Below are 56,848 nucleotides of genomic sequence, written 5' to 3'. Positions count from 1 at the left end.
CGAGCGGACCTCCCTCGCCCTCGGCGTCTCCCATCCCGACGCCCTCGGCGTCCGCGAGATCCGGGCCGGTGCCACCGCCCTCGCCGGGGACGCCGTCGCCGGCGTGCTGCTGTTCCGCGACATCGCCGAGCGCTGGCACTACCAGGGCGCCGCCGAGCGGGCGGAGGCCGCGGCGGTCCGCGCCGAGACGCTCTGGCTGCAGATCACCGACCGGGACCGCGCGCTGTCCGCCGCGGTCGCCGTGGTCCGCCTGCGCAACCAGATACCGGGCGAGAAGGCGAAGGCGCTCAACGCCGCTCTCGCGCACCTGGCCCGGCTGGAGGCGTCCGGCGGCGCCGCGGACGGACGGTCGCCCCGCACGCCCGCCGCGGCGACGCCGGCCGGGGCTCCGCGCCCGCGGAACCCGGCCCCGTCGTGGGAACGTCCCGCGCAGGACTCCCGGACGACGACGTGAGCGCGCGGGCACCGGGCACGGGTCACGCGGCCGACGTGTGCCAGAGAGCCGGAGCCTCCTTGGCCACCGCCTCCGTGGGGGTCTCGACGATGCCCAGGGCCACGCGCAGCGCGCGCACCGCGTGGTACAGACGGGACTTGACGGTACCCGGCGGGATGCCGAGCACGAGCGCCGCCTCGCGCGTCGACCTGCCGGTGTAGTAGGTCTCGTACAGCACTTCGCGGTGATTGGGCGAGAGCGCCTTGAACGCCTCCCGCAGGATCACCGAGGAGAGCAGCCCGTCGACCTCGTCGTGCTCGGCCAGCAGTTCGTCCAGCCAGACGGAGCCGTCGACCTCCTGGGGGCGGGCCATGCGCAGCCGGTAGTCGTCGATCACCAGGTTGTGCGCCACCCTGAACAACCAGGGCCGCAGGGTCTGTTCGCCGTCCAGGCTCTGAGTACGCCAGCAACGCAGGAGCGTCTCTTGGACCACGTCCTCGGCCCTGTGCTGATCGCCCCGCAGCAGACGCAGGACGTAGTTGTGCAGGTCCCTCGCGTGGTCGTCGTAGAGCGTGCGCATCGCTCGTTCGCGTGCGGTCTCCGCCCCGACGGAACCCATCATTGTCAAGCTCAAGGTTCAACTCCACTCGTTCCATGACCTCGTGGTGGAGGTCAGGCACCAGGGCCGGTCCAATGGCCCCGAGGCGTTGGGAGTCTTGCGAGCCGGGTTCCACATCGCCTTGACGAGTGCTTGACGCGTGATCGGCGGGTCGCGCGCGCGTCGGGGGCCGCACACGGGTGCGACGGGGGTGCCGCCACCGTGGCTCCCCCGCCGTCCCTCCCCGGTGAGCTGGGCCTCGCCCCTCAGGCCGCGCCCGTCGCCCGGGTTCCCGTCTCCTCGGTGAGTGCGCGCATACGGCGATTGACGAGTCGCGGCAGCGCGGCGTCCGGCACTCTCGCACCCTGTGCGGACCGCACGGCGAGCAGGGTGTCGAGCAGGGCCCGGCCGTGGTCGACGGCGGACGGCGCGTCGTCCATCCGCAGCCAGGCGGCGGTCGCCCGTGTCAGTTCCTCAGCGGCGCGGGGGTCGCCCTGCCGGTGCCGTGTCCGGGCGAGTTCGAGGCAGGTGGTCAGGGCGAGGCGGGGGTTGCCGCTCCGATGGGCGACGTACGCCTCCAGGGCGAGCGCTTCGAGCGTGTGGCCGTGTTCGGGGCCGAACGCGCGCGCGGTGTGCTCCCGCAGCCGGAAGGCGAGTGCCGCCGCCCGTTCCAGCGCGCCGGTGTCCAGCGAGTGGCGGACGAGCCCGACCAGCTCGGCGAGTTCCTCCGGGACGGCTCCCGCGGCCGGCGCGGGCGCGGCCCGGGAGGGTCGGGGGACGGACTCGGAGGCGGGTTCGGCCGGCGCGGGCGCGGCCCGGGAGGGTCGGGGGACGGACTCGGAGGCGGGTTCGGCCGGCGCGGGCGCGGCCCGGGAGTCCTGGGGGACGGGCTCGGCGGCGGGTTCGGCCGTCCCGCCGTGCTGCTCGTGCAGCAGGACCCGGCTCGAACCGTCCGGGGCCACCTCGACGAGGGTCACGTCGCTTTGCTCCCGGTCCAGGATCACCGCTTCCACGGCCGCGCCCCGCGCCCGCGCGCGGCGGTGCAGCACGTCGAGGACGGCGACGTGCACCGGTTCGCCCTCCGGTACCGGGAAGGGGGCGTCGTCCACCGTCGTACGGCCGTCGGGGCCGATGAACACGCGGACGGGAAAGGCCGTCCGCGCGGTGCCGTCCGGTGCGTCGCGGTCCTGCGGGCCGTCGGTCGCCCGGTCCTGACCGTGGTCTGTGCCGAACACGTCATGTCTCCTGGCGGTGCTGGTCAGTTGTCGGCGCTGGGTGTGGGACGCGCGCTGAGACTCGGATACGTCTCGTCCGTCAGGCCGACGGAATCGGAGTACAGGGCGAACGACGACCTGACGCCGACGACGTAGCTCTGCGCCCGCGTCGTCCGCGGTACGCCCTTCGCCTCCTCGACCGCCTCCAGACCCACTTCGTACGCCGCGAGGGTCATGTCCAGGTGGTCGCCCGTGACCCGGCCGTCGGCGGCGAGCGTGTCGATCTCCTTGGCCAGTGAGCACAGGTACCTCCCCTGGGCCATGATCGAGTCGGCGGCGTCCAGGGCCGAGGTGGTGCCGTTGTCGTCGTCGTCCTCGCCGAACTCCTCGAACTTGTCCGGCGGCATCTGGGAGATGCCCTCGGTGCCGTCGGGACCGATCAGCTCCTCGTCGAACTGGGACTCCAGCTGGATCTGCGAGGCGATCACGACGGGGCCGATCTGGGTGCACAGGGACCCGGCGTCCTGGATGCGCGTGAGGTGTTCCTCGGGGACGGCGCTCTGGTTCAGCGTGCCCTTCCCGTCGCTGTTGAACGCCTTCACCACCTGCTGGGTGTCGACTCCCCCGCCGCTGTCGCTGTCGCAGTCCAGCAGGCCGATCTCGCAGAGGAGCACCAGGGGCCAGAAGATCCACCCGAGGGCGCTGACCACGATCGTCCCGATGAGCAGGAGCAGGAAGAACAAGGGCGCGATGAGGCAGCCCACCGTTCCCATGCCGACGCCGGCGGCCACGTACACGGTGGTGTTCCCGGAGCCGCCGGAACCCTGCGCGCCGCCGTCGGCACTTGCGCCCACAACCCGTCACACCCCTTGCTCTCTCTGCCGTCCATGCGCCCGCCCGTTGAACCGGGCCGACCGATTTCCCGTAGTCGCTGCCCGACGGATCACTGCGGACACACACGCCGCAACGGGCGCGACGGCCCATCAGTTCAATCCGGGTCCGTCGCAGTAGCTGACACGAGGGAAGGGGTGAAGAGGCATGGGTGTGCCTTCGGCGACGTCCGGCGGGTCACGGATGTGGGCCCGCGGACCGACCGGGCCCAAGGCCGCACCGGCACAGGACGCGCCGGCACCTACGGCATCGACCACGGCACCCACGGCACCGCACGCCGTACCCGCCGCACCACGAGCCGTACCCACGGCACCGCACGCCGTACCCACGGCACCGCACGCCGTACCCGCCGCACCACGAGCCGTACCCACCGCTCCGCAAGCCATACCCACGGCACCGCAAGCCATACCCGCCGCGTCACAAGCCGTACCCACCGCGGAACGGAAGACACCGGCGGGACCGGCACGGCACACGTCCCGGACCGCGTTGCCCGTACCGGCAGCACCGGCCGGCACGGCGCCGTCGCTCCATCCGGGCCTGCGGGTCGCCTGGGTCACCACGCACGGCGGGGCCGGGGCGAGCACCCTCGCCCGGGTGCTGGGCGGCGTGGACATCGGCCACCGGTGGCCCGACCCGGCCCTGGGCGAACCGGGTCGGGTGCTGCTGGTCGCACGGACCCATGACCTCGGCATGCGGGCCGTGTCCCAGGCGTTGAACGTACTGCGCACCGGAGGGCAGCCCGCCGGAGTGCGCCTGCTCGCCGTCGTGCTGGTCGCCGACGCCCCGGGGTCGCTGCCGCGCGCGCTGGGCCGGCGGGTGCGCGTGCTGCGGTCGGCGGCCGAGGTCCACCGCGTTCCGTGGGTGCCCGTGTGGCGCCTCGGTGCGGAGGCCGACCGGTTGCCCAGGTCGGTCCGGGTGCTGGCGCGGCGCGTGTCGGCGCAGGCCGAACGCGCGGAGGGATCGCGGTGAGACATCCGACTGCCGGATTCTTCCTGGCGGGCATCGACCCCGACAGCTACGGGCCCAATGGCTCGTTCGACCCGAACCCCGAGGTCGGCCAGCTGCTCGGTTTCCTCACCTGGGTCGTGTCGGCCGCCTCGGTGGCGGGACTGATGATCGTGGGCATCCAGATGGCCATGCAGCTGCGCCGCGGCGAAATGGGTGAGGGGGCGACCCATTTCCGGGGAGCGTTCTTCGTCATCGGGGCCTGTGTGCTCGGCACCACCGCCGGGCCGATCGTCAATTTCGTACTGGTGCCGCTTCTCTGAGCACCGGACCTTTTCCCTACGCTCCCTTATCTGGAGAAACACATGAAGGACACTCTGCTCACCCTGTCCAGCGCCGGGCACACCTACCTGGCCGCCGGCAACGCCCCGGGCGCGACCGCGGGCGCGACCGCGGTTCCCCAGCCCAAGTCAGGGGCGCCCAGTGAACTCGCCGACGCGGTCAACGTCGTCCTGGGCATCGCCGCCTGGGCCGGCACGGCCGCCGGCGTGGCGGGCGTCCTCATCACCGGGATCATGATGGCCGCGTCCATGAAGCGCGGCGAGGGCTCCGAGCACTTCAGCCGCCTCGGGATGGTGCTGGGCGGCTGCGTCCTGGTGTCCACCGCGGGCCCCATCGTGGCGTTCCTCTTCTGACCCGGCCGACCACAGGAGAGGCCGTCGACGTGATCGGCGCGAAACGACACAAGGACCCGGTCGCCGGGCCCTTCTACAAACAGCGGGGCTGGATAGGTTCGGCACTGTTCCTGGGCTTCTTCTCGGTCATGTCGCTGGTGGCCTTCGCGGTGAACCCCGAGGGTGCCGAGATCGCCGCGGACAGCCGGAGCGAGACACTCGCCGGGCTCGGGGGCCCGCTGTCCCCCGGCGATCCGCAGCGGATCCGGACGGGGCCGGACGGCCGGCCGCGGGACTGCCGCACCGACGACCGGGACACCACCCGGCCGGCCGCGGCGCCGGCGGACGTGACGTGGCGGCAGTTCGACGCCGTCATGCTGCCCGTCTCGGCGTCGTCCGGTCCCCTGCACACCGACGCCACCATGTGGTGGTGCTTCGCCCACACGCCCACGGGCGCGGTGCTGGCGGCGCACACCATCCCCGTGCAGCTGAGCGGCGCCTCCTGGCGGATCGTCGCCGAGCAGCAGGTCGTGCCGGGGAAGTCGCGCGACGGATTCATCGCCGAAAGGACCGCGGCGGGGAGCAGAGACCCGCGGAAGAACGCCGTCGGAAGGTTCGCCGGTTTCTCCGTGCGGTCGTACTCGGACACCTCCGCGACCGTGGGGCTGCTCGTCACCAATCCCCTGGGGGGATATCTGTCGACGACGGTGTCCGTGCGGTGGCGGGACGGCGACTGGAAAGTGGCTCTCCTGAAGGACGGGTCTCTCTATTCTTCCGTGCGACGGGCGACCGCGGACGGCTTCATCATGTGGGGTGCGTGACATGTTCCTGGCCGTCGCGGGCGAGGGATGCGAAGGGGGCGTCGACTTCCTCGGGATGTTCGGCGACCCCATAGGCGAAATGATCAAGATGGTGGCCAAAATCATCATCCGGGACGCCATCGCGATCTTCATATCCGTGCAGGACATCGATTCGACCGATGACACGGCGTCGCAGAAGATCAGCAATCAGACGCAGTGGCTCACCGTGTACCTCGCGTGCGGTTCGATCCTCTTCGCCGCCGCCAAGATGGCCCTGGACCGACGCGGCGAAGCGGGCCAGACCGTACTCAAGGGGATCGTGCGCGTCATCCTGGTGAGCACGGCCACGACCGCCCTGGTCGGCACCTTCGTCACGCTCATGGAGCGGTACGCCAAGTTCCTCCTGCAGGGCAGCCTGGAGAACCTGATGGGGGGCATCAACTGCAACGGCGGCATCCCGGACATGCTGCTGCTGGTCATCGGGTGCCTGCTCATCATCTCCGGCATCATCCACGCCCTGCTGATGTGGATCCGGCTCGGCGTGATGATCGTTCTGATAGGCACGCTGCCCATGGCCGCCGCCGCGTCCATGACGGACTGGGGCAGCACGTGGTGGCGCAAGCACATCGGCTGGCTGATCGCCTGGCTGCTGTACAAACCCACGGTCGGTCTCGTGCTGTACTCGGGGGCCGTCATGATCAACTCGTCGGAGGAGCACAACCCCGTCGACACGCAGATCGCGGGCATGGGCTTGTTGCTGCTCTCGGCCGTCGCCCTGCCCGCGCTGCTGAGACTGATCGTCCCGGCGACCGCCGCCCTCGGCGGCGACGCGGTGGGAAGCACCACCATGGGCCTGGCCGGCGGTATGGCCTCCGGGGCGAGATCCCTGGCCGACTCGGCCGGCCGGAGCGGGGAGGGCGGTCCCTCCGGGGCCCACGGCCCGTCGGGCTCCGGAGGCGGCGGCCGCCCCGCCGAGGCGTCCGGTGGCGGCGCCGGGGGCGGCTCGGGCTCGACGGGCGGCGCGTTCCCCTCCGCCGGGTCCGCGGGCGGCGCGTCCTCGGGCGCCGGCAAGAAGGCCGCCGCGGCGAATCCCGCCCTCGCCGCCGCGGTCATGGCCGCGGACGTGGCCGGCAAGGTCGCCAAGGGAGTCGCGGACGTGGCCAGGAGCGGGGTCGAGGACGCCAACCGCAGGGACGAGCGCTGAACCGCCACCGGGCCGGCGCCGGCCCGGAGTGACCTCGCGTGTCCCGGCCGCACGGCGGCTACGGCCGGGACGCGCCCCGGACTCCTCGGGCACGCGCCACGACCACCCGCGCACCGTTCCCGGGCTCCAGCACGAAAACCCCCGGAAGCCCCCGGAAGACCACGGAATACCGCGGAAGACCACGGAAGAGAAACAGGTGATCCATGTCCACCCCCACCGCTGTCGCGGACCCCACGTACGGGAACTGGCGCAGGCCCAGGCGCCCCGGCTTCGGACCGTTCGGTCTCGTCGGCACCGTCGCCCTGTTCGGCGGGCTCGTCGTCGACCTGCTGGTGTCGCTGGTCTCCTTGCGGCTCACCGTGGCCGTGCTCGTCGTCCAGTGCCTCTTCCTGCTGCCGCTGGCCGTGCGCACGCAGGACGGACGCAACGTCTACCAGCTCTTCGCCGTGCGCGTCGGCTGGTTCCGGCGCAGGGCCAAGGGCTCGCACACCTACGTCTCGGGCCCGCTGTCCCGACGGCCCGGTGGCACGTTCCGCCCGCCGGGGCTGCTCAGCCAGGTCAAGGTCCTGGAGGGCAGGGACGCCTACGACCAGCCGTTCGGGGTGCTGCACCACCGCAGCCGCAACCTGTACACCATCGTGCTCGGCTGTGAACCCGACGGCGGGTCGCTGGTCGACCCCGACCAGGTGGACACCTGGGTGGCGTCCTGGGGCCAGTGGCTGGCCCGGCTGTCCAGCGAGCCCGGCCTGCGCGGGGCCTCCGTGGTGGTGGAGACCGCCCCGGACACCGGCTCCCGGCTGGCCAACGAGGTGCTCCCGCGCATCGCCCCCGACGCCCCGCCGGCCGCGCGGGCCGTGATGGAGGAGGTGGTGCAGCGCTATCCGAGCGCGTCGTCGGAGATGCACACCTACCTCGCCCTGACCTACGGCATCGCCGCCGGCCAGAAGCGCAGGACCGAGGACATCCTCACCGACCTGGCCATCCGTATCCCCGGCCTGCTGCAGGGGATCGTGGGAGCGGGCGGCGGTCCCGCCGCCCCCCTGTCGGCCGAGCGCATCGCCGAGGTCGTCCGCGTGGCCTACGACCCGGCCGTGGCCGGGGACGTCCTGGAGGCACGGGCCGTCCACGGCGGCACGGGTCTGGAGTGGGACGACGCCGGTCCCGCGGCGGCCGTCGAGAGGGTCGACGCCTACCAGCACGACTCCGGTGTGTCGCGGACCTGGATGCTCACCCTCGCGCCCCGCGGCACGGTACGCGCCCAGGTGCTGCGCGGCCTGCTGGAGGACGCGCCCGGCACCCGCCGCAAGCGGGTGGCCCTGCTGTACCGGCCCATCGACCCGGCGACCTCGGCGCGCATCGTGGAGGCCGACCGGCGGGCCGCGCAGTTCATGGCCACCTCCAAGCGCGGCATGGTGCAGGCGCGCGCCGCCAACGAGGTGCGCGCCGCGGAGCAGACGGCGGTGGAGGAGGCCACCGGCGCCGGTCTGGTGGAGTTCTCGCTCATGGTCACGGTCACGGTCGACTCGGACGCCGAACTGGAGGACGCGAACGTGACGGTCCGCAACCTGCTCGCCGGAGCGCGGCTGCTGATGCGTCCGGCCGACCGGATGCAGGCGGCGGCGTTCAGCTGCACGCTGCCGACCGGGATCCTCCCGTGGGAGCACACCTTGGTGCCGCGCGAACTGAAGGAGGCACTGTGAGGACCAGGAAGACGCACGACCGCGGCGGCGGCGCCAAGGGCCGGTACGAGGACGAGGACGACGTCCCGATCACGTACAAGGACGAGGGCCCGGTGCCGACGAGACGCGACGGGAAGAAGGCGGGGGCCAACAAGACGGGGGCCGGAAAGAGGCCCGCCGGGCCCGGTGCGCACAAGGAGGTCCTGGCGCCCCGGGGCGGCTGGCCCGGCCCCGGCGGCGGCCAGGTCGCCAACATGGACCCGCCGACGATGTGGCGGGCCACCACCGTGCAGGCCTGCGGGCTGTGGCCGTTCGCGGCGGGCTCGGGGGCGCCCATGACCGGCGTCCCGCTGGGCCAGCACCTCTACACCGGGGCGACGGTGTGCGGCGACCCGCTGTCGTGGTTCACCCGCGCCCACTACATCTCCAACCCCTCGCTGTTCATGCTCGGCATGCCGGGCCTGGGCAAGTCCACCCTGATCAACCGCATGCTGATCGGCCTGGCCGCCACCGGCGTGGTGCCCCTGGTGCTGGGTGACCTCAAGCCCGACTACGCCGACACCGTGCGCGCCCTGGGCGGCCAGGTCATCTCCATCGGACGCGGCATGGGCGGCATCAACGTCCTGGATCCCGGGGCGATGGGCGCCGCCGCCCGGCGGATCGGCGGCGAGGCCGGGCGGGTGCTGCACGCCGAGACCCACGGCCGGGTCCTCAACATGGTCGCCGCGCTCGTCACCATCGTGCGCGACCGTCCCATGGACGACCACGAGCAGTCCGTACTGTCGGCCGCCCTGCACCACCTGCGCGAGCGCACTCCCCCGGACCGCGTGCCGCTCCTTCCCGACCTGGTGCGCATCCTCGTCGAGGGACCGGACCGGGTGCGGGCGGTGACCCTGGACCGCGGGGACGAGAGCCGTTACCGCGACGCCGTCGATCCGCTGCACCGCTCCCTGCTGGGCATCCTGGACGGCCCGTTGGGCGACACCTTCGCCTCCGAGACCTCCACCCGCATCGACCTCGGCTCACCCGCGGTGTGCATGGACATCTCCCGGATCGGGGAGGCGGACACCCAGCTCACCGCGGCGGCGATGCTGGCGGCGTGGTCCGACGGGCTGGGCACGGTGGCCGCCTCGCACGCCCTGGCGGACGCCGGACTGGCGCCCCGGCGCTGGTTCTTCACCGTGCTCGACGAGTTGTGGCGGCCGCTGCGCGCGGCGTCCGGGATCGTCGACCGCATCGACGCCCTGACCCGCCTCAACCGCACCCTCGGCCTGGGCGACGCCAAGATCACCCACACCCTGAAGGACGCCGAGTCGCTGGGCTCCGACACCGACCGCGTCAAGGCGCGCGGCTTCGTCGAGCGGGCCGGCATGGTGGTGGTCGCGGGGCTGCCGCGCCAGGAGATGGAGGAGCTGGGCCAGATCGTGGGCCTGTCCCGCCGGGAGATCGACCTGGTCTCCTCCTGGTCCTCGCCGCCGGGCTGGGCTGCGCACGGGGACCGCGAGGAGCCGCCCGGGCGCGGCCGTTTCCTGATCAAGGTCGGTGGCCGGCCCGGCATCCCCATCAAGGTCGCCATCACGGACACCGAACGGCACCTGCACGACACCAACAAGCGCTGGGCGCCGAGCAAGCCGGCCGGCCTCTCCAAGTCGGCATCGGGCGGAGGAGGGATCTCGTGACGGACACGGCCGCGGTCAGGAGGGCGATCCCATGAGCGGCGCCGAGGGCAAGGGCCGGATGTACGGCAGTGAGCTGGCGCCGTGGGCGATCGTCCTGGTGATGGGCGCCTTCATGGTGCTCTTCGGGGGTGTCTGGCTGGGCGGGAGCCTGGGCGCCGCGGTGACCGGCGCGGGCTGGGAGCCCCCGCCGTTCGCCCTGGCGACGTTCGCCGCCCTGGTCACCGGCGGACCGCGGGAGCTGTGGCCGGGCGCGTCACCCGTCGGGGTGGCCGCCGGGATCGTCCTGCTCTACGCCGTCGCCGTGACGCTCGGCGTCCTCGTGGCCCGCAGGGTGATGCGCTACGTGTCGAAACCCAAGGGACTGGCCACACCACGGGAGCTGGCGGCCATGGGTCCGGCCGGCATCGCGGCGCGCGCCCGGGAGCTGCGTCCCTCGCTCAAGGGCCGGGAGCACCTCCACCCCGACGAGACCGGCAACCTCCTCGGCGACCTCGAACCCAACGGCCCCGAACTGCGCTCCTCCTACGAGGACGTGGAGCTCGACCTGATGGCCCCGCGCGCGGGAAAGTCCACCGGCATCGCCGTCCCCCGTGTGCTGCGGGCGCAAGGGGCGGTCCTGCTGACCTCCAACAAGTCGGACGTGTACGCCGTCACCCGCGCCGAACGCGCGAGGACCGGCACGGTGTGGACGTTCGACCCGCAGGGCATCGCCCACGCCCCACGGGAGATGTGGTGGGACCTCCTCGCCGACTGCCACAGCATCGAGGGCGCCCGCCGGCTGGCCGGGCACTTCGTGGCCTCCGTCAACGACGACCAGTCGAAGAAGGACTTCTGGATCTCCGCCGCCCAGAACACGCTCACCGCCCTGTTCCTCGCCGCGGCCCGCGGCGGGGCCTCCGTGCCCGACCTGCTCACCTGGCTCGCCGACCCCGCCGACCGCACACCGGTCGACCTGCTGCGGGACGTCAATATGGACGCCATGGCCGAGCAGCTGCAAGGCACGGTCCGGGGCGCGGTGGAGACCCGCGACGGCATCTACGAGACCGCCCGGCAGTGCGTGGCCTGTCTGCTCGACCCCGAGATCCTGGCCTGGGTCACGCCGGACCCGCACCTTCCGCAGTTCAGACCGGACACCCATGTGCTGGGCCGGGACACCCTCTACCTGCTGTCCAAGGACGGCGGTGGCTCGGCCGCGGGTGTGATCGCGGGACTCGCGGACGCGACGATGCGCGCGGGGGTGGTCGCCGCCGAGCGGATGGGCGGCCGGCTCGATCCGCCGATGACCGCGGTCCTCGACGAGGCCGCCAACGTCTGCCGCATCTCCGACCTCCCCGACCTGTACAGCCACTTCGGCTCGCGCGGTATCAACGTGGTCACCCTGCTCCAGAGTTACCGCCAGGGCGCCCGGGTGTGGGGCGAGGCGGGCATGGACGCCATGTGGAGCGCGGCCACGATCAAGCTGCTCGGCGCGGGTCTGGACGACGCCGACTTCGTGGAGAAGATCTCCAAGCTCGTGGGCAACCACGACACGCGTACGGTGTCGGTCTCCAAGGGCAAGGAGGGCACCTCCCGCTCCTACTCCTACCGGCTGGACCCGGTGCTTCCGGCGGACCGGATCAGGGCCCTGCCCAAGGGCACCGCCCTGCTCCTGGCCACCGGGGTGCGGCCCGCCCTGATCCGTCTGCGTCCCTGGTACAAGGAACCGAACGCGGGTGCCGTCTCGGCCGCGGCCAAGGCGGAGGTGGCGGCCATCACCGAGCGGGCCGCCCGCTCGTGGGCGGGGCACACCGGGGCCGGGGACGGGGCCACGGACAGCGTGAGCAGGTGGCGGAGGGACGCGGTGCCCCTGCGCAAGGGCACCGACGCGTAGGGAGGACGCGTAGGGAGCGGGGCTGCGTGACGCCGCGTCGTCCGCCCGGCGGGCGGGCGACGCGGCGTCGGGCGCGGGTCCTCCAGGGGGCAGGCCTCGCGGCGTCCGGCGCGGGTCCTCCAGGGGGCGGGCCTCGCGGCGTCCGGCGCGGGTGCTCCAGGGGGCGGGCCTCGCGGCGTCCGGCGCGCGTGCTCCGGGGGGCCTTCCGGCCGGAGGCCGGGGCGCCCCTTCAGGGCTTGCGGGCCAGCGTCGCCGCGCGCAGCAGCCACTCGACCGGGCCGTACCTCACCCGCCGCAGCGACCAGTGGCTGACGCGGAGCTGGAGCGCGTACAGGACGAGGCAGGCCGCCAGGACCGTCGACGTACCGTAGCGCCCGTACCGGGCGAGCCCGTAGCCGGTGAAGACCAGGGCCATGACCAGCGACTGCGTGAGGTAGTTGGTCAGCGCCATCCGGCCCGCCGGGGCCACCGCGCGGCCGAACCGCCGGCCCTGGCGGGTGTCCAGCCAGAGCAGCAGTCCACCGGCGTACGCGGCGGACAGGGCCGGAGCGGTGAGCACGCCGACGGCCGATCCGACGTGGTACCAGCGTGAGTCCAGCGGCCCGTTGCGGCAGAGGGCCATGAAGACGCTTCCGGCCAGCCCGACCGGCAGGCCGAGGACGACGAGACGCACCATCCGCGCGCGGTACCGGCCGGGATCGGCGAGCACCCCGTGCCGCCCGGCGGCGAGACCCACGAGGAACGCCGCCATCATGTCGGCGCCGTAGACGATGTTCCAGACCAGCCCGTCGCGCAGTGCGCGCAGATTCGCCTCGACGACGGAGCCGGGACCGCCCCGGCGGGCCGTGGCCGCTTCGTCGACCGCGGCCAGGACGTCCTGACCGCTCACGGGCTCCGCGTACGCCAGTACCAGCAGGCCCCAGACCAGCAGCGACACCGTGACCGAGGCCACGAGCCAGGCCGCGACGCGTACCGCCGTGCGCGGCGCGAGGTCCCTCAGCGCGAACAGCAAAAGGCTCAGCACCGCGTAGACCATCAGGACGTCACCGGGGAACAGCAGCGCCCCGTGGAGGACACCGAGCAGGAACAGGCAGCTCAGACGGCGCAGGTGCCGGGGGGCGAAGGCCGCTCCCGCGCGCTCCGCCGAGGCCCTCTGCAACGTGAAGCTGTAGCCGAACAGGAACGAGAAGAGCAGGTAGAACTTGGCGCCGGCCAGGGCGGTGACCAGCCATCCGGCCACCTCGTCGGGCCACGACGCGACCAGCCCCTTCCCGTGCGGTTCCACCTGCGGTCCGGCCATGAACTGGACGTTGACCAGCAGGATCCCCAGCAGCGCGAACCCGCGCAGGACGTCGACCGCGTGGACGCGGTCTGGCCACGGGGACGGGGCCGTCGCCGACCGGGCGGATGGGCGGGTCGGCGTGCGGGGCGAGAAGCGCAAGGGGGGCCTCCGTGGCCGGTACAGCGGTGACGGGTCCGCGACGGGCCTGTCCACGGCTCCTCCGCCACCCGCGGTCCGGAGGGTCACTACGGGGCGGGGCCGGGGAGGGTTCAGCCCCGTCCGACCGGGGCCGACGCCCCGAACGGCCTCCTACCTGCCGGACCTCTTGTTCTTGGGCGGCTCGGGGGACGCGGGCCGACTCGTCCGCGGCGGCGGACTCGACGAGCGGCTCCACTGCGACGCGGCACGCTTAGGGTCCTGCTGGGGCATGAAGGACCGCACGTCCTGGACGGGCGGCCGAGGCGCGGGAGGCCGGCCTACCGCCTCGCCTATGTCGATCGGGGTCGAGTCCCGGTCGTCGTCCCAGACATGAACCGCTGCCGACGGCTGCGCCACGGGGGCGTTCCCGTTCTCACCTCCCGCACGGTGACCGTCACGCACCAGCCGGGCCGGACCCGGCCGAAGCCTTCCCCCCGGCGGCCACTCCGTGGACTGTCCGGCCTCGTACGAACCGGTGTTCGTGGGCACCTCGGGGGGCCGGGCCATGCTGCTGTCAGCGGTGTGGGCCAGCATCTCCGCGACCGCGGCGGCCACCTTACGGACCAGGTCATCCGCCTGAGACGCTGTCAGCGGGTCACTACTGGATGACGGACGTGCCGCGGCACGGTCCGGCGCCGGCCGCACGGGCGACTGCGGGATCGCTTCCTGGCCCTGCGACGGCCGGTGCTCGACCGCCCCACGGCTCCCCCTCGCCCGCCATGCGATGACCCCGCCCGCGGCCATCAGCGCGAGTCCGACAGGTGGCGCCGCGGCCATCACCCCGGCGCCGGTGACGAGGAGAGCCACGCCGCCGATCCGACGCCCGGCCGGTGAGTTGGCGAAGGCCCCGGCCCTCGAAAGGCCGGACCGTACGGCGCGTCCTACCCTGCCCAGGCGACCGGAGGGTTCTTCCTTGCTGGGTTCTTCAGCCACGGTATGTCCTGGTCCTCCTCGCCAGTGCGCGGAAATGGAAGCACCAGCTCTGATCACCGTTCCGCAGGGACAGACCTCTTGCCATCAGCGTTCCACGACCGCACTTCAAGAAATACACCGGCAACAACGGACAACGCGTGGATCTGGTTCATCGAGCCGCTCGGAGACTGCTCAAGGTGTTTCTGGCCCGTTCCCGCATGGCCGGGACCGACCGAAGCGCGGATTGCGGAAGGTCCGCTGTGATCAGCGCGAGTTCGGCGGGCGTCCCCACCTCCTCGAAGAGGGCGAGTCCGAGATGAGCGCCCGCACGCGGGGCCGAAGCGAGCATGGAGCGGAAGAACTCGGTCCAGGACTCGTCGGACACATGCGCCGTCAACGCCGGTAACAGCAGCGACTCCTCGTGGTCGAGGTGCGTGTGCAGCAGATCACGTAGAGCGACTGCCGCCGCGACCAGTTCCGGCTGGTCACCGTGGCCATGGCACGGAACGGCGTCGAGTACGTCCAGGGCGGAATCCAACGCGTCGTGTTCAGCGCTGAGGTCGATGAGCCACATCATCTCCGCGGGATCGGCGGAGATCAGCTGAGGCCAGAGCACGGCATCCTGCCGATCATGGTAGTGCCGTAGAATCCCCACCACGAAGCACCGCAGTTCCGTCAGGCTTCTCGATGGCACAGGGCCGCGCCGCATCGCATCGATCAGCAAGGTCGTCGCAGAGCGCTGAGCTTTGTTCAGCAGTCGCATCTCCGTGACGATCCGGCGTTCGGCTGTTTCGCTGCTCAAAACGGAGTCCATCCCGCTTCAGAACTTTCTTTCTCAAGCTTTACGCACTTCGAGGACTCTGCAGATCCTTCATGCGGCGGCGCCGCCCTTCATTGTTGTCCCGCGTCACCGCCCGGTTCTACCCGTCGAGGTGCCCAACAGTGCTCAGCACTGCTCACGCGTGACCGAACAAGACCGGACACGACTGACCCGGTGACGTCGGCGATGGTGCGGTGGACATCGACAGACGGCCACGGCGGTGCGTGAATCAGGTCGGTCGCCCAGTGCGCAAGATACCCGCCCATTATGCGCGACTCCGTCGGCCGACGATGACAGTGGCCCCATGCCCGGGAACTCACCTGCTTCGCGGCCCGGTTCTTCCCGCATTTCTCACCGGAGCGTTCGATACGACGCCGGGGGACGCGGCGGACCTCACATCAACAGGACGACCAATTTTCCCGAGCACTGCCATTCCGTCGGGCGACAGCGGGTTCTGCGGACTGCGTGCGACGTCAGGATGATTTTGCTCGATCCACCTACGCGCCACTTCCGCATCTTCTCTGAGATCGCTGTTTTTTCCGAATCCGCTGTCTTCTCCGAAGTCGCCGCTGTTCCGGGTCTGGTGCGGTGAGTATCTTTTCGGAGCGTTCCTTGCAGGCTCCGGCGACGGAGGGGTGTCCCCCTTGCTGCTCGCCTGCCGAGGTGTGGGCGCCTCCTTTCGGAGGATGTCCTGAACCAGGTCCTCTATCTTAATTTCAGTTCCCTCGATGAATGCTTTACCGAGGGACAGGTAGTCGCCGTGCTGGTGTTGCGGAAAAGATCTATAGGCATCCCCCCTGTTGGCCGCTTGCCGAAGTTTGGGCGCCCCCTCTCGGGTGATGTCCTGACCCAAGGTCTCTATTTTTTCTCCAGCCTCCTCGATGAATTTTGTACTGAGAGGCAGGTCATCGTTGTGCTGGCGCCGCAGAAGGTATCCACTTGACTTCACCATGGACCAGATATCCTTGCCGAGCTGCTTTTTTTCCTCTGCGCTCAACTGCTCGACCGCATCGGAGTAACGAAATCTCCCGGCAAGTCGCCTGAACCGCTCCCCCTCTCGCTTGGAAAACACTTCCAGCGCTTGCACAAAACGCCCCTTCGGCTTTTCCGGAACTGGCGGGCCCTGGAAAAAATCGGGTATCGCCCGACCTTTTTTCGACCGCAACTCCTCTCGTATCAGGCCGGCAGCCAACACCGAAAGAGGAAGGCGCGAGTGGGCGTAACGGGGTGCGTCAGGCAGTTCGTGATCCAAGGGTGCAGCCACAGGCCACCTCTCACGTCGTTCGGTTCGGTTCGCTGTACTACGCAAGACGGACGACGACGGTTCATGGAAGTCACCCTTGCCCCGATGTCGGTCCTGCCTCTTCTTGTGGTGCAGATGATCAGTCGTCTGGCGTGGTCGTCGGGGCAGAGGGCGTCCATGCTCTCGCTGGACAGGCAGCGGCGGGGAAAGGCGATCCATCCGCGTTCGTGCAGGTGACGCAGGAACTGGGGCCAGAACGCTCCGGTCTCGCTGTCGCCGGCCATGATGCCGACCACTTCGCGGGCGAGTTCAAGACCATCTGCCGGACGTAGTGATTCAAGCAGGTGAAGCAGGTCATGCCGGGACAAGGCCACCGTGCACCCCTGGAGTCGAACATCCCGTTCACTCCGGACAGTCGCACGGTGGCCTGCCGGTCGAGCAAGGAATGGTCATCGGCAGACGGCACACCCGCGGGAGCGGAACCCGCGCACTCAATCACGGAGACCCCTTCCACCACACAACGGGGCGCCATCCCGAATGATCAGCGGCTGCGGAAATCCGGGGGAGGCGCTCGTTCAACATTCCCTCCCATGGCCGCGAATCCTGTCGTGTCCGACCTTTTTCAGGGTTTTCGCCCTGTGCGGGATGTGTTTCCTGGCTGTACCTGATATGAGCGCTGCGCTGAGGGATCGGAGGGGTGGGTCGAGTAGGGGATGCCTGACGGGGGGGTATGGGTCAGGGCGTAGAAGGCGGTCGGGTTGTGCAGGCTGGAGGGAGCGAAGGCCGTGTTGGGAGCAGGGAAAGCGTCTACTCTATAGAATAGATCCAGCACAGCATTGGCCAGAATTATATCCTTTTCGTCACATTGCTGCCTCTTGAGTTCATCTTCTAATTTCTTGCTCAGCGCAGGCTGGTCGAAAAAATCCAGGTCGGGATCGATGAGGAGCCGCACCTGCTCCCCGTAGTACGGCGTCGGCTGCGCGGCCGTGTCATCGATGGCGATCACGACCACGTCGAGGTCTGCTCCCGATTCCGGTGCCAACACCTGAGCGTCCACCGCAATCCTCATTCCTGGCGGGGGCCGCTCCGGCAGCAGGTAGGGCATTTCCTGCCGGTAGGTGGCGTAAATATCAATGGCAGCGTTTTTCAACTGCTCCATGTCGCGAAGCATCTGCGCCACGGAGGCCGCCCAGGCGTCGGCGGGCATCTGCACCGAGGGAGCCATGTACCCCATACCGGTGCCGGGCATCTGCGCCCCGGGACCCTGCTGCCCCGAGGAGGGCTGTGCGGGTCCAGCGAAAGGGGGGTTCTGCGGCATACTCGCGGGCACAGTCAGCTCAGGAACGCCAGAAGGCGCTGCGGTTTCCCTCGCATAGCTCCGAAACGACGCCATCCACATACCATTTTTCAGGGTGAGGCCCAGATCCAGTAGTTCCAGCGCCTCCTCCAGATTCGCATTCGGCTTGTTCTTCCACCCTCTATGCGTCAAGTCGTGAACCACTACGCCGACGTTGACCCTCTCACCCGTATCGGGCAAAATGACAAAATCACCTATGGCCGGCATGGTGGGTTTTTTCCAATTTCTGATCCCGGCCGCGTACTTGTCATCGTTCCGTGGCGTGTAACTCTTGCGAATCGGCAGTCTCCACCTTCCATCCGGGCCCCGCACGGGGACCAGATGCTCGTCGTAATTCCTCATTGCTTCGAGCAGTTCAGGACTCAGCTCAGTCGCTCGTCCTCCGTTTTCACTCCGCTCAGTCGCTCGTCCTCCGGCTCTCCTCTTCCTTCTCAAGGTCCCCAGCAGGCTGGCGAGGGGATTCGGTTTGAGTTGCCCGGTTTCCGGGTCCATGACCTGCCGGGGAATCGGGGCGCCTTTGGGTAGCTTCCTGAACATTTCCGCGTACTGGGCGTTGGTATAATGTGGCACGGGAGGCTTCCTCCTAGGTCGGCGTACTTGATTCCTCTACGACTCCCACTCCGCAACGGTTCACTGCGCCCGGACCGGAGGCCCATCCGAGGAACAGGGCCTCGAGGGCAGGGGCGTTGCGTGTAGTCGATCTGTCCCGGTTGATCACGTGATTCCGAGGGCTGTCAGGGGTCGTTGTGGGTCACGGGCGGTGTAGCGGCAGGCGGCGGCGATGTCGGTGTGGTCGTCCTGGCAAAGCACGCTGATGGCGAGGTTGCGCAGGGTGGCCATCACGCGGGGCAGGCTGCCGGTGCGGATGGTGGAGGCGTCCTCGGCGAAGGTCGTGTCACGGACGTGGTGGAGCTGGTTCTCGATCTTCCAGTGACCGCGGATCCAGTCCTCGATCCGGGCGCCGGATGCCGCGCCGGGCGGGAGGCCGGTGACGAAGTACAGCCGCTCGATCGTGAGCTTGCCGCTGGTCAGGTCCTTGCGCCAGCGCATGATGCGCAGAGCTTGGCGGGCTCCGGGGACAGCCGCCCTGAAATCCTGGAGGCTCCCCCGCAAGCTCCGCTGCTCCACCACCCGCATCACCTCGCTCGTCCAAGTCCTCCTCGCCTTACATCTGGCCGGCTCAGAATGAGGTGGGAAAAGGCTCAGTGGACGAAACCGCCTCAGCTCCCACCACCGATGCGGATCCAGGACCACCGCCAGCCGCCTTCCTTCTACCCCGAACCGACAGCAGCAGGAACACGGCCCCACCCCACCCCCGTCCCGAAAACGGAGCACATTCCTCCGTACGAGGCGGCGCACGTCCGTTTGTACGCCGACACGCGTCGGCCGTCAGCGCGAGGAGTGTCACGAGTGGATGCCGCACACCTCGCGGATCGCGCGGGTCCGGGACCTGTGTGAGGCGTTCCAGCAGCCCTGGAAGCTCACTCCCTGACACTTCCGGATGAGGTCTGAGCTGGTCAAAGACCGGGAGGGCAGAAACGACGCAGCAGCGGGCACGAGCAGTCCAAGATCACAGAGCGTAAGGAACTCCCTGGTCATGAACGTGCGTGTCGGCCCTGCGTCGGACCCTGCCCACCACGACGACGCCGGCGACCGGGCGTGAGCCGGCCATGCCGAACCCCTGGGACCCTGCTCCCCGGATGTGCCTCCGCTCCGGGCGCAGTGAACCGTCACGGGGGTGGAAGTCGTAGAGGGATCAAGTACGCCGACCTTGGAGGAAGCCTCCCGTGCCACATCACACCGACGCCCAGTACGCGGAAATGTTCAGAGGTCTGACCAAAGGCGCACCGATTCCCCAGCGCATCACAGACCCTGATACCGGGGAAAGTCGACACAATCCCCTTTCCATCGCGGTAGAGACCTGGAAGAGAAAAGGCCGAAAAGGAGGGCGAGCGACTGAACCGAGCGCTGAACTGCTCAAAGCGATGAAAGATTACGACGCAAAACTGGTCCCCGCGCAGAGCCAGGACGGAAAGTGGAGACTTACTTCCAGGGGTTGCACGCAACGGGACGACGCCAAGTATGCAGCCGGGCTCAGAGTCTGGAATGAAAATAAATCCGACCTGCCCACTCAAAACGAATACGTACTTTTGCCCGAGACGGGCGAAAGGGTCAACGTCGGCCTGATGGTTCACGCCTTGCGGTACAAAGGGTGGGGAGATAAGCCGAGTGAGGAAATGGAGGAGGAACTGAAAAAACTAGGCCTGGTCCTCACTCAGGACGGGAATAAGTGGAAAGTCACGCTCCAGGGCTATCCGAAAGAAACCACAGTCTCTTTTGACGCTCCTGGGCTGACCGTGCCCGCGAGTATGACGCAGAACAACCCTTCCGCCGGATTCGCACAGTTCCCCTCGGGGCAGCAGGACACCGTGGCACAGATGCCCGACAATAGCATGGGGCACACGGCCTCCGCGGCGCAGACGCCCACCGATGCCTGGGCGGGCTTCACGGCGGCACAGATACTTTTCGACATGGAGCAGCTGCAAAAGGCTGCCTTTGACATCTACACCAACTACCGGCAGGCAATTCCCTACCTGCTGCCGGAGCGGCCCTCGCCAGGAATGAGGATCGCGGTAAACGTGCAGACGGTGACACTGGAATCGGAAGCAGACCTCGACACAGAAGCAGACCTCGACGTAATCGTGATCAACATCGGCGACACGGCCACGCAGCCGGCGCCGTACTCCGAGGAAGAAATGCAGCTCCTCATCGATCCCGACCTGGATTTCTTCGACAACCCCGAGCTGAGCCAGAAACTAGACGATGAACTCAGGAAGCAGCACTGCGGTGAAGCGGAAATAACTTGGGCCAACACCGCGCTGGATCTGTTCTACAGGGTAGACCCTCTCCCCGCTGCCAACACAGCCTCCGGCCTGCGCAACCCTACCGCCTTCTACGCCCTGACCCATACCCCCCCGCCAGGCAACCCCTACTCGACCCATCCTTCCGCCCCCTCGGCACAGCACCCATACTGGACACAGGCGGGAAACACACTCCATAGAGGACCCGGACTCTGAAAAGGCCGGACACGACGGAATTCACGACTGTGGCAGAGACCGCTGCACGAGCGCCTTCCCCAGAACTTCCGCAGCCGCTGACCATCCGGGGCTCCTGAACGGGGTCCGCCAAGCGAGCGTGCGGCTGGGATGGTTCGGGTTACTGGCGGGCTGCCGACAGGCAGCCGTCGAAGGTGATGTCGAAGGCGTTCAGGGCGGCCTTCCAGCGCATGGTTCAGCGGGCCTGGTCCCAGGGCATTGCATGAAGCGGATCCGTCCGGTTCATACGCCTTGTCGGTGACGTCGCGTCATGTTCCGCTCCGGGGTCGGGAAGCAGCGCGGGCACTGCGCCGGTGACCATGTGGTCGTCGAGACCCATGGGGACCGAACGAGACCGTGCCTGCCCCTGCGTCATGTCCCATGTCCCATGCCCGTCGCGTTGGAGCGCCTGGCCCACGCTCCTTCTTCCGCACCCCTCACCGACGCAGCCGGTCTGCGTCCCTTCCTGGACGTGGTGCCCGGCCCGCGGGACCGCAGGGGCCGCCTGTGTCCGCTGTCGGCGCTGCTGGCGGCGGCAGCGGCTACCGTGCCGGCCGGCGCACGCTCCCCGGCCGCGATCGGTGAGTGGATCACGGACGCACCACGCTGGGCCGGGGGCACCCTCGGCTTCGCTCCGGCTCCCCCTGACCGGGCAGGTGGTGGTCGCGCACCCGGCGACAGCGCGCCGACTGCTCGCCCTGCTGGACGGCGACGCGCCGGATGCTGCGACAGGCGCCTTCCTGTCCGCACGGACAGCCCGCACCCGGGAACCGGACGCGCTGCGGCCGGTCGCGGTGGGCGGCAAGACCGCCCGCGGCTCACGCACCCGGACCACCGTGGCGGTCTCGCCGCTGGCCGCGGCGGCGCACAGCGGAGAGGTCCTCGCCCAGCGCCAGGGCGCCAGGGCACCGACAAGAGCAACGAAATCCTCTTTCGCACCGCTGCCGAACGATGCCGACCTCGCCCATGCCGTGATCACGACGGACGCCCTGCACACCCAGCACGGCCACGGCACCCACCCACGTTCGCGAGGAGCCCACTACATCGCCGTCGTGGAGTCGAACTGCCCGTTCACTCCGGACAGTCGCACGGTGGCCTTCCGGTCGAGCGGGGAACGGTCGCCGGCGGACGGTGCACTCGCGGGAGCGGAACCCACGCGCTCAGCCGCAGAGATCCCCTCCACCGCACAACGGGACGCCATCCCGATGTCGGCCACCGCGGGGCTCGCCGTCTGTCGCCGGGTGAACCGTCCGCTTCTCTCCTCCGTAGTGCCTGCGCAAGCTCCACGTGATGTCCCCATTCACACGCTCCGGGAAAGAGGCGTATTCAATGAAGCGTCGCGCATCCGTACTGCTGGTTCCGCTCCTGGTCGCTGTCAGCGCCACGGGCACCGCCCTGGCTTACGCAGGCGACCACTCCGGCGGTCAGGGGACCAGGACAACGCAGGCAGCCGGTGCCGGCGAGTACGCCGTCACGCTGCAGAGCGGAACCAGCGGGGCCGTATGGAAGGGAGATTCGGCCACCGCCGACAGCTTGGTCACGACCACCGGCTTCTGCACCTGCTATTTCATCGGCGGCTGACCTGGAAGCCCGTACCGTGTCGAGCGCCTCCTGCTCGGCACCCCGGTAGTGCCGGTACGGGAGGCGACTGTCCGGGCCGTGCCCGGGTTGCCGGCCGGGCGCGTTCCGTGGGCTTTCCGCCGTCCCCGGCAGCGGCGCGTGCCACCGCCGAAGCGGTCAGCCCACGGCCGGCCGGCAGCCCCCCGCCGTCCCGCCAGTCGCAGCGTTCGCGGTCGTCGGCCGTGGGCCGTGGGCGCGAAGGAAGCGACCGACTAATAAACCACCTGCACGAATCCGTGACGCTGCCATTCCAGTATCTGCTCCAGTAAGTCATCGTAGACCGTGGAGAATTCGTCATCCCAAGCCGCACAGAGCGCGGATGAGGCGGCTGTGGGATCTCCTGAACTCCGCATCAGAGATATCCACATGGCAGTACTGGGGGGAGGGAACCTCCCTTCGGCTTGATCAGAGGCCAGGGCCAGAACCAGCTCGCCGCTGTGCAGCACGCGGGCTTTCACTTCAGGTTTTGGATACGCTTGCACGACTTGCCTTTCACCTTGCAGTCCCATGGGCCTGAGCTGAGTGACGTGCTGCTCCCGAGCGACGGCACCTCCGCCACAGCTGCGTCTGCACAACGGCTGCTGAAGGCGCACGGTTCACATCTCACCGGACGGTCGGGCGCGGATCGGCGAACCCACGGGGAGTGAGGCCCGTCCTACTGAGTGAACCGTTGTGGAGCGAGGGCCGTAGAGGGAGCAAGTCAGCCGACCCTGGAGGGGGCCTTCCGTGCAGAAACACTCCGACTCCCACTACACGACCGCGCCCGACGAGCGCGTACCAGGCGACCGGCCCGCCCGGTACGCCGAGGGCCTGGGGCCGGGAGAGCCGGGTCAGTGAGCCGTCTCATAGAGAAATGCGTCTCCTACACACGGGCGCGTGACGCCAGGAACGCCGGCCTCTACCCGTACTTCCTCAATTTCGACGCGCGCGACGCGGGCGTCGCCCGCACGGCGGACGGGCGCGAGGTCGTCATGTGCGGCTCCAACGACTACCTGGGCCTCAGCACCGACCCGCGGGTCGTCGCGGCCGCCGCCGGGGCTTCGGCCAGGTACGGCGCCGGATGCACCGGCTCGCGCTTCCTCAACGGCAACCTCGACCTGCACGACCGCCTGGAACAGGAGCTCGCCGACTTCTTCGGCAAACCCGCCGCGCTGGTGCTGACCACCGGTTACCAGGCCAACCTCGGGGCCGTCGCCGGGTTGTGCGGCCCGGGTGACCTGATCCTCATCGACAAGGAGGCCCACGCCTCCCTGATCGACGCCGCCCGGCTCAGCCGCGCCAAGATCCAGTGGTTCGCGCACAACGACACCGCCGACCTCGCCGGCAAGCTGCGGCGCACCGCTCACCGCGGCGGGGTACTGGTCATCGCCGACGGCGTCTACAGCATGGCGGGCGATCTGTGTCCGCTGCCCGAACTCGTCGACGTCTGCGACCGGTTCGGCGCCACCCTGCTCATCGACGACGCCCATGGCGCGGGTGTCCTCGACAAGGGCCGCGGCACCTGCTCCCACTTCGGCCTCACCGCCGAGGTCCCGCTGATCACGCTCACCTTCTCCAAGGCCTTCGGCTCCATCGGCGGTGCGGTCCTGGGCGACGAGGAGGTCATCGACTACCTCCGCCACACCGCCCGCGCGCTGATCTTCTCCGCGGGTGCCGGCCCCGCCGACACCGCCGCCGCGCTGGAGTCCCTGCGCATCCTGCGCGACGAGCCCTGGCGGTGCACGGCCGTCGCCGACAACGCCGCGTACATGCGCCGCGAGCTGACCGCGCTGGGCTACCGGGTCGGGGCCGGCACCACCCCCATCGTACCCGTGGACACCGGCGACGACACGGCCACCATGCGCGCGTGGAACCTGCTGCTCGAAGAGGGGGTCTACGTCAACGCCGTGCTGCCTCCGGCCGCCTCGCCCCGGCTGCGCACCAGCTACACGGCCGTGCAGACGCGGGAACACCTCGACCGCGCGGTAGCCGGCTTCGCGGCGGTGCGGGAGCGGGTGCTGGGAGGGCCGTGACGGCATGAGGGGGGTCCGGCGCGGTGAGGCCGCCGGGCCGGGATGAGGCCGCCCGGCGGAGCCGGCCCGGCAGGACCCGCGTTCCGTGACCCGACCACCCGTCACCCGAGCCGGACACGGCCGGTCCGCCCGTGGTCGGCCCGCGCGCCGCGGTCGGTCCCTCCGTGGTCGGTCCCTCCGTGGTCGGTCCCTCCGTGGTCACACCGCGCGCCGCGACCGATCCGTCCACTGCTCAGGGCCGTACCCGGTCCGCCTGCCGCAGCCGTCCCCACACCACGGCCAGGGCCAGGGCCACAGCGACAGCCAGGGCCACGACCACAACCACGACCACAGCCACAGCCACAGCCACAGCCAGGGTCACGACCACAACCACGACCAGGAGTCACCGCCATGCCCACCGCCCTCGTCACCGGAGCCACCGCCGGACTGGGGAGTGCCTTCGCCCGTCGTCTCGCGGCCCAGGGCCACGACCTCGTCCTTGTCGCGCGTTCCGAGGCCGCTCTCAAGGAACGCGCCGAGGAACTGCGTGAGCGGGGAGTCCAGGTCGAGACCATCCCGGCCGACCTGACCAGTGACGAGGGCTGCGACGCGGTCACCGAGCGCCTCAAGGCGGCGCCCGCCGTCGACCTGCTCGTCAACAACGCCGGCATCGGCCACGAACGGCCCTTCCTGACCACCGGCATCGCTGCCGAGGAGCGCCTGCTCGACCTCAACGTCCGAGCCGTCCTGCGGCTGACGGACGCCGCCCTGACCGCGATGACCGGGCGCGGGGAAGGGGCGATCCTCAATGTGGCCAGTGTCGCGGGGCTCGGCCCGGCCTGGCTCAGCTCCACCTACCCGGCCAGCAAGGCGTGGATCATCGCCTTCACCGAGTCCCTCGCCTCCTCGCACCAGGTCAGATCGGCCGGCGTGCGCATGACGGTCCTGCTGCCCGGCTACACCCGCACGGAGTTCCACCAGCGCGCGGGAATCCCCACCACGTTCCCGCCGTCCTGGCTGTGGCTGAACGCCGACGACGTGGTCCGTGCCGCCCTGGCGGACCTCGGGAAGGGCAGGGTCGTCAGCATCCCCAGCCTCCGCTACAAGATCGCCGCGTGGGGCCTGCGCCATCTGCCGCGCGGCCTCTCGCGCACCGTCGCCTGGGACATCAGCAAGCCGGCTCACTGACCGGTCCCCGGCACCGCCTCCGGGCGACGGGACGGCCCGGTCCCCGCCGAGCACCGGCCCGGACCGGAGCCCCGCGCCGAGCCCCGGACCGGAGCCCCGCGCCGAGCCCCGGACCGGAACCCCGCGCCGAGCCCCGTGCCAAGCCCCCGCGCCGCGCCCCCGCGCCGGGGACGTCCCGCTGATCCGGCTCACCGGTCCCGCACCGCGCGGACCACCTCCGTCGCCACCGCAGCCCGGGGGCGGCTGTCCGGCGGGCGGCGGCAGGGGTGGACCGTGTTGGCGAGCAGCACCACGAAGGTGTCCGTCGCCCGGTCGATGACCAGGCTCGTGCCGGTGAAGCCGGTGTGGCCGGCCGCCCCGCGCCCGGCCAGTTCCCCCATGAACCACGGCTGGTCGAGGGCGAAGCCCAGGCCCGGCGGGGCGAGCAGCAGCTCCGTGAAGCCGGTGCCGAGGACGCGGGCCGGCCCGTAGGAGCCGCCGGACAGCAGCGCCCGGCAGAACACCGACAGGTCCCGTGCGGTCGAGAACAGCCCGGCGTGGCCGGCCACCCCGCCCAGCGCCCAGGCGTTCTCGTCGTGCACGACCCCCCGCAGCATGCCCCGGTCCGCCTTGGCCCACGGCCGCCGCTGGTCCTCGGTGGCCGCCGCCCCCGGGCACGGCCCGAAGCGGGTGGCCGTCATGCCCAGCGGCCTGGTGATGCCCTCGTGGACCAGGACGTCCAGCGTGCGGCCGGTGATCCGCTCCAGGACCTGCTGGAGCAGCAGCATGTTCACGTCGGAGTAGCGGTACGTCCCGATCCGCCCGGCCGGTGCCTCGGCGCGGAGCCTCGCGAGCCGTTCCGCGCCGTCGGCGCAGTCGTACAGCGGCAGTTCGGGCCGCAGGCCGGAGGTGTGGGTGAGCAGATGCCGCACGGTGAGGCGGTGCACGGCGGCGGCGCGGAAGTCGGGCAGGTACGCGCCGACCTCGGCGTCGAGGCCGAGCGTGCGCCGCTCGATCTGCTGGACGGCGGCGACCGCCGTGAACAGCTTGGTGAGGGAGGCCAGGTCGAACGGGGTGGCGGGGGTCGCCGGCACCCGGGAGGAGACCGGCAGTTCCACACCCGTACCGCACTGGGCGTCGTACGCCGCGTAGCGCACGGCCCAGCCCGCCGCCTCCTCGACGGCGAGCACGGGTCCGCGCCCGACGGCCACCACGGCCCCGGCCGCCCAGGGGCGTTCCCCGGCGGTGAGGTCCCGGACCCGCCGGACCAGCCGGCGCAGCCGGTCCGGGTCGAGTCCGGCCCGTTCCGGCGCGTCGCTGCGCAGTCTCGGTGCGCTCAGCTTCCCTCCCCCTCCCCCTCCGCTCCCGCGCGTGCCGTCGCGGCCTTCCAGGGACGGCACATTCCCGTGAAGCAGGCCAGCGCCACCAGGGCCGCGGCCAGTTGGACGACGGCCATCGGGACGGCGGTGTCCTCGCCGGCGACGCCGACCAGCGGGGAGGCGAGCGCGCCGATCAGGAAGGTGGACGTACCGAGCAGCGCGGAGGCCGATCCGGCGGCCCGCCGCACCCGCATCAGGGCCAGGGCCTGGGTGTTGGGCATGGCGATGCCCATCGCGGACATCAGCACGAACAGGGTGGCGGCGACCGGCACCAGTCCGACGTCGCCGAAGACCCCGAGGGACATCAGCAGCAGCGCGGTCGCGGCGGCGGTGACGACGGCGAGGCCGGTGGCCAGCACCCGCTCCAAGGGGACGCGGCCGACGAGCACCTTGCCGTTGATCTGGCCGACGACGACGAGGCCGACCGAGTTGAGGCCGAACAGCAGGCTGAAGGTCTGCGGGGAGGCCCCGTAGATCTCCTGGACGACGAACGGGGAGGCGGAGACGTAGGCGAACAGCGCGGCGAAGGTGAAGCCGCCCGCGAGCATGTACCCGGTGAACACCCGGTCGGCGAGGTGGCCCCGCATCGACCGCAGGGCCTCGCCGGTCCCGCCGCCGTGCCGCTCGGCGGCCGGCAGGGTCTCCGGCAGCCTGGCCCAGACGACGGCGCCGAGCGCCACCCCGACGACGGCGAGCACCGCGAACACGCCCCGCCAGTCGGTGAACCGCAGCACCTGGCCGCCGATCAGCGGCGCGGCGATCGGCGCCACCCCGGAGACGAGCATGAGGGTGGAGAAGAACCGGGCCATGGCGACGCCGTCGTACAGGTCGCGGACGACGGCCCGGGCGATGACGATGCCGGCGGCGCCCGCGAGTCCCTGCGCCAGCCGGAAGGCGACGAGGAGTCCGAGGGTGGGCGCCAGGGCGCACAGGACGGTGGCGACGACGTAGACGGCGAGGCCGGCCAGCAGCGGGCGGCGGCGGCCCAGCCGGTCGCTGAGCGGGCCGATGGCCAGCTGGCCCAGCGCCATGCCGGCCAGGCAGGCGGTCAGGGTGAGCTGCACGGTCGCGGCCGACGCGTGCAGGGCGTCGGTGACCTCCGGGAGCGCCGGGAGGTACATGTCCAGCGCCAGCGACGGCGTCGCGGTCAGACCGCCGAGGACGAGTACGACGAGCAGACCGGTCCGGCCGGCCGCGCGCGGCGACGGCGCGTCCGGTGCCGCGCCCGATGTCGTACCCGGTACCGCGCCCGGTACCGCGCCCGGTGCCGCGCCCGGTGCCGTGCGCGATGTCGTGCGCGATGTCGTGTGTGGCGCGGACACCCCTTGGTCGGCCATGCGCCCCCTCCCTCTGTGACGGATCCGCCGCCTATGCTCTCAGCTCGAACGATCAGCTTGTACGACAAATTCGGTGAGGGTGGGCACGGGTGGCCGAACAGAAGGTGCGCTGGGGCATTCTGGCGACCGGCGGAATGGCGGCGAGGTTCACGGCGGACCTGGTGGACCTGCCGGACGCGGAGGTCGTGGCGGTGGCGTCGCGGACCGAGGCGTCGGCGACGGCGTTCGCGGAGCGGTTCGGGATCGCGCGGGCGTACGGCGGCTGGGAGGCGCTGGCGCACGACGAGGACGTCGACGTGGTGTACGTCGCCACCCCGCACTCCTCGCACCGCGCGGCGGCCGGTCTCTGCCTGGAGGCGGGCCGGGGCGTGCTGTGCGAGAAGCCGTTCACGCTGAACGCGCGGGAGGCGGCGGAACTGGTCGCCCTGGCCCGCGAGCGCGGCGCCTTCCTGATGGAGGCGATGTGGATGTACTGCAATCCGCTGGTGCGGCGGCTGAAGGCGCTGGTCGACGACGGCGCGATCGGCGAGGTGCGCACCGTCCAGGCGGACTTCGGGCTGGCGGGCCCCTTCCCGCCCGCCCACCGGCTGCGCGACCCGGCACAGGGCGGCGGCGCGCTGCTCGACCTCGGCGTCTACCCGGTCTCCTTCGCCCAGTTGCTGCTCGGGGAGCCGTCGCGGGTGACGGCGAGCGCGACGCTCTCACAGGAGGGCGTCGACCTCCAGACGGGCGCGCTGCTCTCGTGGGACGACGGCGCCCTGGGCCTGCTGCACTGCTCCATCGTCGGCGGTACGGCCAACTCCGCCTCGATCACCGGTTCGGCGGGCCGCATCGACGTCCCGGACGGCTTCTTCTTCCCCACCCGCTTCGTGCTGCACCGGGACGGCCGCGACCCCGAGGAGTTCACGGCCGACCCGGCCGACGGCCCGCGGGCCAGCCTCGCCCACGAGGCCCGGGAGGTGATGCGCGCCCTGCGCGCCGGGGAGACCGAGTCCCCGCTGCTCCCGCTGGACGGCACCCTGGCGGTGATGCGGACGCTCGACGCGGTCCGGGAGCGGGTGGGCGTGCGCTACCCGGGTGAGGAGCCGGTGGCCACCCCCGGGTGACCGCGCCGGGACCGCCGTCACGGCCGAGCGGATCTACACAAGCGGAGCCATGGAGTCCGCAGTACCGCGGCCCGTGACCGGCTTATACTCGACTCTCCTTCACCGAAACTCCACAATCGGAGCGCCGGTGGGCATGTGTCGTCGGCGGACCGTCCTGAGGGGGGAGCAGCCGTTCCGCGGTACCGGCAGGGGGTGTGCCCGCGCAGGCTCGCGCGAGGTGCACGCCGGTACCCGGAACGGCTGCCACATGCCCCGGCTTCCGGGCGTCAGCCCCCCGGGATCCGCTCCACCTCGGCCGTCTCCGCCTCGCCCAGCGGCCCCTTCCCCGCCCAGCGGCCCCTTCGCCATCGCGCCCGCGTTCTCCCCGGCCTGCGCCACCGACCGGAACCCGGGGACGGGGACGGTGCGCGGACCGCCGTTTCCGCAGATCCTCTCCATGGGCGGGACGCCAGGAGTCAAAGCGCGCGCGAAGGCGACCCCCGCCCGCGGTCTTCGCCGTTACGCCTGCCCGGTCTCGAAGCGGGTGATCCTCCCGTCGTCGTCCACGGTGAACACCCACCGGGTGCGCATCTCGCCCCAGGTGTCGTTGCGGTGGCGGGCGACGAGGGCCCGGCCGCCCCGGGACTCGTTGTCGACCTCCAGACGACCGTGGGAGGAGAAGATCTCCCGGTCGATCCAGTCGTCGAGGTCCCGGTCGGTCCCGTCGTCGGACATGGTGGCGTCGGGCGCGAGCACCGCGAGGAAGGCCTCGCGGTCATGGGCGTTCACGGCGGCGACGAAGGCACGGACGGCCGGGTCGCTCAGTCGGGTCGTCTGGATCGTCATGGCGGCCAGCCTCACACCGCCCGTGTCCCCCCGCCACCCGAACGGCGCCCGGGGGCGGGCCCGCCGGGCGCGTGAGGTGCGACGGTGGGAGCGGGAGACCTGGGGGAGCAGGAGGCCCGGGGTGCTGCCGCTCGACGAAGGAGTCCACCATGACCTGCTGTTATGACCGGCGTGACGTCGGTCTGCTGCTGCTCCGGCTGGGGACCGGCGGGGTGCTGGCCGCGCACGGTGCGCAGAAGCTGCTCGGCTGGTTCGGGGGCGGCGGGATCGAGGGGACCGGCCGGGCCATGGAGGCCATGGGCTACGTCCCGGGGAAGCGGAGCGCGACGATGGCGGGGCTGGCGGAGGCGGGCGGCGGGCTGCTGCTGGCGATGGGGCTGGCCACCCCGGCGGCCGGCGCGGCGGCGGCCGGCGCGATGGCGGGCGCGGCGGCGGTGCACGCCCCGAACGGCTTCTTCGCCCAGGGCGGCGGCTACGAGTACGCCGCCTCGCTGGGCCTGACGGCGGCCGGTCTCGCGGTCACCGGCCCCGGCCGCCTCTCCCTCGACGCCGCCCTCGGGCACGCGGTGAACCGGAACTGGATGGTGCCGGTGGCCTTCGCGGTGACGGCCGCGGCGACGGCGGTGGTGGTCGGCGGGCGCAACCGGCGGATGCGGCGGGCGTCGGAGGGCGAACAGGAACCGCTGTTCGACTGAGGCGGTCTGGCAGGCTGCTCGGCATGACCGACGAGCGCACCGACCTCTTCTCCGTCATCGACGACCTGTGGCGCCGGCTGGAGACCGACCAGCCCGAGCGAGCCGGCCGGGAGGGCCTGCTGCTGCGCCTGCTGAAACTCTCCGAGGAGGTCGGCGAGGTCGCCGAGGCGGTGATCGGCGCGACCGGCCAGAACCCGCGCAAGGGCGTCTCCCACACCTGGGACGACGTCGAGGCGGAGCTGTGCGACGTGGCCATCACGGCCCTGGTGGCGCTGCGCACCTTGACGCCGGAGGCCCGGCGGGTCTTCGCAGGCCATCTGGAACGGGTGGCGGCACGGTCGCACACCGCCCGGTGATCCATGGGGGAACGCGGCGGGCCCCCGGGGCCGCCACCTGATGCGTACGCCGGTTCCAGCGCGGATGATCGTTCCTCATCCCAAGAGGTGACCGAACACCGCGTCCCCGACCCGCCGGCCGGCGGCCTCGGTGACCCGCCGCGCGGGAAGCGCGCCCGAGGACTTCACGGTCGTGGGCCCAGGACTCGGCAGTGTCGAGGGCGGGCGGCTTTTTGACGAAGGCGTGCGGGTCGCCGAGCTTCTTCTCCCGGAAGAGCAGACAGCCGACCAGAACGTCCGCGACGACCGTCCGCCCGTCGACCGCGACATCGGCGCGGACCGTGCGGTCGGCCCGGTCCTTGGTCGCGGTCACGTCGAACAGCCGGGTCGGCGACGCGGCCGTCTCCGCGGCACGTCGGACGGGCGCGTGTCCTTCACGGTGCCCGCACCGGCCTCGGCGACAAGCTGTCGGCAACACCGTTGCCGTCGGTGACACGGCTCGCTATGTTAATGGAAAATCACGTCTGTGCGGCGTAGGCGAGACACGCCTGACCGCGTAAACAGCAAGTCTGCGAGCGTACCTGGAACCGTGTGGCCCACAAGGGAAGCAGGTAAGTCAATGGAGAACCTCAGCAGACGAAAGGCCCTGTCACTCGGTGTGGCACTCGGCCTGGTGGGCGTGGCGAACCCCGTCCGGGCCTGGGCGTCGACGGGATCGGCGACCGGAGCCGCCGCGGGGACCGGTCCGGAGTGGATCTGGGACGACGCGGCGGACCCCCTGATGGCCTCGATGCTCGAGAACGGACACGTTCCGGCGATCAACACCGCCTGGGCGTCGTGGGTGAGGAACGACGACCCGCTGCCCGGCGGCCTGCCGGCCGACTTCACCGCGTACCTGAAGCAGGTCAACCGGCTGCCCGCGTGGGCCGATGCCGCCAAGCTGACCCGCGCCGCCGACTTCAACCGGCGCAGGGACACGTACCTGTTCATGCTGTACGGCCTCGGCAGCGGCATCATGAGCACGGTGATCCCGCGCGAGGCCAAGAGCGTCTACTGGTCCGCGGGCGGGGCGAACATGCAGGACCGCGCGGCCAAGACGTTCACGTTCGGCTACGACCTGTCCGAGCGGGGCGCCTTCGAGCCGACGGGGCAGTTCCTCGTCACCGCCAACAAGACGCGCGTGGTGCACGCCGCGGTGCGTCACCTGCTGCCGCAGTCGCCGCACTGGCGGGCGGTCGCCGACGAGACGATCCCGATCAGCGCCGCCGACATCCTGGTCACCTTCCACAGCCTCGGCACCTACGTGCACCGCAAGCTGCTCGACTGGAGGATCCCGTACCCGGCCGCGGACCAGGAGGCCTTCCTGCACTCGTGGCAGGTCGCCGTCCACCTGCTCGGTGTGCCCCACGAGCACATCCCCCAGACCTGGGCGGAAGCCGAGCAGCAGTCGGCGCGGGTGCTCACCCCGATCCTCACCCCGTCGACCGAGGGCATCGCGCTGGCCGAGGATCTGCTCGGCCTGACCGCCCAGGTCGACCTCGGTGTCACGCGCGGGTTCCTGAACGAGTTCGTGCGCTACGTCCTGAGCGACGAGGTCGGCGACTGGCTGGGGCTGAAGCGCGACTACGCGGCGGCGGCCCTGGTCCGCACCGGGTGGCCGGCGTTCATCCTGTTCCGTGAGGGCCTGTCGCCCGTCATGCCCGGCACCTTCTACCTGTTCGACCAGTTCGTGCGCGCCCTGGCCATGCTGTTCCTCAACAAGGGCTCCTCCGCGACCGCCACTCCCATCACGATCCCCACCGGGAACAGGCCGGGCTGAGCCGCCGGTCCGGTCCCACCCGCACCCGCCCCTGGGCGGACGGGCCGAGGGGCGGGTGTCCGGGTGGCGGCGGCAACGGTCGGACAGGCCCCAGCCGCCTCAGGGCGCGAAACCTCGCCACCGCCGGGTTCCGAGGGCCGTTCACAGCCCCAGCGCACCCACGACCAGAGCGGTCACGGCCGCGCGGTGGCCGGGGCTGTCCCGCCACCGCAGCCTGCGCCCCGCCTCGACCGCCACGCCGAACCCGGCGTGCACCAGCACCCGGGCCTGACGCGGGTCCAGCTCCGGACGGGCCAGCCGCAACTGCTGCTCCCAGACGGCGATGTGCTCCCGCTGCGCGAGGACCACGGGCCGCCGCAGGTCGGCCGGCAGACCGGCCAGCTCGGCCTCGGCGACGCTGTTGAGCTCGGTGTACTCGAAGCTGTAGGCGACATACGTGGCGGCCAGCGCGACCACGGCGTCGTGCGGGCCGGTCACCTCGTGCAGAGTGCGCTCCACCCCCTGGGCCAGCAGCCCCGCCGCCTGGAGGCAGGCCGCCGCCAGGATGTCGATCTTGCCGGGGTAGTGGCGGTAGAGCGCGGACGGGGTCAGGCCCACCGCCCGGGCGATCTGTCCGTTGGTGACGCTGGCGAATCCGTGCCGGGCAAACAGCGGGACGGAGGCCGCGAGGATCTCCGCGCGCCGGGTGCGCGGCACCGGCCGCGGGGGCAGCTCCACGGGGCGCCCGCCCCGCCGGTCCGCCGCCGGGTCGGTCGCGGCCACGCGCAGCGCGGACGCCAGCAGCAGGTCCTCGGCCCGGCGTCCGGCGATGGAGGTGCGGTGCATCGTGATGGACCCGATCGCACCGAGGGCCGCCACGGCCCGCAGGCGCTCGTCGGGCAGGGGGTGTTCGCGCTGTACCGCCTCGTCGACCCGTTGGGCGAGGCGGCCGAACTTGATCCCGAGACGCCGTCGGTCCTCGCGGTCGAGGTACCGCGCCTCCCACCGGTACACGCCGCCCGACGCGCGGTGGGCGACGGTGACCCGGGTGACGGCGGTGAGCACGTCCGCCAGGGGCGCCCCGGAGGGCACCTCGTCGAGCGCGGCGACCAGTCCGTCCACCATGACGTGGGCGCACGCGGCGAACAGCGCGTACTTGTTGGGGAAGTGCCGGTACAGGGCGGTCGCGGTGATGCCGACGCCGGCGGCGACCTCCTCCATGGACGCCTTGTGGTACCCGCGCTCGCTGAAGACCCGGCCGGCCGCCTCGACGATGAGCTGCTTGCGGTTGCGGGGCCGGGTGCCCGCGGCCGAACGGGCGGACGGGGAGCCGGGAGCCATGCGGAGCAGTCAACCACACGCCGCCGGACCGCCCGGCTGCCCCGGCACGGCGACCGGCCGGCCGGCACCCCGGCGCCGGCCGGCCGGTCGGCCGAGGAAACCGGCCGGTCAGTCGAAGGTGAGGACCGGCTTGACCACGCTGCCGTCCTCCATGGCGGCCACCGCCGCGCCGATCTCCTCGAACGGGAACGTGGTGACCAGCCGGTCGAGCGGGAAGAGGCCGCGCCGGTACAGGCCGATCAGCTCGGGCAGGAAGCGGCCGGGGTCGGAGTCCCCCTCGGTCACCCCGTGGACGCGGACGCCCTTGGCGAGCAGGCCCATCACGTCGAACGTCACCTCGCCGCCGAGGCCGAGCAGGGCGAGTTCGCCGCGCGGGCGCAGCGCGCCGACGGCCCGGCGGGCCATCTCCGGGCGGCCGGTGGTCTCGACTACGTGGTGCGCCCCGCCGCCGGTGAGGTCGCGCAGCGCCGCCACCAGACCGTCCCCGGGGGGCAGGGCCGCCTCGGCGCCGAGTTTGGTGGCCAGGGCACGGCGGGAGGCGACCGGGTCGACGGCCACCACCGGGTCGCAGCCCACGGCCACCGCGGCCATCAGCGCGCTCAGTCCGACCCCGCCCGCGCCCAGGACGACCAGCGAGGAGCCCGGTTCGGGGCGCAGCCGGTTGAGCACGGTGCCCGCGCCCGTCTGACCGCCGCAGCCCAGCGGCGCGGTGACCGCGGCCGGCAGGTCGGCGGGCACCTTGACCACGCCGCGCTCGTGGACGACGGCGTGCGTGGCGAAGCTGGACTGACCGAAGAAGCCGGCGTGCAGCGGTGTGCCGTCCAGGGAGAGCGGAGTGGTGCCGTCGCCGCGGCCTCCGGAGAAGTTCAGGGCCCGCGCGGCGTGGCAGTAGGCCGGGTGGCCCGCCGCGCACTGCTCGCAGGCGCCGCAGCTGGCGAAGGTGAGGCATACGTGGTCCCCCGGCGCGACGCCGGTCACCTCCGCGCCCACCGCCTCGACCCGGCCGGCGCCCTCGTGGCCGAAGACCATCGGGGTCAGCCGCCGGGGCCAGGTGTCCCGCATCCCCAGGTCGGTGTGGCAGATGCCGGCCGCGGTGATCCGCACCAGCACCTCGCGCGGCCGCGGGTCCTCGAGATCGGCGTCCCGGACGGTGAACGGGGCGCCCGGTGTCCCGGTGACGGCGGCGCGGACGTGTCTCACGCGCCCTCTTCGGAAGCCTCCCGCGGCGCCTTCCACAGCGCCTCCCGCGGGGGGACGCGGTCGAGGAAGAAGTAGTAGTAGGGGCCGTCGGAGGGGACGCCCTTGGCGTTCATGATCCCCATGAGAGTGGTGTCGTCGACCCGCTTGAAGTGGTCGAGGACCGGCTGGCCGTCGTAGACCATCGTCGCCGTCGACTCACCGCGGAACTCGACGGTCCACAGGCTGGCCTCGCCCTTGCCGAGCTCGGTGTCGGAGTACAGCTCGCCCTGCTCGTCCCGGCACAGCAACGGCTTGACGTCGTGCACGGAGACGAACGTCTTGCCGTACCAGCCGGCCTTCGCCAGCATGCCGTTGAGCGGGTGGCCGGTCCGGAACTCGCCGCCCTTCCACTCCCCGAGGATCTCCTCGGGGCGGACGGTGGTCAGCGCCTCCCAGATCCGGTCGAGGTCGCGGGGGTCGACCGGGCCGTCGTGCGCGCGCAGCTCCCGGAACCGGGCGCGGGCCTCTGGCACGTCCATGGGGGTGTCCTCTCTCGGTACGGAAACTCGTCGGAACGGGAACTCGTCGGTACGGGAACTCGTCGGTGCGGGAACGCGTCGGAACGGGAACCGTGGCAGTGGAACGTCAGGAGGGCGCGGGTGCGGGACGCGCCGGGGACGGCCGCCCCGGGCCCCGCCGGCGGGCGCCGTACGGCGGCGGGGGGTCGCCGGTGACCGCGCCGGGGTGGCCCACGGTGCCGAGGCTCAGCAGCACGTGGCGCTCGGCGACCTCCTCCGCGGTGAGCTCGCCCTCCGCGCGGAACCAGTTGGCGACCCCCTGGCACATGACGAGCACCGAGCGCACCGCGTCGGCCGGGATCGGCGTGGTGAACACACCCTGGGCGCGGCCCGCCTCGACCGTGTCGAGCAGCATGTGTTCGAGGTAGTCGCGCAGGGCGACGTAGCGCGCCCGGTTCTGGGGCTCAAGGCTGCGTATCTCGGTGTCCAGGAAGGCCAGTTGCTGCCGGTGGGCCATGTACAGCACGATCGACTCGACCATGCCGCAGAAGCGCGCCAGCGGGTCGTCCCCGGCCTCCCCGGCCGCGGCCCGGCAGCGGTCCAGGACGTCCTTGATGGACGTCTCCAGCAGCGTGGCGAGCAGGGCCTGCTTGTTCTCGTAGTGGTAGTACAGCGCGGGCACGGTGACGCCGACCCGGCCGGCGATGTCGCGGACCGAAGTGCCGTGGTAGCCGTGTTCGTTGAAGGCCTCCATGGCGTGCGTCAGGATCGGGTGCAGGTCGAGCGGTCCGTAGGAGCGCCAGTGCTCCGCCGGTGGTGGGGTGTCCTGGCTCGGCTCGGTGTTCAACGACTCTCCTCGGGACGGGCGACGATCGGCGACATCGTACGGCCGTCGTATCCGGCGACCCTCCTTCCGGAAGCTTAGCGACCGATCAGGAAAATAGAGCGTCCTGAGTCCGTCCTGATGTCACTTCCCCGCTTCTCCTCCGCGAAAACTGGTGCCGCACGGGGAGTTGACCGACCGGTGCCGCGCTCCTACGTTTTAGCGAACGCTCAGTAAGCCCCCGGTCGACGGCGGTGCGTCCGCCTCGTTCCGAGAGAGGAACCCATGAGCCAGGACTCCCCCGGCCGTCCCGGCCGCCGCGTGGCGGGCCCGCTGGACGGCGTGCGCGTGGTCGAACTGGCGGGGATCGGCCCCGGCCCGTTCGCCGCCATGCTCCTCGCCGACCTGGGCGCCGACGTGGTGCGGGTGGACCGGCCCGGCGCCCCGCCGCCCGGCGGCGATCCCGCCCACGACGTGACCAACCGCAACAAGCGCTCCGTACTGGTCGATCTCAAGTCGCCCGCAGGACCGCCGGCGGTGCGGGCGCTGGCGGCGCGCGCCGAGGTCCTGCTGGAGGGGTACCGGCCCGGGGTCGCGGAGCGGCTCGGGGTCGGCCCCGAGGAGTGCGCGGCCGTCAACCCCGCGCTGGTGTACGGCCGGATGACCGGCTGGGGCCAGCGAGGCCCCCTCGCGCCCCTGGCCGGACACGACATCGGCTACATCGCCACCGCGGGGGTCCTGGGCATGGCCGGCCCGCCGGACGGCCCGCCCGCCGTCCCCGCCAACCTGCTCGGCGACTACGCGGGCGGCTCCCTCTACCTGACCACCGGTGTCCTGGCCGCGCTGCTCACCGCCCGCGCCACCGGCCGCGGCCAGGTGGTGGACGCCGCGATCGTGGACGGCGCCGCGCACCTCACCGCCCTGTTCTGGGGCATGCTCGCCGAGGGGACCTGGCAGGACGCCCGGGGCCGCAACCTGCTCGACGGCGGCTGCCCCCACTACGGCGTCTACGAGACCGCCGACGGCGGCTGGATGGCGGTCGGCGCCCTGGAACCGCGGTTCTACGCGGTGTTCACCGCCCTGCTGGGCCTGGCCGGCGAGGAGCTGCCGGACCGCGCCGACCCGCGCAACTGGCCCGAGCTGCGGGCCCGGTTCACCGCCCGGTTCAAGACCGCCACCCGCGAGGAGTGGACGGCGGTCTTCGAGGGCACCGACGCCTGCGTCGCGCCCGTGCTCTCGCTGCGCGAGGCGGCCGGACACCCGCACCTGGCCGGCCGCGGCACCTACACCGAGGCGTACGGCGTCACCCAGCCCGCCCCCGCCCCGCGCTTCTCCGCCACCCCCGGCACCCTCAGGCTGCCCCCCGCCGTCCCCGGCGCCCACACCCCCGACGTGGCGCGCGACTGGGACGTGCCCGAACTGCTGGAGGACCACCGCTGATGGAGCTGTCCTCACCCCTGGCGTACGCCGGCGATCCGCGCGAGGCCGCGGACCGCGCCGCCGCCCTGGAGTCCGCGGGCCTCGACGCCGTCTGGGTGGCCGAGGCCTACGGCTTCGACTCCCCGACGATCATGGGATACCTCGCCGCGAGGACCGAGCGGATGCGGATCGGATCGGCCGTCCTCAACGTCTACTCGCGCACCCCCGCGCTGATCGCCCAGACCGCGGCCGGACTCGACGCCCTCACCGGCGGACGCGCGATCCTCGGCGTCGGCGCCTCCGGGCCCCAGGTCGTCGAGGGCTGGCACGGCCGCCGCTACGACCGCCCGCTGGGCCGCACCCGCGAGGTGATCGAGCTGTCCCGGCGGATCTGGCGGCGCGAGGTGATCGAGCACCACGGCATCACCGACCTGCCCCTGCCGCCCGAGAAGGGCGGCACCCTCGGCAAGCCGCTGAAGCTGCTGAACCACCCGGTCCGCGACGCCGTCCCCGTCTACGTCGCCGCGCTCGGCCCGCGCAACGTCCGGATGACCGCCGAGACCGCCGACGGCTGGCTGCCGTTCCTCTACGTCCCCGAACACGCCGACGAAGTCTGGGGCCGGTCCCTGGCCGAGGGCGCCGCGGCGCGCGACCCGGCGCTCGGCCCGCTCGCGGTCGTGGCGGGCGGCCCGCTGGCCATCGGTGACGGCGCCGAGGCCGTCCGCGACCTGATGCGCCCCACCGTCGCCCTCTACGTCGGCGGCATGGGCGCGCCCGGCCGCAACTTCTACCACGACCTGATCTGCTCCTACGGCTACGGGTCCGCCGCCGCCGCGATCCAGGAGCACTACCTCGCGGGCCGCGGGAAGGACGCGGAGGCCGCCGTACCGGCCGAACTGCTGGAGCGGCTCTGCCTGGCCGGCCCCGAGGGCTACGTCCGCGACCGCGTCGAGGTCTTCCGCGAGGCGGGCGTGACCATGCTCGACGTCACCCCCGTCGGTCCTGACCCCGCCCGGCTGATCGAGCGCGTGAGGAGTTGGCTGTGACACCGCGACGAGACCTGTACGGCCCCGACCACGAGGCGTTCCGCGAAACGGTGCGGGCCTTCCTCGCCAAGGAGGTGGCCCCGCACCACGACCGCTGGGAGCAGGAAGGCGTCGTCGACCGCGAGGTGTGGCGCTCGGCGGGCCGGCAGGGCCTGCTGGGCATGGCCGTCGGCGAGGAGTACGGCGGTGGCGGCACCGACGACTTCCGGTACAGCGCCGTCCTCATCGAGGAGTTCGCCCGCGCCGGCGCCTCCGGGCTGGCCCTGAGCCTGCACAACGACATCGTCGGCCCCTACCTGACCCGGCTCACCACCGAGGAGCAGAAGCGGCGCTGGCTGCCCGGGTTCGTCACCGGCGACCTCGTCACCGCCATCGCCATGACGGAACCCGGGGCCGGCTCCGACCTGCAGGGCATCCGCACCACCGCCGCCGACCGGGGCGACCACTACCTGCTCAACGGCACGAAGACCTTCATCTCCAACGGCATCCTCGCCGACCTCGTCGTCGTGGTCGCCCGCACCACCCCCGAGGGCGGCAGCGGCGGGCAGAGCCTGCTCGTCGTCGAGCGCGGCACGGCGGGCTTCGCGCACGGCCGCAACCTCGACAAGATCGGCCAGAAGGCCCAGGACACCGCCGAGTTGTTCTTCGACGACGTGCGCGTGCCCAAGGAGAACCTGCTGGGCGAGGAGAACCGGGCCTTCACCTACCTCATGGGCAACCTCGCCCAGGAGCGGCTGGCCATCGCGGTCGGCGCCGCCGCCGCGGCCGAGGAGGTCCTGGACGTCACCGTGCGGTACGTGAAGGAGCGCGAGGCGTTCGGGAAGCCGCTGGCCGCGCTCCAGCACGTCCGCTTCGAGATCGCCGAGATGGCCACCGAGGCCGCGGTCACCCGCACGTTCCTGGACCGCTGCGTCGCCGGGCACAGCGAGGGCCGGCTCGACGCCGTACGGGCCTCGATGGCCAAGTGGTGGGCCACCGAACTGCAGAAGCGGATCACCGACCGCTGTCTGCAACTGCACGGCGGCTACGGCTACATGAGCGAGTACCGGGTGGCCCGGGCCTTCCTCGACAGCCGTGTCCAGACCATCTACGGCGGCACCACCGAGGTCATGAAGGAGATCATCGGCCGTTCGCTGCTCCGTTGAACACCCCCCGACGAGGAAGGCACCCGAGGTGAGCACCGAAGCGTACGTGTACGACGCGATCCGCACCCCGCGCGGGCGCGGCAAGGCGGGCGGCGCCCTGCACGGCACCAAGCCCGTCGACCTGGTCGTCGGCCTGATCCACGAGATCCGCGACCGCTTCCCCGGCCTCGACCCGGCGGGGGTCGACGACATCGTGCTCGGGGTGGTCAGCCCCCTGGGCGACCAGGGCGCGGACATCGCGCGCACCGCCGCCGTCCTGGCGGGGCTGCCGGAGACAGTGGCCGGCGTGCAGGAGAACCGCTTCTGCGCGTCCGGTCTGGAAGCCGTCAACATGGCCGCCGCCAAGATCCGTTCGGGCTGGGAGGAGCTGGTCCTGGCGGGCGGTGTGGAGTCCATGTCGCGGGTCCCGATGGGCAGTGACGGCGGCGCCTGGGCCCAGGACCCGCGCACCAGCCACGACACCGGATTCGTCCCCCAGGGCATCGGCGCCGACCTGATCGCCACGTTGGAGGGGTTCTCCCGCCGCGACGTCGACGCGTACGCGGCCCTCTCCCAGGAACGGGCCGCCGCGGCCTGGAAGGAGGGGCGTTTCGACCGCTCCGTCGTCCCGGTCCGGGACCGCAACGGCCTCGTCGTCCTCGACCACGACGAGCACCCGCGCCCCGGCACCACCGCCGACTCCCTCGCGAAGCTCGAGCCGTCCTTCGCGGACGTCGGCGAACGGGCGGGCTTCGACGCCGTGGCGCTCCAGAAGTACCACTGGGTGGAGAGGATCGACCACGTCCACCACGCGGGCAACTCCTCCGGCATCGTCGACGGCGCCGCGCTCGTCGCGATCGGCTCGCGCGCGGCCGGCGAGCGCCACGGACTCGTCCCCCGCGCCCGGATCGTCTCCGCCGCCGTGTCGGGGGCCGATCCCACCATCATGCTCACCGGGCCCGCCCCCGCCACCCGCAAGGCGCTCGCCAAGGCCGGGCTGACCATCGCCGACATCGGCCTGGTCGAGATCAACGAGGCGTTCGCCGCCGTCGTCCTGCGCTACGTCAAGGACATGGGGCTGAGCCTGGACCGGGTCAACGTCAACGGCGGCGCGATCGCGCTCGGCCACCCCCTCGGCGCCACCGGCGCGATGATCCTCGGCACCCTCGTGGACGAACTGGAGCGCCGGGACGAGCGGTACGGCCTCGCCACCCTGTGCGTGGGCGGCGGCATGGGCATCGCCACGGTCGTCGAACGCGTCTGAGGCCTTCCCGACGGATCAACGACGGATCAACGACGGATCACCAGGAGCGCACCCGCATGAGCACCGAGTCCACCGCCATCCGCTGGGAGCAGGACGACACCGGCGTCGTCACCCTCGTCCTCGACGACCCCGGCCAGTCCGTCAACACCATGAACGCCGCGTTCATCGACTCGCTGGACGCCGTCGCGGCGTGGCTCGCGGAACGCCGCGACACCGTCCGGGGCGTCATCGTCACCTCCGCCAAGGAGAGCTTCTTCGCCGGCGGCGACCTGCGCGACCTGATCTCCGTCACCCCCGAGACGGCCGGCGCCTCCTTCGAGGCCGGGATGCGGGTCAAGCGCTCGCTGCGCGTCCTGGAGACACTGGGCAGGCCGGTCGTCGCCGCGATCAACGGCGCGGCGCTGGGCGGCGGTTACGAGATCGCCCTGGCCTGTCACCACCGCGTGGTGCTGGACCGCCCGGCCGCCCGCGTCGGGCTTCCCGAGGTCACCCTGGGCCTGCTGCCCGGCGGCGGCGGAGTGACCCGCACGGTCCGCATGTTCGGGGTGCTGGACGCCCTGCGGAAGGTCCTCCTGGAGGGCACCCGGTACGGTCCGGCGCGCGCCCTGGAGGCCGGCCTGGTCGACGAGATCGCCGCCGACCGGGACGGACTCCTCGCCAAGGCACGGGCGTTCGTCGACGCCCACCCCGTCTCCGCGCAGCCCTGGGACGCCCCCGGGTACCGGATCCCCGGCGGCACCCCGGCGGGCCCGGAGCTGGCCGCCCGGCTCCCCGCCCTCCCCGCGACGCTGAAGAAGAAGACGGGCGGCGCCCCCTGCCCGGCGCCGCGCAACATCCTCGCCGCGGCCGTGGAGAGCTCCCAGGTCGACGTGGACACGGCCTTCGCGGTGGAGGCCCGGTACCTGACGGAACTGGTCACCGGTCAGATCACCAAGAACATGATCCAGGCGTACTTCTTCGACCTCCAGGCCGTGAACTCCGGCGCCGGCCGCCCCCGGGGCGTCGAGCCGCGCACGGTGACCAGGGCGGCCGTGCTCGGCGCGGGCATGATGGGCGCGGGCATCGCCCACTCCTGCGCGCTGGCGGGGATCGACGTCGTGCTGAAGGACGTGTCGGCGCGGGCGGCGGCCCGGGGCAAGGGCCACTCGGAGAAGCTGTGCGCCGACGCCGTCTTTCGTGGCCGCGCCACGCGGGAAGAGGCCGACGCCCTGCTGGCCCGGATCACGCCGACCGCCGACGTCCGGGACCTGGCCGGCTGCGACGTGGTGATCGAGGCGGTGTTCGAGGACACCGGCCTCAAGCACACGGTGTTCCAGGAGGTCCAGGAGGTCGTCACCCCGGACGCCCTGCTGTGCTCCAACACCTCCACCCTGCCCATCACCGTCCTCGCCAAGGGGGTGGAGCGCCCGGGGGACTTCATCGGCCTGCACTTCTTCTCGCCGGTCGACCGGATGCCGCTGGTGGAGATCGTCAAGGGCGAGAAGACGGGCGACGAGGCGCTCGCGCGCGCCTTCGACCTGGTGCGGCGGATCGGGAAGACGCCGATCGTGGTCAACGACTCGCGCGGCTTCTTCACCTCCCGGGTCATCGGCCGCTTCCTCGACGAGGGCGTCGCCATGGTCGGCGAGGGCATCGACCCGGCCTCCGTCGAGCAGGCCGCCGCCCAGGCCGGTTACCCGGCCAAGGTCCTCGCCCTGATGGACGAGCTGACCCTCACCCTCCCGCGCCGGATCCGCGAGGAGACCCGCCGCGCGGTCGAGGCGTCGGGCGGCACGTGGCAGCCGCACCCGGCGGACGCGGTGGTCGACCGCATGATCGACGAGTTCGGCCGCCCCGGACGGTCCGGCGGCGCGGGCTTCTACGACTACGCCGGCGGCCGGCGTGCCGGGCTCTGGCCGGGGTTGCGGGAGCACTTCACGGATCCCGCGAAGCGGCCCGCCGACCTGACCGGGACGGCGGAGCGGATGCTCTTCGTCGAGGCGCTGGAGTCGGTGCGCTGTCTGGAGGAGGGCGTACTGGTCTCGGTGGCCGACGCCAACATCGGCTCGCTGCTCGGCATCGGCTTCCCGCCGTGGACGGGCGGCGTGCTGCAGTACGTCAACGGCTACGACGGCGGGCTGCCCGGCTTCACGGCCCGCGCGCGTGAACTGGCCGGCCGGCACGGCGAGCGCTTCGCCCCGCCCGAGCTGCTGCTGCGCAAGGCCGAGCGGGGCGAGACCTTCACCGACGCCTGATCCGCCGCGAGGCCCGCACCGCCCGCCGCCCGGCTCCCCCGGGCCCATAGCGGGGGCCTCTCGCGCCCCGGTCTCCCCAGATGTTCCCTTCCGACCCGCAAGGAGGCCCCGATGACACCGGCACCGGTACCCCGCACCACCGCCGGCCCGCCCGACGACCCGGCCGACCGGACCCTGCCGCAGCTGCTCGCCCGCAACGCGGACGAACACCCCGGGCTCCCGGGCCTCTCCTGGCAGCCGGCGGACCCGGACGGCGACGGCGACGGCGGCTGGACGACGCTCGGCTGGGCGGAGGTCCACGCGCGCACCCGCAGCCTCGCCGCCGGCTACCGGGCCCTCGGCGTCGGCCGTGGCGATCACGTGCTGCTGATGATGTCCAACCGGCCCGAACACTGGCTGTCGGACCTGGCGCTGGTCCGCCTCGGCGCGGTCCCGGTGAGTGTCTACGGCACCGCGGCCCCCGAGCAGGTCACCCACATCGCCCGCAACTGCCGGGCCCGGCTCGCCGTCGTCGAGGGGGCGGCGCGGGCCGCCGTGTGGGAGCCGCTGCTGGCCGACGCCGGCACCCCGCTGGAGCGGCTGGTGGTGGCCGGGGCGGGGGCGGAGGGCGGCCACGTCCCGTACGCCGCCCTGCTCCGCGAGCCGGAGCCGCAGGGGTTCGCCCGGGAACTGGACACCGCCCGCCCCGACGACCCGCTGACCGTCGTCTACACCTCCGGCACCACCGGCGAACCCAAGGGCGTCGTCCTCACCCACCGCCAGGTGATGTCCAACGCCCTGGCGCTGGACGCCGTGGTGGAGCTGCCCCCGCACGTCGAGCACATCTGCTACCTGCCGTTCGCCCACATCGCCGAGCGGATGCTGGGCATCTACCTGCCCTGCCACCGGGCCTCGCACGTCTACCTCTGCGCCGACCCGACGCGTGTCGGCGAGGTGGTGCGCAAGGTGCGCCCCGCGCAGTTCTTCGGCGTGCCGAGGATCTGGGAGAAGCTGTCCGCCGCCGTGCGGGCCGTCCTGTCGCTGATGCCGGCCGAGCAGCGGGCGGTCATCGACCAGGCGTGCGAGGTCGCCCGCGAGCACGTCGGGTACCGCGAACGGGGCGAGCAGCCGCCCGCCGCCCTCGAGGAGCGCTACGTCCGCGCCCGCGAGGAGGTGCTGCGGCCCCTGCTGGCCGCGGGCGGTCTGGACCGGGTGACCTGGTCGGCCAGCGCGTCGGCACCGATGTCCGTCGACGTGGTGAGGTTCTGGGCCGGTTTCGGCGTCGTCGTCATGGACGCCTGGGGGCTGACCGAGACCGCCGGCGTGGCCACCAGCAACAGCCCGAGGACGGGCTTCCGGCTCGGCTCGGTGGGGCGCCCGGTGGAGTCCGTGGAGATCCGCGTCGCCGAGGACGGCGAGATCCTGGTGCGGGGTTCCTCCGTCTTCTCCGGCTACCTCCAGCCGGACGGCTCGGTGCGGTCCGCCCTGGACGCCGACGGCTGGCTGGCCACCGGCGACATCGGCCGGATCGACGAGGACGGCTACCTGTGGCTCACCGACCGGAAGAAGGAGCTGATCATCACCTCCACCGGCAAGAACGTCTCGCCGGCCCTCGTGGAGAACGCCCTCAAGGAGCACCCGCTGATCGGCCAGGCGATGGTGCACGGCGACAACCGTTCCTACCTCGTCGCCCTGCTGGTGCTCGACGCGGAGACCGCCCCCGCCTGGGCCGCGGCCAACGGTGTCCGGGCGGACGGGGGAGCGGCCGGGCTGGCACGGCACCCCGCCGTCCGGGCGGAGGTGGACCGGGCGGTGGCCGCCGCCAACGCCCGCCTCAACCGCACCGAGCAGGTCAAGCGGTACGAACTGCTGGCCGGGGAGTGGAGTCCGGCGACCGGCGAGCTGACGCCGTCGCTGAAGATGCGGCGCCGGGTCATCCGGGACAAGTACGCCGACGAACTGTCCGGCCTCTACCGGGACTGACCCTCCCGCACTCCCGTGCTCCGGTACGGCGACGGCCGCCCGCGTCCTCCGGAGCGGGCGGCCGTCGCCCGCACCGGGCCGGCTCAGAGACCGTAGGTCTTGCCGATGACGTCCCGCTGGATCTCGCTGGTCCCGCCGTAGACCGTGGAGACGACCGCGGCCCGCAGGTGGCGCTCCATGTCGAACTCCGTGGTGTAGCCGTAGCCGCCCATCATCTGCATGCCCTCCAGGGCGGCCCGCTTGGCGGTCTCGGTGGCCTTCAGCTTGGCCATGGACGACTCGCGCGGGAAGGGCCGGTCCGGCCGGGCGTCGCAGTCCAGGGCCACCTCGCGCACCAGCAGCCGGGTGCACTCGATCTCGGTGGCGAGATCGGCGATCCGGTGCCTGAGCGCCTGGAAGGAGCCGACGGGCCGCCCGAACTGCTCGCGTTCACGGACGTGGGCGAGGGCGTCGTCGAAGGCGCGGCGTGCCAGGCCCAGCATGTTCGCGGCCAGGAAGAGCCGCTCGTGGTTCAGGCCGGCCATCAACTGCCGCCAGCCGTGGCCGACCTGGCCGACGACGGCGTCCGCGGGCAGCCGTACGCCGGTGAGGAAGACGTCGTTGACCTCCCGGCCGCGCATGGTCTCGATGCCCCGCACCGACACGCCCGGGGCGTCGGCGGGCAGGTGGAACATGGTCAGACCGCCGTGCTTGTCCTCGCCGGTGCGGGCCACCAGCAGGATGCTCCTGGCGCAGTGGGCGTTGGAGATCCAGGTCTTCTGCCCGTCGATCACCCACGTGCCGTCCCGCTCCCGCCGGGCCCGGCAGCGCAGCGCGCCGACGTCCGACCCGGCCCCCGGCTCCGACATGGCGATGGCCAGGACGTCGCCGCGCGCGGCGCCGGTCAGCACCTCCCGCCGCTGCCGCTCGGTGCCGAACCTCTCGTACGCCTTCGCGGTGATGACGGTGGTGACGAACCCCCCGCACGGGACCATGCCGTACGAGGTCTCCTCCAGGAAGAGGCAGGCGTCGGCCAGCCCGCCGCCGGCTCCCCCGTACTCCTCGGGCAGGCACACCCCGAGCCAGCCCAGGTCGGCGAGGCGTCCGTACAGCCCGGGGTGGTGGGCCTCCCGGCCGCCTCCGGTCAGCGCGTCGCGCTGTTCCCGGGTGCCGCACTCGCGCTTGGCGAAGTCGCGCACGGCCGCGGCGAAAGCGGACTGTTCCTCGGTGAGTCGACTGCCCATCAGGTCCTCCGGGATCCGGTGAGTCACGAAGATCTGGGTTACAGAGGTCTGAGCCACGAAAATCTGAGTTACAAAGATATGCTACTTGTTTCACCATCTCTCGGGGAGCCGTTCGCCGGTATCGTGGGGAGCACCATGAGAACTGACACGAACGACTCCTGGCTCGCCCGGGCCCTCGCCCAGCCGGAGCCGGAGGACCGGACGGCGCGGCGGATCCTCGACGCGGCCCTGGAGCAGTTCAGCCTGCTGGGGCTGCGCCGTTCCTCGGTGGACGACGTCGCCAAGCGGGCCGGCGTCTCCCGGGTCACCGTCTACCGGCGCTTCCAGACCAAGGACAAGCTGGTCGAGGACACCCTGCTGCGCGAACTCGGCCGCTTCTTCCAGGAGCTGGACTCGGCGGTGGCCGCGCTGCCGACCATGAGGGAGCGGGTCGTCGAGGGCTTCGTGGCCGCCCTGCGCCACACCCGCGCCCATCCGCTCTTCGGCGGCCTGCTGCGCCTCGAACCCGAGGTGGTGCTGCCCTATCTGACCGTGCAGGGCAGTTCCTCGCTCACCGCCACCGTCGAGTACCTGACGGCCCATCTGCGCCGCGCGCAGCAGGCCGAGGGCCGCCCCGACGAGGACCCGCGCCCGGTCGCCGAGCTGATGGTGCGGGTCGCCGTGTCCTTCCTGCTCAACCCCGCCAGCTGCATCGAGATGGAGGACGAGGACCAGGCCCGGGCCTTCGCCCGCCGCTACCTGGCCCCGTTGCTGGACGCCTGAACGGCCGGACCGCACCCGTCCCCGGGGCCCGGCCGGCCCGGTGCCGTCCGGCCGTTCAGCGGCGCCGGTGCAGTGCCCGGGCCAGCCGCACCGCGCGCTCCCGCGTGGCGGCCGGGACCGCGAAGGAGGTCAGCGCGACCGGCGGGGCGAACCGCCGCACCGTCACCGACTGCACGGCGGTGAACGCGCGCAGCCCCTCCGCGCCATGGATCCGTCCGAAGCCGGAGTCCCCCGAACCGCCGAACGGCAGCGCCGGTACCGCCGCGAAGCCCAGCACCGAGTTGACCGACACCGCCCCCGCGCGCAGCCGCGCCGCGATCGCCGCGCCGGTACGGCCGCTCCGGCAGAACACCGCGGCCCCCAGGGCGTACCGCGAGGCGTTGGCCCGTTCCACCGCCTCGTCCACGTCGGCCACCGGGTTGATCGCCACGACCGGCCCGAAGGTCTCGTCCGTCATCGCCGCCGCGTCCTCCGGTACACCGGTCAGCACGACCGGCGCGACGTAGGGGGCGCGAACCGACTCGGGCCCGCCCAGCAGGGCCCGCGCGCCCGCCGCGACCGCGCCGGTCACCTGCCGCTCGACGACCGCGACCTGCCCCGGCAGCGTCATCGGGCCGTAGTCGGCGTCCGCCCCGGCGCCCGGGCGCAGCGCCCGCGCCCGCTCGGCCACCCGCTCGCACAGCTCCGCGTGGACCGGCCGGACCGCGTAGACGCGCTCCACCCCGGCGCAGGTCTGCCCCGCGTTGCCCATCGCGCCCCACACGATCGCGTCGGCGGCGGCGTCCAGGTCGGCGTCGGCGGTGACGATCACCGCGTCCTTCCCGCCGCACTCGGCGAGGAACGGCGTCAGCGTCTCGGCGCACACCGCCATCACCTCGCGGGCCGTCGCCGGCGAGCCGGTGAACGCCAGCTTGTCGACCCCGGACCGGGCCAGGGCGTCCCCGGTGGGCGCCGCGCCGGTGACGGTGGTGAGCAGCCCGGCGTGCCCGGGGACGGCGGCGTCGAACAGCCCGGCCAGCAGCACCCCGGTGCCCGGGGTCAGCTCGGACGGCTTGAAGACCACGGCGTTCCCCGCGGCCAGGGCGTACCCGATGGAGCCCATCGGGGTGTAGAGGGGGTAGTTCCAGGGGCCGATCACGCCGACCACGCCCATCGGCCGGTGCACCAGCGAGGCCCGCTGGTGGACGGCGAACAGCCCGGTGCCCGCCTTCCGCCGACGCAGCACGCGTCCGGCGTTGCGGGCGGCCCAGCCCAGGTGCTCCAGGGTGAGGACGACCTCCAGCGCGGCGTCGCCGGCCGGCTTGCCGGTCTCCTCGGCGATGGTGCGGGCCACGGTCTCCAGGTCGGTGGCGAGGGCCTTCTTCCAGCGCAGCAGGTGGTCACGGCGCCGGGACGCGGGCAGCGCCGCCCAGCCGGCCTGGAGGGTCCGGGCCCGGGCCACGGCGCGGGCGACCTCTCGCGGCCCGTGCGCCGGGTGTTCGGCGATCGGCTCGCCGGTGGCCGGGGAGCGCGTGGTGAAGGTCGCGACGCCCGGTGCGGCGGCGGAGGCGGTGTCGGTCATCGGTTCTCCTGACGGGGAGCGGGGGGAGCGGACGACCGCGCCGGGGCGGAGTCCCGTTGCGGCGGCGCCCCGTCCCCGGGCGGGGCCGGGGGACGGGAGTGCGCCCAGTGCGGGCCCAGGTCGTCCAGGGTCCAGCCGAAGGGGTAGGAGCGGGCCTTGAACGTGTACGGGAACCACTCCGGCCGCCCGGGCAGCAGGCGGATCAGCGCGGCCCTGGCGCGGAAGGCGCGGTGGACGGCGGCCCGCAGCAGGCGCGGCTCGGGGCGGAAGCCGAGCGCCTCCAGCAGCGGTTCGTCCAGGAGGGCGAGCAGGACCCGGGAGACCGGCCGCCGCACCGGGGCCGGATACCAGGAGGCCAGCACCCGCAGGGTGGCCGCGGCGACCCTGCGGTTGGCGGGGTCGTAGGCGAACATCTCCCGTTCGTAGTCGTCGTGGAGCCGCTCGAACGCGGCGTAGGTGCCGGGCACGCCGGACAGGCCCATCATCTCCCCCATCCGCCGGCCCACCAGCGCCAGGCTCTCGGTCTCCTGCCGGGACAGGCGCCGCCAGCCGAACCGGTCGATCCACCGCTTCGGCCCCACCACCGTGGTGGCCAGGACGTAGAGGAAGTCCTCGTCGAGGATCCGGTAACGGCCGTGGATGCGGTTCAGCAGGTGGGCGGCCGCCCGGCCGTGCTCGGAGTCCAGCCCCTCGCGGACCATCTCGTACGCGATCAGCACCGTGTCGTCGTACCGTTTCTGACCGGCGCGCTCGAACTCCTGGGTGCGGTCCAGGAGCCGGGAGATGCGCGGGACGCCGTAGTCGCGCAGGAACGCGATCGACGTCCCGTGCAGGTAGTCGCGGGGGAACTCGTACCGGGTGATCCACCGGTAGATCCGCTCGAAGTCCCGCTGCGGGTCCATCTGCCGGATGCGGCGGAGCCGGCTGTAGCGGCCCATGAGTGATCCCTCCTCATGAGGGTCCGTCCCTGGGGAGCCCCCCCTGTGGGTCGACCCTGTGAGTCGCCCCTGTGAGTCGATGATACTGAAACTATTGAGTTGTTTCATGGGGCGTCAAGACTCCGCACAGGACGGACGCCCGCGCCGCCGGGACGGGGGCACGCCGCCGGGACGAGGGGGGCGCCGCCGGGACGAGGGGGCGCGCTCTGGCCGGCCGCCCCGCGTCCGGCACAACTCCCCCCTGCGGCATGGCTCCGCCTTCGCAGGGCACGCGGAAGTCACATCTCAGAGTGAGGAGTTCCACCATGATGATCGTCGGCATAGTCGCCGTGTGCGTCGCCCTCGCCGTTCTCGCCTTCCTCCTGCCGCGCCTGTCCCACCACCCGCAGCGCGGCACCCAGCGCACGCTCGGTGCCGGGTCACGGACCGGTGGCAAGGCTCCCGGCGTTCTCGGCCGCGCGCTCAGCAAGCCCTTCCGCAGCAGCTCCAAGGCCGTCGGCCGCAGTGGGTCGGCGGGCCGTCGGGCCCGTGGCCACATGCCGTTCTGACCCGCACCCGCGCACAGAGAGGATCCTCAGTGGACGAGTCGTCAGTGCGGGCGGTGGGCTGGGCACGCTCCCTCCCGATGAACACCGGACCGAAGGCGGCGCGCGACTGGGCGCGCGAACACCTGGAGAACCTCGGGTGGACGCGCGCCCGCTCCCAGACGGTGGACGACGTGCTGCTGACCGTCTCCGAACTGGTCACCAACGCCCACCTGCACGCCCACTCCACGGCCCGCCTCGTGATGACCTGGGACGGCCGGTGTCTGCACATCACCGTGCACGACGACGACACCGCCCTGCCCACCCCCCGCGAGCCCAGCCGCGACGGCCTCGGCGGGCGCGGCATGTTCCTCGTCGACGCCCTGGCCGACGACTGGGAAGCGCGCCCCTGCCCCCACGGCAAGGCCGTCACGGTCTGCTTCTGCCCCTCCGCCCCCACGGCCGAGTCCCGCTGACCCGCACGCACCGGCCGGTACGTCTCGTCGGCGAAAACCCGGGTATCCGCGAGTCCGGAACACCGTCACACGAAGTCCACGAAGTCCACGAAGTCAGGGAGTCCCTGTGCCGTCCACCGATGTCGTCGAGCTCATCCTGCGGGACCACCGCCGCATGGAGGACCTCTTCCGCGTCATGCGCAATGCCGAGGCCGACCGTGCCGCCGCCCTGAAGGAGTTCGCGGATCTGCTCATCGCCCACGCCTCGGCCGAGGAGGACGAGGTCTACCCGGCGCTGCGGCGGTACAAGAACGTCGACGGCGAGGACGTCGACCACAGCGTGCACGAGCACCACGAGGCCAACGAGGCGCTGTTGTCGCTGCTGGAGGTGGAGGACACCGCGTCCGACGCGTGGGACGAGGGGCTCGAAGAGCTGGTCACGGCGGTCAACCACCACGCGGACGAGGAAGAACGCACCCTCCTCAACGACGCCCGGGAGAACGTCGGTACGGACCGCCGCGCCGAACTGGGGCAGAAGTTCCTGGAGGCACGCGCGCGGTATCTGGAATCCGGCTGCGGCAGCGTCGAGAACGTGCGCGCGCTGGTGGCCGCCGCCGACGACTGACCCCTCCCGGCCCGGAAGGCGAAGGAAGAATGACCAGCATCCAGCAGACACCGGATACCGCGGACGGCGCGCGGGACGGCGGGTCCGGCGGTGAGCGGGCCGTGCGGATACGGCGTCGGCTGGAGCGGCTGATCGGCATCGCGGCCACCGAGGGGAACGAACTGGTCGCCCTGCGCAACGGCGACGAGATCTTCCCCGCCATGCTCGACGCCATCCGGTCCGCCGAGCACACGGTGGACATGATGACCTTCGTGTACTGGAAGGGCGCCATAGCCCGCGAGTTCGCGCACGCGCTGGCGGAACGGGCCCGGGACGGAGTCAGGGTGCGCCTGCTGCTGGACGGCTTCGGCAGCCGGCTGATCGAGAAGGACCTGCTGGAGGAGATGCGCCGGTCGGGCGTGCAGGTGGCCTGGTTCCGCAAGCCGCTGTACCTGTCGCCCCTCAAGCAGAATCACCGCTGCCACCGCAAGGTGCTGGTCGTGGACGAACGGACCGCCTTCACCGGCGGCGTGGGCATAGCCGAGGAGTGGTGCGGTGACGCCCGCGGCCCGGGCGAGTGGCGCGACACCCACGTGCGGGTGCGCGGGCCGGCCGTGGACGGCGTCGCGGCGGCGTTCGCGCAGAACTGGGCCGAGTGCCACGACGAACTGTTCGACGAGCGCGACCGGTTCACCGGCCACCGCCCGCAGGGCGGCGCGGTGGTGCAGGTGGTGCGCGGTTCGGCCAGTTTGGGCTGGCAGGACATGCAGACCCTGATGCGGGTGATGATCGAGTCGGCCGAGGAGCGGTTCCGGCTGGCCACCGCCTACTTCGCCCCGGACGCCTACTTCATCGAACTGCTGTGCGCCGCCGCGCGGCGCGGCGTCGAGGTGGAGATCCTGCTGCCCGGCCCGCACACCGACAAGCGGGTCTGCCAGCTGGCCGGACAGCACTTCTACGAGGATCTGCTCGCCTGCGGGGTCAGGCTCTACCAGTACCAGCCGACGATGCTGCACACCAAGGTCATCACCGTGGACCGCACGGCGGCCCTCGTCGGTTCGACCAACTTCAACCGGCGCTCCCTCGCCCACGACGAGGAAGTCATGCTCGCCGTCCTGGACGAGGAGTTCACCGCGACCCTCGACGCCCACTTCGACGCCGACACGGAGGCGAGCCGGTTGATGCGGCCCGGCCGCTGGAGAAGACGCAACCTCCTGCAACGCGCCCGCGAGTACGCGGTCCAGCCCATCCGCCGCTATCTGTGACGCCCCGCCCGCCAAAGACGACGACCGCGCCCGGCAAAAGCCGCCGGCAGCGGGGACGACCGGGCCGTATCCGGTCCGCCCGGCCGTCCACGAGGTGACCGGCCGGTGCGCCGCTTCCCCGTTCGCGACCGGCGTCCCCGGCCTCCGCCACCGCCCCGCCGAGGTCCGGCCGGGGACCGCGGAAGGCCGCCTCGCGCCGATCGGGCCGGGGCGGTCTCGCCGTACCCCGCCCGCCCGTCGCGTTCGCTCCTTCGGGGGCACGGCGTTTTCGTCCGCCCCGGCCGGTCGGCCCGAGTGATTCCCGTGTGCCTTCCGCCACGCCTCCCGTCCCGGAGCGACGGGCCGTCGTGGCCGCGGCACCCGCGCCCGCGCAGGCGTTGGCGGACCACCCTTCCGGCCGCGTCCGCCACCGCGTATACCGTGGTCTCCGCTCGCCCCCGCCGGCGGCTCCCTCGTCGGCCACCACCGGCCGCACCCGGCCGCCGTACGGGGGAGAACGCGAAGGGCGCCGACCGGCCCGGCCCCGGCCCCGTCCACTCGCCCACCGCGCTCCCGGAACAGGAACAGGAACCGCATCATGGTGAACGACGACTCGGTACTGGACGCTCCGGTGGGCCGGTCACTCGACGGCCGGCACGCGCACCTGGCCCGGCGTCTGGGCCGGGCGGCCACCTACCTCACCGGCGTGGCGACGTTCTCCGCCGTGCCCGCCGACCCGGACGAGGGGGACTGGGCAGATCTCGCCAGGTTGCTCGGTCCGGGCGGCTTCGCCGACATGTTCGACTGCCCGGCCGTTCCCCCGCCGAGCTGGGAGCCGGTCTTCAGCCTCGAGGGCCGTCAGATGATCCGGCCCGGTGACGGCCGCCCCGGCCCACCGGGCCCGGAGTCCGGCACCGAGGTGGTCGAGCTGGGCGCGGACAGCGTGCCGGAGATGCTGGATCTCGTCGCGCGGACCGAGCCGGGGCCGTTCTGGCCGCGCACCCGCGAGCTCGGCACTTACCTGGGTGTCCGGGTCGACGGCACCCTGGTGGCGATGGCCGGGGAACGCCTGTGCCCTCCGGGGTGGACCGAGATCAGCGCTGTCTGCACCGCTCCCGAGGCACGCGGGCAAGGCCACGCCGCCCGTCTCGTCAGCGCGCTCGCCGCCCGCATCACGGCGCGTGGTGACCGCCCCTTCCTGCATGTGGCCGAGGCGAACACCGGCGCGATCGCCCTGTACGAGCGGCTCGGCTTCAAAACCCGCAGGGCGGTCACCTTCCGGGGCTTCCGCGCTCCGTGACGTTCCGCGCCGGCGGTCCGCCCGAAGCGGCGGCCCGGGCCGCCTCGACGAGGCCGGGAGCGGAGCGCTCCCGCTGTACGGCGGTGCCGACCGCACCCGTCGACGGGCTCGGCGCCGTGGCGGGCCACGGGCTCGGCCGCCTGCTCAAAGCGGTGCCCGCGGGCCGGCCGCGATCGTCCGGCGCCGACCGCGCCGCAGTCCCGCCACGGGCGTCGGTGTCCGGCCGCCACCCCCTCCGCCCGCCGCTTCGCCTCGCCTCCATCCGGCCGCGTGCGGCCCGGACACGGCCGGTGGCCCGGTACCAGGAGGCGGCCAGCACGACGGCGAGGGCGGCTTCGACCAGGTCACCGCCGTAGTACATGACTTGGGCGCCGGTGTGCAGGTCGGCTGCCGCGAAGGCGGTGCCGGGCGGCTCGACCGCGTACAGGGACTTGGCGAGCACGGCGTGCGCGGCACCGGCGGCCAGCAGGGTCGCCCCGCGCACAGTCAGGCTCCAGCGGCGGCGTACCGGGTCGAGCTGACAGACCGCGAAGGTGAACAGCAGCCCCGCCGCCAGGACATGGGCGTGGACCACCGCGTGCGGCCACACATGGTGCCGCGTGCCGGCGAACATCCCGGTCCGGTACAGCAGCCACAGCCCTCCGACGTCGAGCAGGGCCGCCGCCGGAGGGAAGACGAGCCAGCCCGCGGCACGGGAGTGGGCCAGCGCCAGCAGCCCCCGCCGCGCGGTTCCGGGGGCCAGGGACCGCAGGGCCAGGGCAAGAGGGCGGGCGAGGACGATCAGGAGGGGAGCCGCCATGCCGATGATCAGGTGCTGGACCATGTGGGCGGTGAACGCACCGCCCGGCAGCGAGCCCGCCACCGCCCAGGCCAGGCCGGCGCTCCCGGCCGAGAACGACGCGTCGCGCCACCAGGGCCAGGCGTCCCCGCGGCGCCGCAGCCGGGACGCGGCCGCCACATAGACGATGGCCGCCGACAGCGAGGCCACCGCGGTGAGCGACCCCACCGGGCCAGGGCCCGTCCCCGCCCCGGGATGGACGTGCGCGAGCATCACGATGCCGCCGGGGCCCGGCCACGGCGGGCCGCGCGGACGGCCAGCCCCACGCCGGTCAGCAGCAGCACCAGTCCGCCCAGGTTCCACGCCCAGTCGTAGGGCGTGACGTCCACGCCGTAACGGATCTGGTGCAGGCGCAGCAGTTTGTGGTCCACGATCCCGTCGTACAGCTGGAAGACGCCCAGGCCCAGGAAGAAGCCGGCCCAGGCGTGGGCCGGGGCCAGGGCGCGGCGGCGGCGCAGATCGGCGAAGAGGAAGAATCCCGCGACCAGGGCCAGCAGCTCGGCGGTGTGCAGCAGCCCGTCCGAGAGCAGCCCGACGCCGGGAGTGGAACGGTCGTAGAAGTGGTGCCAGCCCAGGACCTGGTGGAAGACGATCTCGTCGACCGCGGCCATCACCGCTGCCCCGATCACCCCGCACACCACCATCGACCCGCGCGGCTCGGGCCGCGCTCCGGGGACCGCGGGCGGGTGGCCCGATGCGCTCATGACTCTGCCTCCTGACACGGACACGTCTGCTGCTCCGTACGCCTACCCGTCGCACCGGATACGAGCCCGCCGGTCACCGCATCGGAGTGAGGGCCGCCGGGCGACGGGGATCACGGCGCCGGCCGCCGGGTACCCGCGGCGGCACGACGACGCGCGCACTGGGGCAGGGGCTCGTCACCGGGTCCGCACCCACCGCGCCGCCGACCACACCCGATCGGTGCCATCGGTGCCCTGCTCGTGCCGGCCGACACCGAGGAGGGGCCGGCGTCGCCGCGGGCGGTGTGGGGCCTCGGGGGTGCCGACCTGGCTGTCGTACACCGTTGCGGGCGACCGCACCCGTGCGGGTCAGCCCCTGGAGGAGGCGTTTGGACCGGCGGCAGACCACCGGCCTTCGACCGTGAGGCACACAAGCAACGCGAACCGTCGAGCGGTGCATCAACCGCCTCGAACAGTGGCGCGGCATCGCCACCCGCTACGAGAAGACCGCGGCCGTCTACCTCGCCGCACTCCACATCGCAGGCATCTTCCTCTGGTCCGCCCGATGATCCAAACGAAACCGCCTAGCTCGGAAGGCTGCCGGCTGAGCGGCTTCATTGCAGAGCGCGGCGTGGCCCTTCCCAGATGGTTCGGGAAGGGCC

49 protein-coding genes and 4 pseudogenes (1 of these 53 only partly in view) are annotated in these 56,848 nt (G+C 72.1%); 32 read left to right on the top strand and 21 right to left on the bottom strand.

Features of this window, described 5'->3' with window-relative positions; all coding sequences use genetic code 11:
• Window positions 1-454: the 3' portion of a hypothetical protein gene (locus ACY1JF_RS13735; RefSeq protein WP_462705361.1), read on the top strand. Its footprint begins 929 nt before the window's first position; the window shows 454 of its 1,383 coding nt (coding positions 930-1,383); the start codon falls outside the window, past its left edge; the stop codon is at window positions 452-454.
• Window positions 455-476: 22 nt separating this feature from the next.
• On the opposite strand, the gene ACY1JF_RS13730 is transcribed toward ACY1JF_RS13735, so the two are convergent.
• The 3 genes from ACY1JF_RS13730 to ACY1JF_RS13720 all read right to left on the bottom strand — a co-directional run bounded on the left by ACY1JF_RS13730 (window position 477) and on the right by ACY1JF_RS13720 (window position 3,099).
• Window positions 477-1,067, bottom strand: coding sequence for a sigma-70 family RNA polymerase sigma factor (locus ACY1JF_RS13730; RefSeq protein WP_462705360.1), 591 nt, complete (start codon window positions 1,065-1,067; stop codon window positions 477-479).
• Between the two features lie 230 nt (window positions 1,068-1,297).
• Window positions 1,298-2,266 (bottom strand): hypothetical protein, encoded by a 969-nt coding sequence (locus tag ACY1JF_RS13725; RefSeq protein WP_462705359.1) that lies wholly within the window; start codon window positions 2,264-2,266, stop codon window positions 1,298-1,300.
• Window positions 2,267-2,289: 23 nt separating this feature from the next.
• Window positions 2,290-3,099, bottom strand: a complete 810-nt coding sequence (locus tag ACY1JF_RS13720; RefSeq protein ID WP_462705358.1) for a transglycosylase SLT domain-containing protein — start codon at window positions 3,097-3,099, stop codon at window positions 2,290-2,292.
• A gap of 523 nt (window positions 3,100-3,622) precedes the next feature.
• Here ACY1JF_RS13720 and ACY1JF_RS13715 point away from each other — a divergent pair.
• The 8 genes from ACY1JF_RS13715 (at window position 3,623) to ACY1JF_RS13680 (ending at window position 11,987) form a co-directional block, all read left to right on the top strand.
• Entirely contained in the window at window positions 3,623-4,105 is a 483-nt protein-coding gene (locus tag ACY1JF_RS13715) for a DUF6668 family protein (RefSeq protein WP_462705357.1), read from the top strand.
• Window positions 4,102-4,404 (top strand): hypothetical protein, encoded by a 303-nt coding sequence (locus ACY1JF_RS13710; RefSeq protein ID WP_462705356.1) that lies wholly within the window; start codon window positions 4,102-4,104, stop codon window positions 4,402-4,404. The genes ACY1JF_RS13715 and ACY1JF_RS13710 overlap by 4 nt, the downstream gene beginning before the upstream one ends.
• Window positions 4,405-4,446: 42 nt before the next feature.
• Window positions 4,447-4,776 carry a hypothetical protein gene (locus ACY1JF_RS13705; protein WP_462705355.1) on the top strand — a complete coding sequence of 110 codons (330 nt, stop codon included), beginning with the start codon at window positions 4,447-4,449 and terminating at the stop codon, window positions 4,774-4,776.
• A 29-nt stretch (window positions 4,777-4,805) separates the two neighbouring features.
• Window positions 4,806-5,576 (top strand): hypothetical protein, encoded by a 771-nt coding sequence (locus tag ACY1JF_RS13700; protein ID WP_462705354.1) that lies wholly within the window; start codon window positions 4,806-4,808, stop codon window positions 5,574-5,576.
• A gap of 1 nt (window position 5,577) precedes the next feature.
• Window positions 5,578-6,759 carry a hypothetical protein gene (locus ACY1JF_RS13695; protein WP_462705353.1) on the top strand — a complete coding sequence of 394 codons (1,182 nt, stop codon included), beginning with the start codon at window positions 5,578-5,580 and terminating at the stop codon, window positions 6,757-6,759.
• 203 nt (window positions 6,760-6,962) lie between these two features.
• Entirely contained in the window at window positions 6,963-8,459 is a 1,497-nt protein-coding gene (locus tag ACY1JF_RS13690) for an SCO6880 family protein (RefSeq protein WP_462705352.1), read from the top strand.
• Window positions 8,460-8,692: 233 nt separating this feature from the next.
• Complete coding sequence (locus ACY1JF_RS13685; protein WP_462705459.1) at window positions 8,693-10,117, top strand: ATP/GTP-binding protein; 1,425 nt, start codon at window positions 8,693-8,695, stop codon at window positions 10,115-10,117.
• Window positions 10,118-10,148: 31 nt separating this feature from the next.
• Window positions 10,149-11,987, top strand: a complete 1,839-nt coding sequence (locus ACY1JF_RS13680) for a type IV secretory system conjugative DNA transfer family protein (protein WP_462705351.1) — start codon at window positions 10,149-10,151, stop codon at window positions 11,985-11,987.
• 229 nt (window positions 11,988-12,216) lie between these two features.
• On the opposite strand, the gene ACY1JF_RS13675 is transcribed toward ACY1JF_RS13680, so the two are convergent.
• From ACY1JF_RS13675 to ACY1JF_RS13655, 5 genes are all read right to left on the bottom strand, one after another.
• Window positions 12,217-13,428, bottom strand: a complete 1,212-nt coding sequence (locus ACY1JF_RS13675) for a DUF418 domain-containing protein (protein WP_462705350.1) — start codon at window positions 13,426-13,428, stop codon at window positions 12,217-12,219.
• A gap of 1,120 nt (window positions 13,429-14,548) precedes the next feature.
• The gene (locus tag ACY1JF_RS13670; protein WP_462705349.1) at window positions 14,549-15,193 is read right to left on the bottom strand and encodes a hemerythrin domain-containing protein; all 645 of its coding nucleotides are present in this window, start codon (window positions 15,191-15,193) and stop codon (window positions 14,549-14,551) included.
• A 322-nt stretch (window positions 15,194-15,515) separates the two neighbouring features.
• Window positions 15,516-16,463 (bottom strand): hypothetical protein, encoded by a 948-nt coding sequence (locus ACY1JF_RS13665; RefSeq protein ID WP_462705348.1) that lies wholly within the window; start codon window positions 16,461-16,463, stop codon window positions 15,516-15,518.
• Window positions 16,464-17,064: 601 nt separating this feature from the next.
• Window positions 17,065-18,369: a hypothetical protein gene (locus ACY1JF_RS13660; protein ID WP_462705347.1), complete on the bottom strand. Its 1,305-nt coding sequence runs from the start codon at window positions 18,367-18,369 to the stop codon at window positions 17,065-17,067.
• A gap of 144 nt (window positions 18,370-18,513) precedes the next feature.
• Complete coding sequence (locus ACY1JF_RS13655) at window positions 18,514-18,849, bottom strand: hypothetical protein (protein ID WP_462705346.1); 336 nt, start codon at window positions 18,847-18,849, stop codon at window positions 18,514-18,516.
• Between the two features lie 31 nt (window positions 18,850-18,880).
• Between ACY1JF_RS13655 and ACY1JF_RS13650 the strand changes: the two are divergent.
• The 5 genes and pseudogenes from ACY1JF_RS13650 to ACY1JF_RS13630 form a co-directional block, all read left to right on the top strand.
• Window positions 18,881-18,988: pseudogene (locus ACY1JF_RS13650) on the top strand (IS5/IS1182 family transposase); the annotation flags it as partial.
• A gap of 598 nt (window positions 18,989-19,586) precedes the next feature.
• Entirely contained in the window at window positions 19,587-20,876 is a 1,290-nt protein-coding gene (locus ACY1JF_RS13645) for a hypothetical protein (protein WP_462705345.1), read from the top strand.
• A 1,347-nt stretch (window positions 20,877-22,223) separates the two neighbouring features.
• Window positions 22,224-22,475 (top strand): hypothetical protein, encoded by a 252-nt coding sequence (locus ACY1JF_RS13640; protein ID WP_462705344.1) that lies wholly within the window; start codon window positions 22,224-22,226, stop codon window positions 22,473-22,475.
• 872 nt (window positions 22,476-23,347) lie between these two features.
• Window positions 23,348-24,526, top strand: coding sequence for an aminotransferase class I/II-fold pyridoxal phosphate-dependent enzyme (locus tag ACY1JF_RS13635; RefSeq protein ID WP_462705343.1), 1,179 nt, complete (start codon window positions 23,348-23,350; stop codon window positions 24,524-24,526).
• Window positions 24,527-24,916: 390 nt separating this feature from the next.
• On the top strand, window positions 24,917-25,693 hold the full coding sequence (locus ACY1JF_RS13630; protein ID WP_462705342.1) for an SDR family NAD(P)-dependent oxidoreductase: 777 nt from the start codon (window positions 24,917-24,919) through the stop codon (window positions 25,691-25,693).
• Window positions 25,694-25,881: 188 nt separating this feature from the next.
• Here ACY1JF_RS13630 and ACY1JF_RS13625 read toward each other — a convergent pair whose 3' ends face one another.
• Complete coding sequence (locus ACY1JF_RS13625) at window positions 25,882-27,072, bottom strand: serine hydrolase domain-containing protein (RefSeq protein ID WP_462705341.1); 1,191 nt, start codon at window positions 27,070-27,072, stop codon at window positions 25,882-25,884.
• Entirely contained in the window at window positions 27,009-28,388 is a 1,380-nt protein-coding gene (locus ACY1JF_RS13620) for a multidrug effflux MFS transporter (protein ID WP_462705340.1), read from the bottom strand. The genes ACY1JF_RS13625 and ACY1JF_RS13620 overlap by 64 nt, the downstream gene beginning before the upstream one ends.
• A gap of 89 nt (window positions 28,389-28,477) precedes the next feature.
• On the opposite strand from ACY1JF_RS13620, the gene ACY1JF_RS13615 reads away from it, so the two are divergent.
• Entirely contained in the window at window positions 28,478-29,494 is a 1,017-nt protein-coding gene (locus ACY1JF_RS13615; RefSeq protein WP_462705339.1) for a Gfo/Idh/MocA family protein, read from the top strand.
• A 498-nt stretch (window positions 29,495-29,992) separates the two neighbouring features.
• Here the strand turns inward: ACY1JF_RS13615 and ACY1JF_RS13610 are convergent, their stop codons facing one another.
• On the bottom strand, window positions 29,993-30,319 hold the full coding sequence (locus ACY1JF_RS13610; protein WP_462705338.1) for a nuclear transport factor 2 family protein: 327 nt from the start codon (window positions 30,317-30,319) through the stop codon (window positions 29,993-29,995).
• 149 nt (window positions 30,320-30,468) lie between these two features.
• On the opposite strand from ACY1JF_RS13610, the gene ACY1JF_RS13605 reads away from it, so the two are divergent.
• Window positions 30,469-31,014 carry a DoxX family protein gene (locus tag ACY1JF_RS13605; protein ID WP_462705337.1) on the top strand — a complete coding sequence of 182 codons (546 nt, stop codon included), beginning with the start codon at window positions 30,469-30,471 and terminating at the stop codon, window positions 31,012-31,014.
• Between the two features lie 23 nt (window positions 31,015-31,037).
• Window positions 31,038-31,370 (top strand): MazG-like family protein, encoded by a 333-nt coding sequence (locus tag ACY1JF_RS13600; protein WP_462705336.1) that lies wholly within the window; start codon window positions 31,038-31,040, stop codon window positions 31,368-31,370.
• Window positions 31,371-31,445: 75 nt separating this feature from the next.
• On the opposite strand, the pseudogene ACY1JF_RS13595 reads toward ACY1JF_RS13600, so the two are convergent.
• Window positions 31,446-31,755: pseudogene (locus ACY1JF_RS13595) on the bottom strand (DUF7873 family protein); the annotation flags it as partial.
• Window positions 31,756-31,968: 213 nt separating this feature from the next.
• Between ACY1JF_RS13595 and ACY1JF_RS13590 the strand changes: the two are divergent.
• On the top strand, window positions 31,969-33,168 hold the full coding sequence (locus ACY1JF_RS13590; protein ID WP_462705335.1) for an oxygenase MpaB family protein: 1,200 nt from the start codon (window positions 31,969-31,971) through the stop codon (window positions 33,166-33,168).
• A 141-nt stretch (window positions 33,169-33,309) separates the two neighbouring features.
• On the opposite strand, the gene ACY1JF_RS13585 is transcribed toward ACY1JF_RS13590, so the two are convergent.
• From ACY1JF_RS13585 to ACY1JF_RS13570, 4 genes are all read right to left on the bottom strand, one after another.
• Entirely contained in the window at window positions 33,310-34,488 is a 1,179-nt protein-coding gene (locus ACY1JF_RS13585) for a TetR/AcrR family transcriptional regulator (RefSeq protein WP_462705334.1), read from the bottom strand.
• Window positions 34,489-34,596: 108 nt separating this feature from the next.
• Entirely contained in the window at window positions 34,597-35,688 is a 1,092-nt protein-coding gene (locus tag ACY1JF_RS13580; RefSeq protein ID WP_462705333.1) for an NAD(P)-dependent alcohol dehydrogenase, read from the bottom strand.
• Window positions 35,685-36,206 (bottom strand): DUF4334 domain-containing protein, encoded by a 522-nt coding sequence (locus tag ACY1JF_RS13575; protein ID WP_462705332.1) that lies wholly within the window; start codon window positions 36,204-36,206, stop codon window positions 35,685-35,687. The genes ACY1JF_RS13580 and ACY1JF_RS13575 overlap by 4 nt, the downstream gene beginning before the upstream one ends.
• A gap of 106 nt (window positions 36,207-36,312) precedes the next feature.
• Window positions 36,313-37,032, bottom strand: a complete 720-nt coding sequence (locus ACY1JF_RS13570; RefSeq protein WP_462705331.1) for a TetR/AcrR family transcriptional regulator — start codon at window positions 37,030-37,032, stop codon at window positions 36,313-36,315.
• A gap of 261 nt (window positions 37,033-37,293) precedes the next feature.
• Here ACY1JF_RS13570 and ACY1JF_RS13565 point away from each other — a divergent pair, with 261 nt between their 5' ends.
• The 6 genes from ACY1JF_RS13565 (at window position 37,294) to ACY1JF_RS13540 (ending at window position 46,057) form a co-directional block, all read left to right on the top strand.
• Complete coding sequence (locus tag ACY1JF_RS13565) at window positions 37,294-38,448, top strand: CaiB/BaiF CoA transferase family protein (RefSeq protein WP_462705330.1); 1,155 nt, start codon at window positions 37,294-37,296, stop codon at window positions 38,446-38,448.
• Window positions 38,448-39,473 carry an LLM class F420-dependent oxidoreductase gene (locus ACY1JF_RS13560; protein WP_462705329.1) on the top strand — a complete coding sequence of 342 codons (1,026 nt, stop codon included), beginning with the start codon at window positions 38,448-38,450 and terminating at the stop codon, window positions 39,471-39,473. The genes ACY1JF_RS13565 and ACY1JF_RS13560 overlap by 1 nt, the downstream gene beginning before the upstream one ends.
• On the top strand, window positions 39,470-40,618 hold the full coding sequence (locus ACY1JF_RS13555; protein ID WP_462705328.1) for an acyl-CoA dehydrogenase family protein: 1,149 nt from the start codon (window positions 39,470-39,472) through the stop codon (window positions 40,616-40,618). Before ACY1JF_RS13560 ends, ACY1JF_RS13555 begins: the two co-directional genes overlap by 4 nt.
• 28 nt (window positions 40,619-40,646) lie before the next feature.
• Window positions 40,647-41,861 (top strand): acetyl-CoA C-acetyltransferase, encoded by a 1,215-nt coding sequence (locus tag ACY1JF_RS13550; protein ID WP_462705327.1) that lies wholly within the window; start codon window positions 40,647-40,649, stop codon window positions 41,859-41,861.
• A gap of 56 nt (window positions 41,862-41,917) precedes the next feature.
• Entirely contained in the window at window positions 41,918-44,095 is a 2,178-nt protein-coding gene (locus tag ACY1JF_RS13545; RefSeq protein ID WP_462705326.1) for a 3-hydroxyacyl-CoA dehydrogenase NAD-binding domain-containing protein, read from the top strand.
• 111 nt (window positions 44,096-44,206) lie between these two features.
• Window positions 44,207-46,057 carry an AMP-dependent synthetase/ligase gene (locus ACY1JF_RS13540; protein ID WP_462705325.1) on the top strand — a complete coding sequence of 617 codons (1,851 nt, stop codon included), beginning with the start codon at window positions 44,207-44,209 and terminating at the stop codon, window positions 46,055-46,057.
• A gap of 83 nt (window positions 46,058-46,140) precedes the next feature.
• Here the strand turns inward: ACY1JF_RS13540 and ACY1JF_RS13535 are convergent, their stop codons facing one another.
• Window positions 46,141-47,280, bottom strand: coding sequence for an acyl-CoA dehydrogenase family protein (locus tag ACY1JF_RS13535; RefSeq protein WP_462705324.1), 1,140 nt, complete (start codon window positions 47,278-47,280; stop codon window positions 46,141-46,143).
• Between the two features lie 135 nt (window positions 47,281-47,415).
• On the opposite strand from ACY1JF_RS13535, the gene ACY1JF_RS13530 reads away from it, so the two are divergent.
• The gene (locus ACY1JF_RS13530; protein ID WP_462705323.1) at window positions 47,416-48,042 is read left to right on the top strand and encodes a TetR/AcrR family transcriptional regulator; all 627 of its coding nucleotides are present in this window, start codon (window positions 47,416-47,418) and stop codon (window positions 48,040-48,042) included.
• Between the two features lie 55 nt (window positions 48,043-48,097).
• Here the strand turns inward: ACY1JF_RS13530 and ACY1JF_RS13525 are convergent, their stop codons facing one another.
• Both ACY1JF_RS13525 and ACY1JF_RS13520 read right to left on the bottom strand, forming a co-directional pair.
• A complete protein-coding gene (locus tag ACY1JF_RS13525) occupies window positions 48,098-49,603 on the bottom strand; it encodes an aldehyde dehydrogenase family protein (RefSeq protein ID WP_462705322.1) in 1,506 nt (501 codons plus the stop codon).
• Window positions 49,600-50,541, bottom strand: coding sequence for an oxygenase MpaB family protein (locus ACY1JF_RS13520; protein ID WP_462705321.1), 942 nt, complete (start codon window positions 50,539-50,541; stop codon window positions 49,600-49,602). The genes ACY1JF_RS13525 and ACY1JF_RS13520 overlap by 4 nt, the downstream gene beginning before the upstream one ends.
• A 305-nt stretch (window positions 50,542-50,846) precedes the next feature.
• Between ACY1JF_RS13520 and ACY1JF_RS13515 the strand changes: the two genes are divergently transcribed.
• The 5 genes from ACY1JF_RS13515 (at window position 50,847) to ACY1JF_RS13495 (ending at window position 54,668) form a co-directional block, all read left to right on the top strand.
• On the top strand, window positions 50,847-51,089 hold the full coding sequence (locus ACY1JF_RS13515; protein WP_462705458.1) for a DUF6411 family protein: 243 nt from the start codon (window positions 50,847-50,849) through the stop codon (window positions 51,087-51,089).
• Between the two features lie 77 nt (window positions 51,090-51,166).
• Window positions 51,167-51,541, top strand: a complete 375-nt coding sequence (locus tag ACY1JF_RS13510) for an ATP-binding protein (protein WP_462705320.1) — start codon at window positions 51,167-51,169, stop codon at window positions 51,539-51,541.
• A 106-nt stretch (window positions 51,542-51,647) separates the two neighbouring features.
• On the top strand, window positions 51,648-52,145 hold the full coding sequence (locus tag ACY1JF_RS13505) for a hemerythrin domain-containing protein (protein WP_462705319.1): 498 nt from the start codon (window positions 51,648-51,650) through the stop codon (window positions 52,143-52,145).
• 29 nt (window positions 52,146-52,174) lie between these two features.
• Window positions 52,175-53,389 carry a phospholipase D-like domain-containing protein gene (locus ACY1JF_RS13500; RefSeq protein ID WP_462705318.1) on the top strand — a complete coding sequence of 405 codons (1,215 nt, stop codon included), beginning with the start codon at window positions 52,175-52,177 and terminating at the stop codon, window positions 53,387-53,389.
• Window positions 53,390-53,966: 577 nt separating this feature from the next.
• Window positions 53,967-54,668 (top strand): GNAT family N-acetyltransferase, encoded by a 702-nt coding sequence (locus ACY1JF_RS13495; protein ID WP_462705316.1) that lies wholly within the window; start codon window positions 53,967-53,969, stop codon window positions 54,666-54,668.
• Here ACY1JF_RS13495 and ACY1JF_RS13490 read toward each other — a convergent pair.
• Entirely contained in the window at window positions 54,640-55,674 is a 1,035-nt protein-coding gene (locus ACY1JF_RS13490) for a cytochrome c oxidase assembly protein (protein WP_462705315.1), read from the bottom strand. The two genes, ACY1JF_RS13495 and ACY1JF_RS13490, sit on opposite strands and share 29 nt — an antisense overlap.
• 44 nt (window positions 55,675-55,718) lie before the next feature.
• Window positions 55,719-56,210: a DUF2243 domain-containing protein gene (locus tag ACY1JF_RS13485; RefSeq protein ID WP_462705314.1), complete on the bottom strand. Its 492-nt coding sequence runs from the start codon at window positions 56,208-56,210 to the stop codon at window positions 55,719-55,721.
• A 264-nt stretch (window positions 56,211-56,474) separates the two neighbouring features.
• On the opposite strand from ACY1JF_RS13485, the pseudogene ACY1JF_RS13480 reads away from it, so the two are divergent.
• A pseudogene (locus ACY1JF_RS13480) lies at window positions 56,475-56,592 on the top strand (homocysteine S-methyltransferase); the annotation flags it as partial.
• Window positions 56,583-56,755: pseudogene (locus ACY1JF_RS13475) on the top strand (IS5/IS1182 family transposase); the annotation flags it as partial. The pseudogenes ACY1JF_RS13480 and ACY1JF_RS13475, both read left to right, overlap by 10 nt.
• Window positions 56,756-56,848: the final 93 nt, after the last annotated feature.

The sequence above is a fragment of the Streptomyces sp. SYSU D01066-1 genome, from assembly GCF_054956795.1.
Note: the sequence above shows the minus strand (reverse complement) of the source record. Positions and strands in the feature narration are given on the sequence as shown.

What these genes read in the sequence shown, in the direction of transcription:
- ACY1JF_RS13705 (WP_462705355.1), top strand. Translation starts at nt 4,447, where the DNA reads ATGAAGGACACTCTGCTCACCCTGTCCAGCGCCGGGCACACCTACCTG.
- ACY1JF_RS13695 (WP_462705353.1), top strand. Translation starts at nt 5,578, where the DNA reads ATGTTCCTGGCCGTCGCGGGCGAGGGATGCGAAGGGGGCGTCGACTTC.
- ACY1JF_RS13690 (WP_462705352.1), top strand. Translation starts at nt 6,963, where the DNA reads ATGTCCACCCCCACCGCTGTCGCGGACCCCACGTACGGGAACTGGCGC.
- ACY1JF_RS13685 (WP_462705459.1), top strand. Translation starts at nt 8,693, where the DNA reads ATGGACCCGCCGACGATGTGGCGGGCCACCACCGTGCAGGCCTGCGGG.
- ACY1JF_RS13680 (WP_462705351.1), top strand. Translation starts at nt 10,149, where the DNA reads ATGAGCGGCGCCGAGGGCAAGGGCCGGATGTACGGCAGTGAGCTGGCG.
- ACY1JF_RS13670 (WP_462705349.1), bottom strand. Translation starts at nt 15,193, where the DNA reads ATGGACTCCGTTTTGAGCAGCGAAACAGCCGAACGCCGGATCGTCACG.
- ACY1JF_RS13655 (WP_462705346.1), bottom strand. Translation starts at nt 18,849, where the DNA reads ATGCGCTGGCGCAAGGACCTGACCAGCGGCAAGCTCACGATCGAGCGG.
- ACY1JF_RS13640 (WP_462705344.1), top strand. Translation starts at nt 22,224, where the DNA reads ATGAAGCGTCGCGCATCCGTACTGCTGGTTCCGCTCCTGGTCGCTGTC.
- ACY1JF_RS13630 (WP_462705342.1), top strand. Translation starts at nt 24,917, where the DNA reads ATGCCCACCGCCCTCGTCACCGGAGCCACCGCCGGACTGGGGAGTGCC.
- ACY1JF_RS13620 (WP_462705340.1), bottom strand. Translation starts at nt 28,388, where the DNA reads ATGGCCGACCAAGGGGTGTCCGCGCCACACACGACATCGCGCACGACA.
- ACY1JF_RS13610 (WP_462705338.1), bottom strand. Translation starts at nt 30,319, where the DNA reads ATGACGATCCAGACGACCCGACTGAGCGACCCGGCCGTCCGTGCCTTC.
- ACY1JF_RS13605 (WP_462705337.1), top strand. Translation starts at nt 30,469, where the DNA reads ATGACCTGCTGTTATGACCGGCGTGACGTCGGTCTGCTGCTGCTCCGG.
- ACY1JF_RS13600 (WP_462705336.1), top strand. Translation starts at nt 31,038, where the DNA reads ATGACCGACGAGCGCACCGACCTCTTCTCCGTCATCGACGACCTGTGG.
- ACY1JF_RS13590 (WP_462705335.1), top strand. Translation starts at nt 31,969, where the DNA reads ATGGAGAACCTCAGCAGACGAAAGGCCCTGTCACTCGGTGTGGCACTC.
- ACY1JF_RS13585 (WP_462705334.1), bottom strand. Translation starts at nt 34,488, where the DNA reads ATGGCTCCCGGCTCCCCGTCCGCCCGTTCGGCCGCGGGCACCCGGCCC.
- ACY1JF_RS13575 (WP_462705332.1), bottom strand. Translation starts at nt 36,206, where the DNA reads ATGGACGTGCCAGAGGCCCGCGCCCGGTTCCGGGAGCTGCGCGCGCAC.
- ACY1JF_RS13565 (WP_462705330.1), top strand. Translation starts at nt 37,294, where the DNA reads ATGAGCCAGGACTCCCCCGGCCGTCCCGGCCGCCGCGTGGCGGGCCCG.
- ACY1JF_RS13560 (WP_462705329.1), top strand. Translation starts at nt 38,448, where the DNA reads ATGGAGCTGTCCTCACCCCTGGCGTACGCCGGCGATCCGCGCGAGGCC.
- ACY1JF_RS13545 (WP_462705326.1), top strand. Translation starts at nt 41,918, where the DNA reads ATGAGCACCGAGTCCACCGCCATCCGCTGGGAGCAGGACGACACCGGC.
- ACY1JF_RS13540 (WP_462705325.1), top strand. Translation starts at nt 44,207, where the DNA reads ATGACACCGGCACCGGTACCCCGCACCACCGCCGGCCCGCCCGACGAC.
- ACY1JF_RS13535 (WP_462705324.1), bottom strand. Translation starts at nt 47,280, where the DNA reads ATGGGCAGTCGACTCACCGAGGAACAGTCCGCTTTCGCCGCGGCCGTG.
- ACY1JF_RS13530 (WP_462705323.1), top strand. Translation starts at nt 47,416, where the DNA reads ATGAGAACTGACACGAACGACTCCTGGCTCGCCCGGGCCCTCGCCCAG.
- ACY1JF_RS13525 (WP_462705322.1), bottom strand. Translation starts at nt 49,603, where the DNA reads ATGACCGACACCGCCTCCGCCGCCGCACCGGGCGTCGCGACCTTCACC.
- ACY1JF_RS13520 (WP_462705321.1), bottom strand. Translation starts at nt 50,541, where the DNA reads ATGGGCCGCTACAGCCGGCTCCGCCGCATCCGGCAGATGGACCCGCAG.
- ACY1JF_RS13515 (WP_462705458.1), top strand. Translation starts at nt 50,847, where the DNA reads ATGATGATCGTCGGCATAGTCGCCGTGTGCGTCGCCCTCGCCGTTCTC.
- ACY1JF_RS13510 (WP_462705320.1), top strand. Translation starts at nt 51,167, where the DNA reads ATGAACACCGGACCGAAGGCGGCGCGCGACTGGGCGCGCGAACACCTG.
- ACY1JF_RS13500 (WP_462705318.1), top strand. Translation starts at nt 52,175, where the DNA reads ATGACCAGCATCCAGCAGACACCGGATACCGCGGACGGCGCGCGGGAC.
- ACY1JF_RS13495 (WP_462705316.1), top strand. Translation starts at nt 53,967, where the DNA reads ATGGTGAACGACGACTCGGTACTGGACGCTCCGGTGGGCCGGTCACTC.
- ACY1JF_RS13485 (WP_462705314.1), bottom strand. Translation starts at nt 56,210, where the DNA reads ATGAGCGCATCGGGCCACCCGCCCGCGGTCCCCGGAGCGCGGCCCGAG.